The following is a 43449-nucleotide window of genomic DNA, read 5'->3' on the forward strand; positions in this document are numbered from 1 at the left end:
GGAAGTGGACCTGACTGCGCCCAGTGAGCCAACCATCGAGCAGGTGCTGGATGATGCAGGCGACGTGCTTGGCGTGATCCAGAATGGCCAGAGCACTGACGATTCCACGCCGACGCTGTCGGGCAAGGCGGAGAAGGGCAGCACGGTCAGCGTAATGGCCAATGGCGTCCTGCTGGGCAGCACCGTCGCCGATGCGGACGGGAAGTGGAGCTTCACCCCGGGCACGCCGCTGCTGGATGGCACGTATACATTCACCATCAGCGCCGCGGACGCGGCAGGCAACAGCACGGCGGCGAGCACGCAGTATGTGATCACCATTGACAGCTCGCGGCCGAGTGCACCGACCATCGACAGCGTTTATGACGATGTGGGTGAAGTGCATGGGCCCGTGCAAAGTGGTGGTCGCACCGACGATACCCAGCCAGCCTTCAGTGGCAAGGCCGAGGCCAACAGTATCGTGATCATTCGTGATTTTGGTTCAGAAATTGGGCGCGTGCGAGCTGATGCCGAGGGCAATTGGAGCTTTACGCCGGACGTAGCGTTGATCAACGGTGCGCATGCGATCACCGTGGTTGCGGTGAATCAGGCGGGCACTGTTAGTGCGCCCTCGGAGGTGTTCAATTTCACCGTGAGCCTGGTTCCTGCGGTTGCACCGAGCATCGAGTCGATCTACGACGATGCAGGTATGGCAACGGGTGCATTGAAGAGTGGTGCCGTCACCGACGACGATACGCCGCTGATCGTTGGCAAGGGCGAGCCGAACAGCATTCTCATGCTGACCGACAATGGTGTCGAATTGGCGCGTGTGCAGGTGGATGCGGCAGGCAACTGGTCGTACCAGCCGTTGGAGGCGTTGAGCAAAGGGCTGCACAACCTTGTTGCCACCGAGGTGGATGCGCAGGGCAATACCGGCGCGTCATCGGGCGTCTTTGGTTTCCGGCTTGTTGACGTAGGTTCTGTTGGTGGCTACGAGAACTTCAATGAGTTTGATCCAAGTCACCATACGACGCACGCCGAGGGTCTTGTATACGCGTCGGGCCTGGTTGTAAGTGGAACATTCGGCATCCATTACTACGGCCAGCAAACAAACAATACCGGTATCAGATGGGAGGATCTGCGTAACAACATCTACCTCAATCAAGGGGCGAGGGTCGAAATGGCTCTGCCAGTTGAAGCCGAAAAGGTGTCATTTAGTTACTGGACGAGTGGGCCTGCGTTTGGACATTCCGTAGCTTACTATGATGTAAATGGAGACTTGGTTGGAATGCATGCCCTCAAAGCTATTGAGAGTTATGCGAAGGAAGTCTTTCAGGCGCCGCAGGGAAAGTTGATCGCGTCGGTAGTGATAACTGCTGCTGTCGGCAGCAGCTCAAACGTTGATACCATGTACATTGATGCCTTGCAGTGGGGTGAGCGACGCCCGACTGGAATTTCAATATCGACAGCGGAAACGGATAGCTCCGGTTCTCGTATTGTCTACGGTGCCATCGAAGGCACAGCGTTCCTGCTTCCTGATATGGTGGTGCAGGTCTCAACGGATGGTGGGAAAACCTGGGTGAATGCTGTGTTCGCCGAGGGTTCCTGGGCTGCTATTCAAACCGGGCTGCCGCAGGAAAACTGGACTGCTGAAGTTCGGATTGCCGAGCGATCGAGTGGGCTGTCCATCGGCGTCTCCGATTCGAAGTTTGTCCAGGTTCTAGGCGCTGGCGCACCTGTAATCGTGCGTATTCCAGAGGCGGAAGATACCTATACCGAAGCAAAGGCGGCTGATGGCTCATTGATTGAGCTTTCGCTGGCCGACACCGGAGCAAGGCAGGGCGACAGCGTGCATATCCGTTGGGGCACAGTCAGCCATCAACAAGTGCTTACCAAGGCGGATATCGATGCAGGGAGTGCGATCATCAGGATGCCAGCGGATCAGCTGCTGCTGCAGGGTGCCAGCAAGGATTTCTCCGTTACGGCGCAGGTCATTGGAAAGAGCGGCACCATCGGGACGCTGTCGCAGCCGTACGAGGTGGTAATCAGTGGCAGCGCGGACACGCGTGATCCCAACATCATCACATCCGCCAAGCAGAGTTTCTTTGGTTCTGACGCCAGCGATGTGGTGACCGTCAATATGAATTTGCAGCCGTATCTCAACGGATCTCCGAAGGGGATCAATGGCGGCGGCGGCATTGATACGTTGAAAATCGCTGCTACTGGGCATGTCACCGATTTCAGTAATGTCAGTTCCATGGAGGTGCTTGATCTTGGGAAATTCAGCTCCACCAATTCGAAAACAGTGTTGCTGAATCTTTCGGATGTGCTCCGCAATGGCAGTGTCGATGCCTTCTATAGTGGTGACGTAAGTCGAGTGCAGATGATGGTTAAAGCGCAGAGTACAGGTGCTGGGGGGACGATACTTCTGAGCGATAAACTGATCGGAGGTTTTGATCTGAAGGAAAATTATACTGATTGGCAGACGCCTGGCGATCTTGGCGATTGGGTGCGGAGTAGCGCAATGGTGCTAATCGATGGCAATAGCTATGTTTCCTACAAGCACTCAGTGGTCGGAGCTGAGGTGTTGGTGCAGGCCGGTGTGGGTGCCACGCTTTACAATAGAAAGGAAGGGGCCGACTTCAGTGCCTGGAGTAACACGGATAGCGCTTTCGGTGCCCCCGGTAGCGACAATGCAGCTATCTATACGATCGAGTCACGAAATTCCGTACAGACGGAAGGCCAAGATGGAGTGCATGCGTTGTTGCCTCCGGTTGAGCATGAGCTGTTCTCTTCCGGTGAGGTTGCAGGAAGCTCTCCAGGCTTGGTCGGCAGGGGCCTCGACGGTTGGGTGGCATCGTCGCATGGTTTGAATCCGGACTTGTTTGACTCCAGCCTGGCATCGCACTTGGCGTATTGAGAGCGGATCGAGCGCCCACTACCATCGTTCGAACCCGACGGGACGCGTTAGCGTCCCGTCGGCATTTGTATTGTCTGGTTGGCGAGCGGGAGGTTGACCATCTCCAGAATCTTGGGGCGCCATGCGGTACAGAAAACGACGCGTGAGGGGGGCCGACATATCTGTGTGAACTGCGCTGGCGCGTGACTTGGCGGAGACGAATGTGGACTAAAAAGGCCGGCTGTCCGGTTTTCGATCTTCTGGCTTCGACGTCCCCCCGATTTTGAGTAGCGCAGCGATTTGGAGCTCAATCCCCAACGAGACGGAGATTGGACATGAAGAAGCGCTTTTCCGAAGAACAGATCATCGGCTTCCTGCGTGAGGCAGAGGCCGGCATGGCGGTGAAAGAGCTGTGCCGCCGACACGGGTTTAGTGAGGCGTCCTATTACCTGTGGCGCAGCAAGTTCGGCGGCATGAGTGTGCCGGAGGCCAAGCGACTCAAGGAGCTGGAGGCGGAGAATGCCCGGCTGAAGAAGCTGCTGTCCGAGCAGTTGCTGGAGAACGACGTTATCAAGGACGCCCTACGAAAAAAGTGGTGAGCGCACCGGCGCGCAGGACGCTGGTGCGGCATTTGATGGAGCGCGGGCTCACAGAGAGGCGGGCACTGGCCGTGGTACGGATGAGCGCCAGCGCACTGCGCTATGTCCCGCGCCTCGATCGCAATGTCGAACTTCGCGAGCGTATCCTGGCGCTGGCACAGCGACACAAACGCTACGGCGTGGGGATGATCTACCTGAAGTTGCGGCAGGAGCAGTGGCCGGTGAATTACAAGCGGGTGGAACGCTTGTATCAGGAGGCCAAGTTGCAGGTGCGTCGGCGCAAGCGTAAGAAAGTGCTGCTGGGCGAGCGTCAACCGTTGCTGCGGCCGGAGGCAGCCAATCAGGTCTGGTCAATGGACTTCGTGTTCGATCGCACAGCCGAGGGTCGTGTAATCAAGGCGCTGACGATCGTCGACGATGCCACGCACGAGGCGGTAGCGATTGAGGTGGAGCGGGCGATCTCCGGCTACGGCGTGGCACGGGTGCTGGCCCGGCTGGCACTGACCCGAGGTCTGCCGCAGGTGATCCGGACCGACAACGGCAAGGAGTTCTGCGGCAAGGCGATGGTGGCATGGGCCTACGAGCGAGGCGTGCAGTTGCGTTTGATCCAGCCAGGAAAGCCAAATCAGAACGCCTACATCGAGAGTTTCAATGGCCGCCTACGCGACGAATGCCTCAACGAGCACTGGTTTCCCACACGCCTGCACGCACGTACCGAGATCGAAACCTGGCGGCGGGAATACAACGAGGAACGACCGAAGAAGATCTTAGGCGGCCTGACACCGGCCGCCTATGCCCAACAGTTGGCGGCCAAAGCCGCTACGATTAAATCTGGACTCTAAAGGGCCCCGCTACTGAAAGCGGGGGGACGTCGGCTTGGTATGCACTCGTGTGTGTATAGGCCTTCGGCGCAAAAGAGGCGATTGTTTGAGACTCGTCCTATGTATCGCTTGCGACGCGATGCGGATACTGCGCCCACTTATGAAACCGACCGTGGATGGGCGGTTTAACTCTGTGGCGCCTGAAATAGAGGCTCCTCCAAATAAATTCATGATCATTCAGGTGCTTCAGCGATGAACGTCAGCGTTTCCGTAGTCAGTGATAAGACCATTGTTCTGAACAAGCCACTGGCCGATGCCAAGGGTGGCAAGTCCGCCCGTGTGAAAGCGGTCAAGGGCGCTCGGTATCTGCTTGCCGAAGACGTTGGTGGCGTCGGTCCCGAGAACATCACCGTCAAGCGCATAGGAAAGAATTTGCATGTAGCGCTTGAGGGCTCGAATCCGGATCAGCCGGAACTGATCATCGAGGAATTTTTTGGTTCCGGCGGTCAGCTGATTGGACAGGGTGAAGACGGCCAGTATCACGAGTACGTCGCGGCTGATGGCGATAGTGATAGCGAGGCGGTGTTCCTGATGGACGGCATGTCTTCCCCGCTGGCGCTTGGCTACCCGCAGTTGGCCGGTTTCGGTGAAGGTTTGATGGTTGCTGGCGGTGGTGCGATGTTGCCGTGGGCATTGGCTGGCTTGGGCAGCCTCGTTGGTGGCGCCATCGTCGAGCACAACAAGGGCGGCGGCAACAAGGTAAAGGACACCACTGCGCCGGATAACAAGGGCATTGGCTCGATTATTGACGACAAGGGGCCCCACAAGGGCGTCATCAAGCCTGGTGACGTGACGGATGATGGCCGCCCGACCTTGGTTGGCTCGGGTCAGGAGCCGGGTGACAAGGTAGTCATCATCGATAACGGCAAGGTCATCGGCGAAGTCATCGTTGATGGTGACGGCAACTGGAGCTTCACCCCCGAGAAGGATCTGGGTGATGGCGAGCATTCCCTGCAGGTCGAGGTCAAGGATCCGTCCGGCAACAGCTCGGGCCCTTCCGAAGAAATCGTGATCATCATTGATACCACCGCGCCGACCAAGCCGGGTATCGAGAGCGTCATCGACGATCAGGGTGCGGTTACCGGCCCCATCATCAACGGTGGTCATACGGACGACACCCAGCCGACGCTGTCGGGTAAGGGGAATGCGGGCGACACCGTCACCATCATCGACAACGGCAAGGTCATTGGTGAAGTTCAGGTTGGCAAGGATGGTAGCTGGACGTTCACTCCGGACAAGCCGCTCAGCGAAGGCGAGCACGTATTTGAAGTCGTAGTGACCGACCCGGCGGGTAACAGCTCCCAGCCGTCGGATGAGTATGTGGTGATCGTCGATACCACTGCACCAGGCAAGCCTGAACTGGGTGGTGTCATTGATGACCACGGCCCGATAACCGGTCCGATCGAGAACGGCGGCATCACTGACGACAGCCAGCCGACACTGACCGGCAAGGGTGATGCGGGCGATACCGTTACCATCATCGACAACGGCAAAGTGGTTGGCGAAGTGCAGGTTGGCGATGATGGCAACTGGACCTTCACCCCGGAAGATGCGCTGGAGGAAGGGGAGCACTCTTTCGAGGTTGTGATTACCGATCCGGCCGGCAATGGCAGTGGACCGTCCGATGAGTTCGTGATCATCGTCGACACCACACCGCCGGGAAATTCGGGAATCGGCAGCATCGTTGATGACCAAGGTGCTGTCACCGGTCCGGTGGAGAATGGCGGTTTGACCGACGACAACCAGCCAACCCTGTCGGGCAAGGGTGATGCGGGTGATACCGTCACCATCGTCGACAATGGCAACGTCATCGGTGAAATCGTCGTCGGCGACGATGGCAACTGGGCCTTCACGCCAGAAGAAGCGCTGAGCGAAGGCGAGCATGTTTTCGAAGTTGTCGTTACTGACCCGGCGGGTAACAGTTCCGGTCCTTCGGACGAGTTTGTGGTGATCATCGATACAACTCCGCCGGCCAATTCTGGCATTGGCAATATTGAGGACGACCAGGGTTCTATTACCGGGCTGATTGTCAATGGCGGGGTTACCGACGACACGCAACCGACGCTGACTGGCAAGGGCGATGCGGGTGATACTGTCACCATCATCGATAACGGCAACGTCATCGGTGAAGTACTGGTTGACGAGGACGGCAAGTGGACCTTCACCCCGGAAGAGGCCTTGGGCGAAGGCGAGCACGTGTTCGAGGTTGTGATCACTGATCCGGCCGGCAACAGCAGCGGTCCTTCCGATGAATTCGTCATCACCATCGACACTACCCCGCCGGCCACGCCAGGTATCGGGAGCATCATCGATGACCAGGGCTTGATTACCGGCCCGATCAGCAATGGTGGTGTCACCGATGACAGCCAGCCAACCTTGTCCGGCAAGGGTGATGCAGGTGACACCGTCACCATCATCGACAATGGCAAGGTCATTGGCGAGGTGGAAGTTGGCGATGACGGTACCTGGACCTTCACTCCGGAAGACGCGCTTGGTGAAGGCGAGCATATCTTCGAAGTGATAATCACCGATCCGGCTGGCAACAGCTCCGACGCATCCGATGAATACATGATTGTTGTCGATACCAACGTGCCGGCAAAGCCAGTGATTGAGTCGGTGTATGACGACGAAGGTGATCAGACCGGGTTTTTGAAGTCTGGTGATATCACTGATGACAACAAGCCGACCATCAAGGGCACCGCTGAAGCCGGTACCATCGTAGTCATCAAGAATGATGGTGTTGAGATCGGCCGCGCGCCTGTTGGCGCTGACGGCAAGTGGACGTTTGAACCATCGCTGCCGCTGGCCCAAGGCAGCTACAAGTTGACCGCTGAAGCGGTGAACGCCGCAGGGGCCGTAAGCGAGCCGTCGGAACGCTTCGACCTTGTTGTGCACAATTCGGGTGCTCCGGTGGCACCGTCGATCACATCAGTGGTTGATGACGTCGGTAGCATTACCGGTGCTCTGCAGAAGGGTGATTTCACCGACGACGCACGCCCGACCATCAACGGCACCGCCCAGCCGGGCATGACCGTGTCTGTCTACATCGACAAGATGTTGGCAGGTACCGCCGTGGCTGCTGAAAATGGCGAGTGGAGCTTCACCCCCACGGCCGACTTGGCCGATGGCCTGCACAACATCACTGCCAAGGCCACCGATATCGTTGGCAACATCAGCCCGGAGACCGGCAAGTTTCCGATCAACGTGGATACCACCCGACCGGACAAGCCGGGCGTCGGCGACGCAACGCTGACCGATGATGAGGGTCAGGTCACCGGCCCGATCACTGATGGCATGACGACCGATGATGCGACCCCGACCTTCGCAGGCAAGGGCGAGCCGAACGGCAAGGTCATCATCTATGACAACGGCAACAAGATCGCCGAAGTGCCAAGCGATGCCGCAGGCAACTGGAGCTTCACCCCGTCGCCGGGCCTGGACGATGGCAACCACAGCTTCAGCTATGAGGTGGTGGACCAGGCGGGCAACGTCAGTGACAAGTCCGTCCCGATCAACTTCGAGGTCGACACCACCGATGTGGTCGTCAGCATCGACGGTGCAACCGACAATGCCGGCGACGTGACCGGTGAGATCGGCAAGAGTGGCATCACCGATGACACCACCCCGACGCTGCACGGCAAGGGCACGGTTGGCGGTACGGTCAAGCTGTACGAAGGCAGCGTGCTGCTGGGCGAAGCCGTGGTCGATGCCGAAGGCAAGTGGAGCATCACCCCCGCCACGCCGCTGGCTGAAGGTGCACACAGCCTGACCGCAACCATCACCACCGAAGCCAATGGTGAGAGCAAGCACAGCGGTGCATTTGATTTCAGCATCGATGTGACCCCGCCGAACAAGCCGAGCATCGACAGCATCACCGATGACGTTGGCAGCATCACCGGCAAGCTGGTCGCGGGTCAGGACACCGACGACACCACCCCGACGCTGGCCGGCAAGGCCGAGGCCGGCAGCATCGTGAAGATCTACGACGGTGGCAGCCTGCTGGGTAGTGTGGTGGCCGATGCCAATGGCAATTGGGGCTTCACCCCGACCACGCCGCTGAACGCGGGCCCGCACAGCTTCACGGTAGTCGCCGTGGACAAGGCGGGGAATCCCAGCGAGCCCTCCGACGCGTTCCCGATCAACATCGACATCACCGCGCCAACCAAGCCGGTGATCGAGACGGTGTTCGATGATCAAGGGGCGAGCACCGGCTATTTGAGCTCGGGTGATGCTACCGACGACGCAATCCCGACTATCAGTGGCAAGGCCGAAGCCAACTCCACCGTCATCATCAAGGACAAGGGTGAGAAGATCGGCAGTGTGGTGGCGGACTCGGAGGGAAACTGGACGTTTGAGCCGAGCACCGCACTGGCAGAGGGCGAGCACAGGTTCACTGCTGAATCCGTTGATGCGGCGGGCAACACCAGCGAAGTGTCCAACAGTTTCGAACTGTCCGTCGATTCCGTACCGCCGACCACGCCGCGTATCACCAATGTGCGTGACGATGTGGGCGGCTACGTCGGTCTGCTCAAGAGTGGCGGTACTACCGACGATACAAAGCCAACCTTCAACGGCACCGGTAAGGCCGGCGAGACCATCGAGATCCGCGTCAATGGGGCAGAGCTTGGTCGTACAGTGGTTGATGAAACGGGACGTTGGACCTTTACCTCGGACACGGGGCTGCCGGACGCGTTGTATGCCTTCAATGCGGTTGCCATCAGCGCTGGTGGTGCGGAAAGTGCGGTCAGCAACACTTACAACATCCGCATTGATACGGTGGCTCCGGAGAAGCCCACGATTGAAACGGTCTACGATAACGCAGGGGCTTCCATCGGCTACCTGTCAAATGGCCAGGTAACAGATGACCGGACGCCGACCTTCAGCGGTAAAGCCGAACCCAATTCGGTCATCATGGTCTTTGTCAATGGTGAAGAAGCAGGCTTCGCTCAGGTCGCTGCGGATGGAACCTGGACGTATTCCGCGGAAATCCTTCCTTTCGGCGAGCAGCAGTTCACTTTCTACGCTGTCGACGCGGCCAGTAACGTGAGCAAAGCGTCGGATCCTTGGGTTGTAGTAATTGCGCCGGATACCCGTTCCGTCGACAAGGGTGGGGACGCTGCTGAAGTGCTCTCCGTGCAGGATCTGCTGGTTGTTGAGCAGGTTGAAGTCTTTGCCGACGGTGCACGCTCGGTTGATGCGCATAGTAGCGCTGGGGAAGTGCCGTTGGCAGCGCTTGCTATCGATGAGGGTGCGCAGGAAAGTTGGGTGCTCAATGCTGGGAGCGTGCAGGCAGCAAGCGAGTGGACGTCGTCTGCGAACATGGACGATGTATACCAGCTTTCCCAATCAATGAATGGCTGATTGTTGAACCGGGGAGCCTTGAGGGCTCCCCGGGCTTGAACCACCATGCTGCAAGAAACTGACGAACCGCGTGCTTGACGACCCGAGTTCTTGAGAGGTGTTTCTGTGTCCGCATCCGAGTTGGGATCTTGCCGGTGGCTGTGCAGCGGGAGCCGCTTGGCACCGTACGGTGGCGCCTGCTTAGTGGAATTCTGCTCACAGCATTTCCATGCAGAAAATTTTCGAAGTAGAGACGGGATGCTACGGCGTCCCGTTTTTTTTGCCGCTCTAATGTTGTCAGTTTTTCGAAGGTTCTTGGATGCAGGTGACTGCGAACCTCAGTTCTTTGGGGGCTTGTTTCATGGATAAAACATTACTTGAGTTTCGAGCTGATTGCGTCTGATCGAAGTTTTGTTGGCACATTCAAGTGTGGATTTATTGAAGACAAACTTCCCCTGAACGGCGTTGGTGGGGCGCGCATTTCCATATTCTTTTGAGGCCACTCCTATGTCTGGTCCAGAACTCCCTATAGATAATTCCGGTTGCGATTGCCACCTGCTTGCACGCATTGGTTCCAGGTTGCGCCACACCGGTTGAGCTCCACACTATCTGAAAGCGCTGTGCTTGAACGCAGATCAATGCGCGGCTGGTGTTTGCTTCGGCATCGGTTGGCGGTAATCAGCAATACAGCGGTTTTCCGGCGGCGAACATGTCTTTGCTGAAGGAGACGACATATCTACGTGTCAGGAGTTTTTGTCTCGCTCCAAGGGGGCAGGGCGGGATTCTGACGGAAAAGGTTTCTTAGCCCCCTGATCATTTGGGAATCATTCCCGCAGCAGGGGTTTCTCATTCGATTACCAAAAGAGTGGATGGAAAGATGACTTCGATAGTATCGATGTTGAGTGGCGGCTCGGCGGCCCTCTCGCGGCCTTTGGCTGTATTGGGCAAAGGGGGCGTAAAACGCCTCCGTGCCGGTTTCGACAGCCAGTTCGCGCTGGCTGATTCAACGGGAGCCAACGCCGATTTTCTGGTCAAGCGCGTTGGAGATAACCTTCATGTAGCGGAAAGCGTGCAGGGTGCCGAGTACGAGGTCCTGATCGTTGATGGATTCTTTGGAAGCAACAGCCAGCTGTTCAGCCTGGACACTGATGGCAAGTGCCAGCCCTTTGTGGTGCTCACTGATGTAGGAGGGGTGGAAGTTTCAGAAATGGTTGAGCGCGATTCGGTCTTGCGGCGGCTGGTTGTGCATGGGCCGGTGCTCGCAGCTGATGCTAGGGTGCTGCCGGATCTGGTCCCGGTAGTGGCCGCGGTTGCGCCACGCACTGTTCAGCCGGTTGTCCCGGCTAATGCGGCAGCTGATGCGGAGGAGCATGTAGCCCCTGCGTCCAGTCATGTCATGTCCGCTCCTGCGCCGGATCATGATGCCAGTGTGCTGGCAGCGGTAGCGTGCAGCTCGGGGCAGCCGGCGGCATGGGGTGGGGCAGAGTTGCCCGATATGCTGCCGGAGCAAAGCGAAACGCCGGCGATGGTGGACACGACGGCCGTTGTGCCGGTCGAGACAAGCAGCGCCAAGACGGACAGCATCAATGAAGATCGTGGTAACGCGATTGTCGCCGCTTTGGTGGAGGTTGATGCAGCAGGTGCCGTTGTCGTGGAAGGTGCCGATACGGCTCCTGTCATCGATGCGATGTGGGACGATCATGGGGCGGTTACCGGCGTCATCCAGAATGGTGGCGTCACCGATGACGGCCGTCCGAAGATCATGGGCAAGGCCGAGCCTGGTGTGATCGTCCATGTCTATGACGGTATCGAACTGATCGGCCATACCGTGGCTGATGCAAATGGTGAGTGGTCGTTCATCCCACGCTACCCGATGGCCGACGGCCAGCACATCGTCTCCATCGTGCATGAGTACCCGAATGGAGATGTAAGCGAAGACTCTGCCCCTTACATCATCATCGTCGACAAAGTGGTTCCAGATATTCCGGTCATCACCGGCATGAAGGATGATGAGGGCCGTATCACTGGGCAGATCGCTGCTGGTAGCGCCACCGATGATAACCGCCCCACCGTAGAAGGCGAGGCTGAGCCGTACTCGACGGTGATCATCTATGACAAGGGCAATCGGATCGGGTGGGTACCTGTTGATGGGGGCGGCAAGTGGAGCTACACGCCAGACATCCCGCTGGCAGACGGTCTGCATATCCTTGAATACGCTGCGGTCGACCGCGCGGGCAACCTGAGCGAAAAATCCCCACCCACCGAATTCTTGATCGATACCCGTCCAGAACTGGTTGAGATCTACGCCGCTGACGACGATGTGGGTGTGGTTACGGGTGCTTTCATGAGCGGTGGCGTGACGGATGATACACAGCCTCGCTTGTTTGGAACGGCTACTGCGGGTGGCACCGTCAAGATCTACGAGGGCGTTGTATTGCTTGGGCAGGCTACTGCCGGTGCCGACGGAAAGTGGGAGTTCACCCCGCCGTTGGCCCTCAGCGAGGGCATGCACAGCCTGAGCGCCACGGTAAGCACGGAAGCAAAGGGCGAGAGCGGGCATAGTCCCACGTTCGACCTGATCATCGACACAAGCGCTCCCGACAAGCCAACGATCGAGCAGGTATATGATGACGTTGGTGAGCCACGAGGCCCGCTCGCTCAAGGTCAGAGCACCGATGACACCACCCCGACGCTGTCCGGCAAGGCGGAGGCCGGCAGCACCGTGCGCATCTACGATCACGGTGACCTGCTCGGCACAACGCTCGCCGATGCGTCAGGCAGGTGGAACTACACCGTGACCCCAGCACTGGACGATGGCGAGCACCTGTTCAGTGTGACGGCTCAGGACCGGGCTGGCAGCGTCAGTGATGCATCGGACGGCTTCGCCATCGTCATCGACACGGCTCCGCCAGCGCCGCCGGTGATCGAGCTGGTATATGACGATCAAGGAGGCCAGACGGGTTATCTCAACTCCGGCGATATCACCGACGATTCCAAGCCGACCATCAGTGGTAGTGCTGAGGCTTTCGCCAAGGTCGTTATCCGGGATCACGGTCTGGAGATCGGGTATGCCATGGCGAATGCTGACGGCAAGTGGACGTTTGAACCGTTCCTGCCGATGGGTTTGGGGCTGCACAAGCTGACCGCCGAGGCAATTGACGCCGCGGGCAATATCAGCGCGCCTTCGGACCGCTTTGATCTGACCCTGGGTAGCCCGGACCTGCCTGCAGTGCCGACCATCACTTCGGTGGTTGATGACGTGGGCGCGGTAACCGGCAATCTGCAGAAGAATGATGTCACCGACGATACAAGGCCGACCATCAACGGCACTGCGCAGGCAGGCATGACGATATCGGTATATGTGGATGGAAGTTTGGCTGGCAGCACCTTGGTTGCCGCCAATGGCGAGTGGAGCTACACGCTGGGCGTAGAACTGGTCGATGGCCTGCACAAGATCACGGCCAAAGCCATCAACAGTGTGGGTAATGCAAGTGACCCGACCGGCGAGTACCCGATCATCGTGGACACTACGCCGCCCGTGGCGCCGGTCGAAACAGATGCGGTGTTGTGGGATGACGCTGGCACCATCACCGGCGTCATCACCAGCGGCACCATCACCGATGACAATACCCCAACGTTCAATGGTGTCGCCGAGCCCAATGCCACAGTAGTCATCTATGACGATGGCGAGGAAATTGGGCGCGCGCCAGTCAATGCCAGCGGCGTCTGGAGCTTTACCCCGTTGCCAGTACTCGTCGACGGAGTCCACAAGCTCAGCTATGAAGTAATGGACAAGGCTGGCAACATCAGTCCGAAGTCGGAGATGATCGAGTTCACCGTGGATACTTCAAAGCTGCAGGTTTCCATCGATGGCGCCAACGACGATGTCGGCAAGATCACCGGTGCGATCAGCAAGGGCGGTGTGACCGATGACACCACGCCGACGCTGCATGGCAAGGCTACGCCTGGCGGAATCGTCAAGATCTACGAAGGTGACGTGTTGTTGGGTCAGGCCACTGCAGGGAGCGATGGCCAGTGGAGCATGACCGTGACGGAAGCGATGGGTGGCGGTGCGCACAGCCTGGTTGCAACCGTGACCACGGTGGCTCACGGTGAGAGTGATCCCAGCGATGCATTCGATTTCAACATCGATGTCACCGCGCCGGATACGCCGACCATCGTCGAGGTAAAGGACGATGTTGGCTTCCCGCAGAACGCCTTGAGCAAGGGCGAGAGCACCGATGACACCACCCCGACCTTGTCCGGAAAGGCCGAGGCAGGTAGTACGGTGCACGTCTACGACAAGGACAGTCTGCTCGGCAGCGTGGTTGCTGGGGAGTCGGGTGATTGGAGCTTCACGCCCAGCCCTCCGCTACTCAATGGCGTGCATGAGTTCACCGTGAAGGCTGAGGACAAGGCCGGAAATGTCAGCCAACCTTCGGACATGTTCGACATCATCATTGATACCGTAGCACCGGAAAAGCCGCTGATTGATTCGGTGTATGACGACCAGGGGGCGCGCACCGGCGATGTTCTGGCTGGCGCGAGTACGGATGATGCCAGGCCAAGGATCAGCGGCAGGGCGGAGGCTGGCAGTACCGTGATCATCAAGGATGGTGATGTTGAGCTTGGTCGGGTACTCGCTGGCAGTGATGGCAAGTGGGTTTTTGATCCGCCCGCTGCCTTGTCCGAGGGTGCGCATGCGCTGAGCGTTGAAGCAATGGATGCTGCCGGAAACGTGAGTGTGCCGTCGGATGAGTTCGGCTTCACGGTTGATACCTCATTGCCGACCACGCCGAAGATACTGAACATCACAGATGATGTGGGCAGTTTCAAGGGTTTGATCAAGAGCGGTGGTAGCACCGATGACGCAAGGCCAACCATAAACGGAAACGGAAAGGCAGGCGAGGCCATCGAAATCTATCTGGACGGTGTACTGCTCGGAACGACAGTAGTTGGTTCGAATGGGCGTTGGGCATTCACCCCAGAGCTGGCGATTGCCGATGGTTACTACGGATTGACCGCTCTGGCGGTCAGTGCTGGCGGAGCTGAAAGTGTGGTCAGCAACCTGTTTCAGGTCAATGTGGATACGGTTGCGCCGGACCGTCCGGTTGTCGAAGATGTGCACGACAACGCCGGTTCCTGGACGGGAAGCCTGCAGAACGGTGCGGTTACTGATGACCGTACGCCAACGTTCAAGGGCAAGGCAGAGCCGGGTACGACGATCCTCGTTTTCGACAACGATGATGAGATCGGCTTTGCCTCAGTCGCAGCAGACGGCAGCTGGAGCTATACCACTGAGGTTCTTGGCTTTGGCGAGCACAGGATTACGTTCCATTCGGTTGATGTGGCGGCGAATCTGAGTCCGCCTTCGGAAGCCTGGGTCCTCGTGGTAACCATGCCTTCGCGTGCACTTGCAGCGGAGGCAGTTGCGGAAACCACGCTTTCAATTGGGGACCTGTTGTTGGATGGGCAGGTCGGGATGTTCGTGGAAGACGCTGGAAAGCGCGATGTCGCGGCTTGCGGGGTGCCAATTGACAATCAACACGCTGATGGTGATGTCAGCGTGCAGGAAAGTTGGCAGGCCCGCACCAATCAGATGGAAGTCAGGGCTGACTGGCCGGCACCAGGCATGATCGACGCAAACCAGATGCTTGAACTGCAATTTGGCTGATGAGGGAGCCCGATGATGGGGAGTTCGATTGAACTCCCCATCATGCCTTTGTCAGGCTTGCACCTGTCGGAAATTTGTCGACTCCCCGGATCTCAATGCCAGACCAAATTGGGGGTTTCCTGTTTGTGGTACTGGCGGAGTTCGGCGGGCGTAAGCGAACCGAGGCTGTGGTGAGGTATCTCGGTGTTGTAGTCGGTCAGCCGCTGCGCTGTCTGTTCGTGTACTTCTCCGAGATCGCGGCAGACGTGCATATCCAGCACGCCACGTCGAAAGCTGCCACTGAAGCGTTGGATGAAGCCGTTCTGCATTGGCCGTCCTGGCGCGATGAAATCCAGTGCGATGTTCTTGCAGATGGCCAAAGCCTTGCGGCTGAAATTGTCGATTACGTCGCATGTCAGGAACCGTCGCCCATCCCAAAGCGCATCGGACAGGAAGTCGATCGACCAGCTACCGTCGACCGTGGCATCCCAATCGCCACAGAGGCCCGGCGTTCGCTCCCGCCGTGCATTCCTGTATTCAGGGCAAAAGCAGGCGCTTGTGCGCCGGGCCTGTCTCTCTTGCAATCAGATACTTCAACGCTTGTTTCTCCATCGCCAGTTCGGCGTACATCCGCTTGGCCTTTGCGTACTCGGCTTCAAGGTCGCGCTAGCGCTGCACGTCCGAAGTTTCCATGCCGCCGTACTTGGAATTCCAGACGTGGTAAGTCACATCGAAAATGGCAAGCTCACGGCGGGCATTCTTGACCTGCCTTCCAGCTTCAACCAGTTCTCAACGTCGCAACTGTATCTCGCGAGATGGTGTTTTCGCGGGCGATGCTGCTTGGGAATGATTCGCAAGCGAGCTCGATTCTGACCATCAATCGGGTCGCGACCGGTTCGTAGCGTTCATCGAAACAAGTCGATTCTCATATTCAAATTCCATTGCATGCTTCAGATTGCTTGAGGCTGGCAGGACTGCTTTGGGTGCGTGGCGGTCGTCGTACTCTTTCACTGGCCTGATGCGGGGCTGCTCATGTTGGTAGCACAACAAGCGTATTTGCCAGGCAGGCTGGTTCGTTGTTTCTGATTGGTGAGCCGCGGCCGGTCCGTCCAATAGAGGTGCGCGGCCGAGAGTGGTTCCGACATTCATGTGCACCGCTGGCTGCGCACAAAGCCCGCTGACAAAGGCTTTGAGCTGGCTCGGTCGCAAGCATTTAGGACGTGTCCCATGTACTTGGGGGGCGCGTATTTTTACGCTTGCGTCCCATCGAAGCTGCGTCGGGTAAGGCAGCTTGTTCCAGGTTTCGCTGCTACGGCGCGTGCCTCGGTTGAAGGCAAAGTTTGGTGGCCAACGTTGAACCTCGCAAGGGGATCAGTGTCGGGTTGCCGGTCAATTGCCTTGTTTTGCCCGAAACACGGTCTTCCTGTTTCTGGAAGCGAATATTTTTGAGGTTGCGGATGAGCAGTTTCGGTTTGGACCCTGGGTTCCAGAAGAAGTACATGACGCGGAGGCCCTTGGTTACCTTCTCGGCAATCGCATTGGCCTGCATGTCAGCCCTCAGCAGCCAGGCGAGGGCAGATGATGAACTGTTGCAGTTCGAACAGGTCGCGCCGCGCAGCGTTGTCGGTGATATCGCCGCGGATCAGAAAAGGCCGGGCGCCGAACGCGGCGCAATCGACAGCGCCGCGGTGCCATCTGCCGTCGTGCAGTCTGTGCGTGAGAGCCTTGCCTTGCCATCGGCTGGCGCTGTTATGGAGGACGTGCTTGTATTCGAGCGTTTGCCGGTGGGCCGCGTTCAATTGCCTGATATCTCCAGTGAGCCGGCGCCTGCAAGCAGCAACGAACCCACCGTGGCGCAAAGCGTGCAGCTGGCGGTGCCACAGCCCGTTCCTGGTGGCACGATTGCGGCGGCGCGGATTGCCGGAAACGGCGAGGTGCCGGAGGCGGAGCTGCGCACGATGTTCCTGAGCATGGTCGATGCGGCCGCAGGGCGTAGTCCAGCTGTCGCCGGAGCGTTGGCGCAGTACGCCGCATCCAAGGCTGACATCTTGGAGGCAAAGGGCCAGCGTTACCCACAGCTGGACATCAGCGCACGCGGCTTGTCCCGCGAATTTGGCGCTACCGCAGCCTCCGGCACTGCTGACCCTTCGCTGACGTTGGGCATCACCACCACATTGTTTGACTGGGGCCGTGTTCGCAAAACCATCGAGAGCCGCACGCATCTGTCCGAAGCGGCGGATTCTGCGGTACAGGCGCAGCTGGAGTCCTCGGCTTACGATGTCACGTCCAACCTGGTTGAGCTGGCCAAGCAGCGCATTGTGGTCGAAACCAGCCAGCGCTACGTCGATCGCATGGCCGAGTTGGTGAAAATGCTTGAGGGCATCGTTGCTGTCGATTCGGGCCGGGTGAGTGAGTTGACCCAGGCGCGGGCACGTCTGCTGCAGGCCGAGGCATCGCGCAGTACTGCCGAATCCAAGGCGCGTGATATCGAGATCAACCTGCGCCGCATGGTCGGCGATCGGGCATTGCCGAGCTTGCCGGGTTCGCAGTACTGGGATATCCGCTTGCCGGAGCTGAGTTGGTTGCTGGCCGAGTCGCTGCACCACCCGATAGTGCTGCAGGCAAAAGCTTCGGCTCGCTCCGCAGACACGCAGGCTGATGCAGTCCGTTCAGCGTTGCGGCCTCAGGTCAACTGGGTGGTGAGCAAGAGCACCGGTGAGGACATCTACGGACGCGAGTCTGCTTGGCAGACCGGTTTGACCCTTTCATGGTCCGCATTCCGTGGCGGCTCGGGCCGTGCTTCAGAGCAGGCAGCACGGCAACGAGCGCAGGCTGGTTGGATGGGCGCCGAACAGCAGATCCAGGATCTTGAGTACCGTATTCGTGCGGCCAATCAGGATGCGCGCTCGCTGGCCGACCGCGCGGATCTCTACCGCGGCTTGTCGCTCGAGTCGGACAAGATTCGCGCGGCCTTCTATGAGCAGTGGTATCACCTTGGCCGACGGACGCTGTTGGATGTGCTTTCTTCTGAAAGTGAGCACTACAACAACCAGATCGGCGAGGTGTCCAGTCGGTTCGATGGCTATCAGGCGGTGGTCCGGCAGTACGCGAGCGCCGGTGCGCTGGTGCGCTGGTTGAGCGCGGGGAAGTGAGGGCGACATAAAGGCTGCCATGCAGGTGTTCGCACAGGCGCCGGATTGGAGTTGCTGTTCTGTCGCCTGGGTGTTGCCCGGCGCTTCCTACATTGCAGTGATGTGGAATTTGAGACTTTCCCTATGTATACGGTCTCCGGCGAAAAACATACTGGTAGCAATGAGGTGGAGTGCTTTGCAACGTGGCTGCGTTCAGACGTGGTCAGCAGGGCATATGGTTTCGCCTGAGAGTCCAACCAGGTACGCCCCTTCACAGCGGAAGCGAAGTGATCGCCACTCGCGGTGACAGGCGCGCAGACAATGATCTTAAGGAAATGGCATGTCTTTGAATGTAACGATGAAACACGCTGCGACGGCAATTGTTGCTGCAACGGCCTCTCTGCTTGTTCATGCGGGCGCATACGCTGCAATTCCGGCATCGGCGTTCTCGGACCCCTATCAATCGGTGCCCGCCGTAGCTGCCAATCAGAGCCAGGTGGTTTACTACCGCGATGGTACGGCTGGCCATATTGCCAATACCGCGCACGTATACATTGACAACGAATTCCACACCAGTTTGCTACCGGGTGGTTTCACCGTGTTCTGTGTATCGCCGGGCGCCCATGGTTTGAACGCGGTACTGGATGACGCGCCGCGCTACGAGGGAAAGAAGGCGCAGCCCCGCACTACCCTGGAAGGCGGCAAGACCTATTTCCTGAAGGTAAGCGAGGCGGGTGTGGGGCTGCCTACGGCGGTCACCCGCGTCGATGCGGAACGCGCGTTGGCCAACAGCCCGCGTCAGGCGCATCTGCTATCGCGCGCCTCCGCGGTGAAGTCGTGCAATCACATTGCAGCCGTGGAACCACAGGTCTACAGCCTGTCCGGTGACGTGCTGTTCGCATTCGGCAAGGCCGGCTACGAGGACGTGCGTGAAGACGGGCGGCGTGCCGTCGCCGCGATCGTACGTGAGCTCCAGCGGGAGGGTGTTGGTCTTGATCGCATTGATGTGGTTGGTCACGCCGATCCGATCGGCAGCGATGCGTTCAACGAAACCTTGGGTTTGATGCGCGCACAAACGGTGCGTCAGATGCTGATCGAGAGTGGCTTGTCGGTTGGGTCCATCACTGTGCAATCCAAGGGGCGCCGCGACTTGCTGGTCGACGACTGCCTGGGTGATCGCGCACATCTCATTTCCTGCAACTCGCCGAACCGGCGGGTCGTGGTCCAGGTTTACGCGCGCCGCGAGTAAGGCGCTTGGAGTGGAGTTGCGGCAGGTTGTCGCTGTTCCGCATTGGCTATTGGCCCCCGCCAACCTTGATTACGTTGGCGGGCGTTACGGAGTGATGTTCAGATGTGCTGCGCGGTAGTGGATCGAGTAAAGGGTATGTCCGTACTGATGTTGGTCGCTGCCGTGGGCGCGCTGGCCGCAGTCAGCACGGCGGTGGCCGCGAACCACCATGCCTACGGCGGCGCATACACGGCAGTGGCGGCGGTTGGGCAGGACCAGTCACAGGTTGTCTACTACCGGGGCAAAGACGCCTCTGGTGCTGCAGTAGCGAATGTTTACCTGGATCGGGAGTTCATCACCGCCCTGAAGCCCGGAGGCTACACCGCGTTCTGTCTGGCCCCCGGGAGGCACATGCTGGGCTCCTATCTGGATGACGCGCCAACGTACTCCGGGAAGAACGAAGAGCTGTATGCGGCAACCTTCAAGGGCGGCACCACGTACTACCTCAAGGTCCGGGAAGAGGGGGGCAACCAGCCCATGCCGGTCACCCGTGCTGTTGCTTCGAATGAGCTGGACAGGCAGCGCAGGCAGATACACCTGCTTTCGCGTGCATCGAAGGTTGAGCCCTGTCGTCACTATGGTTACCTCGATGCACCAACGGTTGCATTGCGCGAATACGTCCTGCCTGCGGATACGTCATTCAATGCTCGTCACGGTATGAGCGCCGTCGGCATGCGTCAGATCAGTGTCCTGCTTGCTGATCTGCAGCGTGAGAATGCGCAGATATCCCGCGTTGAGGTTGAAGGGCACACCGACCCGATCGGTACAGTCGCCGATAATCAGGCGCTCGGCCAACGTTGGGCGGACACTGTTCGCAGTGCCTTGATCAACAGCGGATTGCCGCAGTCGATGCTGAAGTCAAGCAGTGCCGGAAGCCGCATGCTGGTAAAGCATGGTTGCTATGGCGGTATTGACCAGCAACGGGCCTGCCATGCGCCGAATCGGCGCGTTGTACTCCGTGTGGAGACGCGACGAACACCCGCCCGCAACTGAAGGAATGGCTTTCGTCAAGTGGCTTGGTGTCATTTGAATGCGGGATTGGAAGCTTCACAGGAATTGCCGGATTGCCTGAAGAGATCAGAAGTGCCGAATGACGGGCAAATTGGCACGTGAGTGATGTTCTGGGGTTTTTGTAGTGCAGAGGAGTTGATGCAATGAAATGGTCAATCATGGCGCCACTCCGCGTTGCGGTGTTGGATGATCATTCCCTGATACAGATGGCTTTGGAGCTTCGCCTGTCGCGCGAAGCGGATCTCAAGGTTGTTGGTGTCTATTCCAATAGCCGTGATCTTCTTGCCTCATTGAGTGGCACTCCGGCAGATCTGCTGGTGCTCGATTATGCGTTGGGCTCGGGCGAGCTGGATGGCCTTCATCTCATAGGCCTGATACGCCGCCGTTTCCCGCGGCTTTGCATCCTTGTCGCATCTTCCGCGGAATCGCCTTCCGTCGTAAATCTTTCGCTCAGTGTTGGTGCAAACGGCTTCTTCGGAAAGTCAGAGAGTGCCGAGCTGCTGGTTGAGGCCATCCGCAAGGTGGCCTCGGGCGAAACCTATGTTTCGCCTGGATTGGCCTATCGACTTGGTCGACAGCCACTACCTGCCGGGCGCGCATCGGTTGATATCAAGGGTGGCCAGCGTTTGTTGAATGAACCATCGTTGTCGCCCAAGGAACGCGAGGTGTTGCGTTGTTGTCTGGATGGGATGTCGGTTTCACAGATATCGCGGAAGTTCATGCGCAGCATGAAAACCATCAGTGGCCAGAAACAGGCTGCCTTTCGAAAACTCGGGGTTCGCACCGATGCGGAGTTGTTCAAACTCCAGCACAGCCTCGTCACTAGTTGATTCAGTAGCTGAGTAACCACCATGCCGCAGTTCATATTGAGGCGTAGCTTCGTGCGTGCGGCATGCCTTCTTGTTGCCTTCTATGCAGTAGCCGTAGATGCCGCCTTTGCGGCCCCCGCGCCCGTCAGGGATTTGACCCTGTTTGCGCGCAATACCATTCCAAATCCGACATTGGAGCTTGGCAACGGTGACAGGGACTGGGTGCAGAACAAGCGTGTTCTGGTTCTGGGTGTTGCGCCTCCGAGTTTCTCGCCGCTTGAAGTGTTCTCTGGCAACGATTGCTACGAAGGCATCACCGCCGATGTGTTCGGAGCCATCGGCGAACTGCTGGGCGTCCAGCTGCGGGTAGTCCGCTATCCGGACCGCGCGGCGGCGCTGCGTGCACTTGAGCACGGTTCGGTCGATATGGTTGGTAGTGCAAACAACTATGAGCTTGCTGGCCATGCAGTGCGCTTGACCCAGCGCTATGTCGAGGACACCCCCGTGCTGTACGTGCGCAAAGCCGAGCGCAGAAACATGCCGCAGGGGCTGGCCGGCATGCGTATTGCGGTGGCGGAAGACTACCTTCCGCAGGTGCAGATCAGGGATCTGTACCCGGATGCGATCATTGCGACCTATCGCTCTCGTGAGCAGGCGTTGGCTGCACTGGCCTTCGGTAGTGCCGATATTTACCTTGGAGACACGGTTTCGAGTAATTACCTTGTCAATCTGAGCTATTTCAACTACGTCCGGACCCTCGCCGTGCCGGGCATCGATACCGGCGGATTCGCGTTCGCATTGCGTGAAAACGAGTTGACGTTGGAGCGGGTAAGCAATCTTGCGCTGGGAAAGCTTCAGCAGACGCATGGCGCGGAGTTGCTGAAGCGTTGGTCTGGCGGTGGTGGTATGGTGCCGACCGCACGGATAGAGCTGACCGCCAGCGAGCAGCGTTGGATAGCTGACAATCCGGTTGTGCGTTTTGCAACCAGCAATGACACCGCACCGCTCTCATATTTCGACTCTGACGGGCGCTTCAGTGGCCTGAGCGCCGACATCATGCGGGCAATCGCGCAGCGCACTGGCTTGGAGTTCATGCCGTTGCGTGTATCGCGCCTGGATCAGCAGATGAGGGCGTTGGAGGATGGAAGCGCCGATCTCACGATGTTGGTTCCAACTGCATCGCGCGCTCGTCGTTTCAATTTTTCGCGCCCTTTCGTGCAGACCTCGTTCGGCATCATCACGCGCGAAGACTCACATGCCGTGGTCTCGCTCAGCGACCTTCGTGGCAAGCGCATAGCGCTTCCCGCACATCACGCCCTCAAGGAAATGCTAATCCCTGCAACGGACTATCAGTTCGTCGAAACCGATACCTTGGCGGCGGCCATGAAATTGGTGAAGGACGGAAAGGCAGATGCAACGATCGCGTTTCTTCCGATGGCCTTGTACTACACGGCGGTACTGCACGATGAGCGGCTGCGTGTGTCCGATGTGGTTGAAGACACGCCGGCCTGGCTGGCCATCGCTTCACGCAAGGACAAGCCTGAGCTGGCCAGCATCATCGAGAAGGCAATGCTGCAGATTCCGCCGGATGAAGTGGATATCTTCCAGAATCGCTGGCGGCCGCGTCCGGACGCGTCACCAGCGACGTGGACGGACTTCCGTGGTCTGATCTACAAAATCACTGCTGGTGCGCTGCTGTTGATCCTGGTGTCTTTGATCTGGAACATGCATATCCGTTCCCAGTACCGTCGTCTGCAAGTCGCCGAGGATGCGCTGGGTGAGCAGCTGAACTTCATGCGTTCGTTGATCAATGGAACACCGCACCCCATCTATGTGCGCGATGAACAGGGGCGACTGGTTACATGCAATACCAACTATCTGGATATGCTTTCCGTCACCGAGAAGAAAGTGCTCGGGAAAACCTCAATGGAAGGGGCAAAGCTGGATCTGCGCGAAGCGCAGAGTTTCCATGACGACTATCTGTGGGTGATGGCCAACGGCAAGCCGTTGGAAGTGGACCGGACCCTGCACCTGCCCGGGCGCGTGCTAAGCATCTACCATTGGATTTACCCCTATTTCGATTCGCAGGGCCAGGCCAAAGGCGTGGTCTGTGGATGGATTGACGTGAGTGATCGCCTGCACCTGATGGAGGAACTGCGGCGGGCGCTCAATGCCGCGGATCAGTCCAGTCGGGCGAAGACTACCTTCCTGGCGACGATGAGCCATGAGATACGTACGCCGATGAGTGCCATCATTGGCATGTTGGAGCTTGCCCAGAAGCATGCTGACCAGGGACGGCTCGATAAGTCGGCAATCGCGGTTGCCTATGATTCCGCGCATGGTCTGTTGGAGCTCATTGGTGACATCCTGGACGTCGTGCGCATAGAGTCCGGGCATGTCAGCCTGAGTCCGAAACGGGCGAACCTGCGCGAGATGATTGAATCAGTTGCGCGGGTTTTCAATGGCCTGGCCCGGCAGAAAGCCCTGCAGCTCAGCTTGGAGCTGGATCCAGGAGTTGACTGTGATGTCTCGATCGACCCGATGCGCTTCAAGCAGGTACTGTCCAATCTGGTCGGCAATGCGATCAAGTTCACTGATCGTGGTCAGGTCACCATCCGGGTCAGCGTGGTAACTGTCGCCGAAGCGAGAATGCGACTTCAACTTGAGGTCGCCGATTCTGGCGTAGGCATCGCAGCGGCCGACATAGTGCGCTTGTTCGACCCCTTCGCGCAGGCCGATCATGGCCATAGCTCCCGGGGGGGAACCGGCCTTGGTCTGCCCATCTGCAAGTTCCTGTGTGAGCTGATGGGGGGCGACATTTCCCTCCGCAGCACGCTGGGCGAAGGCACTTCGGTGGTTCTCAACTTGCCACTGGAAATACTGCCGGCAGTTCCGGGCGCTATCGATGTGTTGCAGACGGTGGATACCCGGCATCCGAGCATGAAGGTATTGGTGGTGGACGACCATTCGGCCAACCGCACTTTGTTGACCCAACAGCTTGCTTTCCTTGGCCAGAGCGTGCGCAGCGCATCCGATGGCCGTGAAGGTTTGGAGTGCTGGCTGGGGCAGCGTGTGGATGTCGTTGTCACCGACTGCAATATGCCGGTGATGAATGGTCATGACATGGCACGCGCGATCCGGCGCCACGAGAAAGCGTGTGGTCTGCCGCCTTGCGTGATCATCGGATTCACCGCGAACGCGCAGCCCGAGGAGCGGGCGAAATGTATCGCTTCAGGCATGAATGATTGCCTGTTCAAACCGGTGAGTTTGAGTACGCTGTCCAGCATGTTGGTAAAGCTGGGGGAGAAGACGAGTGTTGATACGGTCACGGCGGATACTGAGCCGCAGATGGACATCGGCTCGGCGCTGCGGGAACTGACGGGGGGCGATAAGGCAATGACGCGCAATCTCGTTGCTGAGGCACATCGGAGCTTCGTTCGTGACCTGGCTGAGTTGCAGATGTTGTTGCCGAAGTTTGAACCTCGCACCATGTCCAATCTGGTCCACCGGGTCAATGGTGGTGTTCGCTTGCTGCAGGTGGTACATCTGATGGATATCTGTGATCGCGTTGAATTTCTATGCGATCAATCCGAGGTTGAGATCGATGAGGTCTTTGCCAATGCGCAGTTCATCGCCAGTGAGCTGCCCACCATCATCGCGGCGCTGGCCGCGATGTGTGAGGCGGAAGCGATCTACTGATTGGTAGCCTTGCTGACCGGGGTGCAGGCTCAGTTGCGGGCGATGGCGAGTACGCGCTCGGCGATCCGCTCCAGTGGCAATACTTCATCGGCGGCACCCAGGCGCACTGCACTGCCGGGCATTCCCCACACAACCGAGCTCGCCTCGTCCTGCGCCAGCGTGTTTGCGCCGGCCTGCTTCATCTCCAGCAGGCCTCGCGCGCCGTCTTCTCCCATGCCGGTGAGGATGACTCCAACCGCGTTGGCACCCGCATTGAGCGCAACCGAACGGAACAGCACGTCCACCGCCGGTTTGTGCAGGTTGACGGGTACTCCGTCATCCACCCGGCAGCGCCAGCGGGCGCCGTCGCGAATGACCCGCAGGTGCTGGCCACCGGCGGGAAGATAGGCGTGACCGGGCAGGATGGCTTCGCCGTCGCTGGCTTCACGCACCGACATGGCCGAATGCCGATCCAGGCGCTCGGCAAAGGCTGTGCTGAAACTGGCGGGCAGGTGCTGGGTCATGACGATGGCAGGCGCATCGGCGGGCATTGCTTCCAGCACTACCCGCAAGGCCTCGGTTCCGCCCGCCGATGCTCCGATGGCAATCAGGCGGTCGGTGGTGCGGAAGCCCAGGTTGCTCGCACTGGGTGGCCGCTGCGGCATGCGCTGTGGACCACCACCGATTGCGCGGACCCGTGAGCGGGCGGCCATTTTTACCTTGCTGCGGATCTCTTCGGCATAGGCATCCAAGCCGCGTGCGACGTTGAGTTTGGGCTTGGCGACGAAGTCCACAGCACCCAGCGCCAGGGCCTGCAAGGTGGTATCGGCGCCACGCTCGGTCAGCGACGACACCATAACCACCGGCATCGGGTGCAGTCGCATCAGGTTTTCCAGGAAGGCCAGGCCGTCCATGCGCGGCATTTCGACATCCAGGGTCAGCACGTCGGGGTTGAGCCGCTTGATCTTTTCACGTGCGAGCAGCGGATCGGCAGCAGTGCCGACCACCTCGATGGCCGGGTCAGCGGCGAGGATCTCGGTCAGCACCTGGCGAACAAGCGCAGAGTCGTCGACGATCAAAACCCGGCAGGGCGCCTGCAACATCATTCAAACAACTCCACGCCACCACTGACCGGGGTATGCGAAAGACGGGCGCGGACGGCAGTTTCGGTGGCGACCACTTCGGCATCGTGCGCGTGTGGCAAGCGCTGCACCACCACCCGGCCGGTGATGGGGAAGAACCAGATCTTGCGCGGATGGATACCGCATAGATCTTCAGCAACAATCGGGATGTGCTCCGCACGAAGGTATTGGCGCACGAACTCCGCATTGCGGGTGCCTACCGGGTTGCTGGTGAAGCCCTTGAGTACGTTGGCGCCGCCGAAGACCTTGGCTTCCAGGCGCTTGCGATGGGCACCACGCTTGAGCAGGTCGTTGATAAGCAGTTCCATCGCGTAGCTGCCGTAACGCGCGGGGGCACCGTCGCCGATGTTGCCTTCCGGCAGCAGGAAGTGATTCATGCCGCCGATGCCCAGGAGGGGGTCGCGGATGCAGGCCGCCACGCAGGAGCCGAGGATGGTGGTCAGCGCGGTATCGTCGTCCACGACCAGATACTGGGTTGGCAACAGCTTGGCGGCAATCGTCTGGAAACGCGTGTCGCGGTAGCGCATCACCTCATCGGGGTAGTGCTGGGGGTTCTTCATGCGCCATTCCTGCGGCTGCGGCGGTACAAAGTGCGCCCGCAGGGCTGGATCAGGTCAGCGGCATGCAGATAGTTTTCGGAATGACCGGTGTACAGCAGGCTTTCCTCATCCATGTGCTGGACCAGACGTGACAGGATGCCGCGCTGGGTCGGCTTGTCGAAGTAGATCATCACGTTGCGGCAGAACAGTGCGTCGAATGGTCCACCTACGTCGTAGCGGCTGGACAGCAGGTTGAGTGGGCGAAACTCGATCAAAGCGCGCAATGCCGGCACCACCCGGCACTTTCCCTCGTTGGGACCACTGCCACGTTGAAAGTAGCGCCGCTTCATTGCAGGGTCCAGGCCGGCGATACGGTCCACCGCGTAGACGCCCTGGCTGGCGGTGGCCAGCACCTGGGTATCGACATCGGTGGCGATGATGCGCACCGGCGGGGTCATCGAAGAGAACGCTTCGCAGGCGGTGATGGCCATGGAGTAGGGCTCTTCGCCGGTGGAGGCCGCACATGACCATAGCTTCAGTGGCGCGCGCACGGCGCGTATCTGCAGCTCCTCACGCAGCTTGTCGAAATGGTGCGGTTCGCGGAAGAACGAGGTGAGATTGGTGGTCAGGGCATTGGTGAAGGCCTGCCACTCCTCGCCGCCATGCTGTTCCAGCTGGTCCAGGTAGTCTTTGAACGAGTGCAGGCCCAGGGTGCGCAGCCGCCGCGACAGACGGCCGTAGACCATGTCGCGCTTTGCGGGTGCCAAGGCAATGCCCGCCCGTGCATGGATCAGTTCGCAGACGCGGCGGAAGTCGCGGTCGTTGAACTCGAAGTCACGCTGGTTGCTGTGCAGATCGATCATGGGGACGGTTCGCTCAGCTGGCCAGTGCCAGCACCTGCGGCTGTTGGGCCGCAGCTGGCTGGGCGCTCAGCTGGAACACGGCGACCGCCTGGTCGAGCAGATTGGCCTGCTCTTCCATTGCGCGGGCTGCAGCGGTGGCTTCTTCCACCAGCGCGGCGTTCTGCTGAGTGGTTTCGTCCATCTGCATGACAGTCTGGTTGACCTGTTCGATGCCGGCAGACTGTTCCTGCGAAGCGGCTGAGATCTCGGCCATGATATCGGTGACGCGCTGTACCGCAGTAACGATTTCGCCCATCGTGCTGCCCGCCTGCTGCACCAGTTGCGAGCCTTCGTCCACGCGCCCGACCGAGTCCTCGATAAGTGATTTGATTTCCTTGGCGGCACCGGCCGAACGCTGTGCAAGCGTACGTACCTCAGCGGCAACCACCGCAAAGCCGCGGCCTTGTTCTCCTGCGCGTGCAGCTTCAACTGCTGCGTTCAGGGCCAGGATGTTGGTCTGGAAGGCGATACCATCGATCACGCTGATGATGTCGGCAATACGACGCGAGGACTGCTGGATCTGGCCCATGGTGGTGACGACTTCCTCCACCACCTGGCCGCCACGCGACGCTACCGTGGCGGCACCAATGGCGAACTGGTTGGCCTGGCGGGCCGATTCGGCATTCTGGCGGACGGTGGAGGTCAGTTCCTCCATTGACGCGGCCGTCTCTTCAAGATTGGCAGCCTGCATTTCGGTGCGGCGCGAGAGGTCGGCATTGCCCGTGGCGATTTCGCCAGCAGCAAGATTGATGCTGTCTGCGGACTGCTGGATGCCTGAGACAATGCCGGCCAGCTGGGTGACGGTACTGTTGGCATCTTCGCGCATGCGCGCGAATACCCCCTGGGCGTCCCCGCTAAGGGTGACGGTGAGGTCACCGTCGGCAAGCGCCTGCAGCAGGCGCGATACTTCGCCCAGATTGGCGTCGCTGACCTGCATCATGGTGTTCAAGGAGCGCACCATCGCGTGGAAGTCGTGTTCGAAGCGTTCCTCATCGCCACGTTGGCTGAAATCACCGGCGGCTGCCGCGCTGCCGAGTCGTTTGATTTCACTGTTGATGGCGGCCAGGTTGTTCTTGATCGCAGCCATGGTCTCGGTGATGACCCGCTTGTCACCCGGCAACAACGGCATGTCCTGGCTGAGGTCGCCAACGGCGTAACGCTGTGCCAGGGCGATCACCTGCATCTTGACGTCGATATGGCTGCTCACCAACACGTTGGTCTCTTCCACCATCACGCCATAGGCACCCGGGAAGTGGCTGGCGTCGATGCGATAGCCGATCATGCCAGCCTCGTGCTGGCGCGCCATTTCGGCCTGCGCGGCAATCACAGCGCGCAGCTGCTCCTGCATATGCGCCATGCTGCTGAGCAGCTGGCCGGTTTCGTCCTTGCTTGGCGCTGCAAAGCGGTTGTCCATGCGGCCGTTTGCGATGGCGGTGGCCACGGCGGTGGCATTGCGTAGCGGCAGCACGATGCGATTGCCGATGATCCAGCTCAACGCCACCACCAGCAGCACCAGCACGCCACCGGTCACGGTCATGATGGCGGTGAACTTCAGGGCCTGTGCCTGCAGATCGTCCATGTACACGCCGCTGGAGATCACCCAGTTCCATGGCTTGTACATTCCAGCATAGGCAAGCTTGCCGACCACCCCGTCTTTACCCGGCTTGGCCCAACTATAGGCAACGTAACCGCCGCCCTTGCGCGCGGCTTCAACCTGCTCGTAGTACAGGCGTATCCCGTCCTGGTCACGGAAATCCTGCATGTCCTTGCCTACCAGGTCCGCGCGGAATGGGTGCATCAACATCACGTAGTTGCTGTTGTAGATGTTGAAGTAGTTGACATCGCCATCGGAGCGCATCTTCTCTAGGGCGGCCATCGCGTACTTCTGGGCGTCATCCAGTGGCATCGCGCCGGCCTCGGCTTCCTTGGCATAGTGATCCAGAACGCCGTAGCTCATTTCCACCTGGGCGCGCAGCGCTTGCTTGCGGGTTTCGTACAGGTCCAGGTACTGCATGCGGGCTGCGATAACCGATAGCGCGATGACGCCAATCACGATCAGCACCGTCAGCAGGTTCAGCTTGCGCCTGACCGAGATATTGGAAATGTAGGTATTCCAGAGCGAGGAGATATTCATCGAATCTGCCATCAACCTTGCGGTATCAGCACTGCGTGAGGGGTTACCGGGTTATCGGCCGCAGGGCGCATGAGTTGAGTGGTTTGACAGGGCCGTGTGACAAGGGGCGTGAAGCTGTTCACTTGCCTGCGGTGAGATGGGGAATGCGGTTTGTTGGTGTTGTGGGAGCTGTGTCGGTTGCGAAGCTGGTGATACTTGAGCTTTCGCCATGCATGCCATCTGATGGCGTCCCTGCCTCGCGGCCTACGCAGCTCCCACAAAGGCAAAAAAAAATCCGATGCCAGGGGGCTGGCATCGGATTCCAGGTTGCTCAACGACTGCGCTGGACGGCTTGCAGCCCAGGTCGTTGATGGTGTCGCTTAGAACTCCTGCCAGTCCGAATCGGCCAGTTCGGCTACCGCGGCCCGGGCGGCGGTGCGGCGGCGCGGTGCGGGTGCCGGCGCCGGGCTTGCAGGGCGGGGCGCTGGCTCACGCGAGGCTTTCGAGGTGGCGGTCTCGATGACACCCTCCTCCAGCTGGAACACAGAGACCACGTTGGCCAGATGCGCGGCCTGCTCTTCCATCGAACGGGCAGACGCGGTGGCTTCTTCCACCAATGCGGCGTTCTGCTGCGTGGTTTCGTCCATCTGCACGATGGTCTGGTTGACCTGTTCAATGCCGGCGCTCTGCTCCTGCGAGGCAGCGGAGATCTCGGCCATGATGTCGGTCACGCGCTGTACCGAGGCGACAATCTCGCCCATGGTGGTGCCGGCCTTGCGGACCAGAGCCGAACCATCGGCCACCTTGCCCACGGAGTCGTCGATCAAGCCCTTGATCTCCTTGGCTGCACCTGCCGAACGCTGTGCCAGCGTACGCACTTCCGAGGCAACCACGGCAAAGCCGCGGCCCTGCTCGCCAGCACGAGCGGCTTCCACCGCTGCGTTCAAGGCCAGGATATTGGTCTGGAAGGCGATGCCGTCGATCACCGAGATGATCTCGGCGATCTTGCGCGAGGACTGCTCGATCTGGGTCATGGTGGTCACCACCTGGCTGACCACATCGCCACCCTGCGATGCCACCGAGGCGGCACCGATGGCAAGTTGGTTAGCTTGGCGTGCCGATTCCGCGTTCTGGCGCACGGTGGAGGTAAGTTCCTCCATCGAAGCAGCGGTTTCTTCCAGGTTGGCAGCCTGCTGTTCGGTACGGCGCGACAGGTCGTTGTTGCCTGCGGCAATTTCGGTAGCGGCCGAGTTGATCGAAACCGAGGATTGCTTGATGCGTCCAACAATGCCGGTCAATTGCTCGGCGGTGGCGTTGGCATCGTCACGCATGGTGGCGAACACGCCCTGGTAGTCGCCATGCATGCGTACTGTCAGGTCGCCGCGCGACAGTGCCGACAGCAATGCGGAGATCTGTTCCAGGCTGCTGGCATTGGCGTCGAGCAGGCCATTGATCTGGCTGGCCAGCTGCAGGAAGAAGCCATCCTTGTCGGCCGTGCCGATGCGGCCGCTCAGGTCACCAGCGGCGGCTGCCTCGATGATGCGTGCCACTTCCTTCTCGACCTGTGCCTCGGTGCTGCGGTCGCGCCACTCCACGACGTGACCCACGGGAACGTTGTTGTCGTCGCGGATCACCGAGATGGTCTGTGCAAACTCGGCGTCGCCAAAGCGCATTTCACGCTTGAAAACGCCGTTCTTGTCCAGCGCTTCCAGTACCTTGCCGTCCACTTCACCGCGGTACTCAAGCGCAGTCACCGGCTGGCCGACCAGCGGCTTGCTGGCGTCGAACTGGCTGAGCGCGCCGGCGATCTGCTCATGATGCTCGGTGAGCTTGTCGAGCAGGGCGCGGTTGGCGTAAACGATCTCCAGTTCGTTGTTGGTCAGGAATACGCCGGTGGACGAGTAATCAAGTGCGGTACGGATGCGCAGGTTCTCGTTGGCGATGACCTGCTCGCGTTCGATGCGATCGCGCAGGTCGCGCTGCATGCGCTGCATGGCGCGCAACAGGTCGCCTACTTCGTCGGCGCGGGACACGTCGATGGTGCCGTCCAGCTTGCCGCTCGCCACTTCATTGGCCACATCCACGGCACCACGCATTGCGTTGACCAGCGAGCGGGCGAACAGCCAGATCAGTGCCAGGCCGGCAGCGCCGCCAACCAGTACGGCGATGATGATCAGCAGGGCCGAGGCGCGATAGGTTTCTGCGGCCTGTTTGGCCGCCGCTTGGGCGCGGGTATTGTCGTTCGCGGCCAGCGCCTGCAGGGCCGCATAGGCCTTGCGGTGCAGGTTGCGGGTCTCGCCAACGAAGGTGTCGATGGCGTCATCCGGCAGGTCCAGGGCCAGCATTTCGCTGACCGCGTCATATGAGGCTTCGGTCTTGCCCCAGTCGGCGACAAAAGTATCGAAGAGTTTCTTCTGTTCCGGGCTGTCAATCAGCTTCGGGTACGCAGCAATGGTGGTATCGATCTGCATGCGCAGTTCGGTTGCGCGTGCTTTTGCGTCCGCTTTGACGTCATCGCTGGCCCGAATCAGGCTCTGGTAGGACGCGTTGCGGTACTCGCTGACCATGCCACTCAACTCACCCGTAGTACGGAGGCTGGGCGTGCGTTTTTCAGCGAGGTCGGTGGTGGCGCTGTTCAGTGAGTGCAGGCCGCGATAGGCGACGATGCCCTGCAACAGCATGACGAACAGCACGACGCCGAAAGTAAGCATCAGCTTCGGCTTCAGTTTCAGCGAGTTGATCCACTGCATCTTGCGCGATCTCCGGGAACAGGCCCGGCCATGTCACAGGCGCGGGGTGGCACGCCGGCTATGCCGGCGTGACGAAAGGCGGATTACTTGATGTTTGCCAGCTTCAGGTTGGCCGGTGAGGCCACTTCGATCTCGGCGCGCGATGCGTCGCGCTGGATCTTGCCGATCACGCAGACGGTCTTGCCTTCCAGGGTCTCGAGCGGGAAGCCGAACTTGCTGCGGTTGCTGCCGGCGATACGCGCCGAGAAGGTGTGGCGCGGGAACATGCCGCCCATGTGCAGGAAGGTCGGCTGGCCTTCGGAGCCTTCAGCGTAGCGGGCCTTTTCGACCTTGCCACAGACCATGCCGTCCTTGCCGGCAAAACGTGCCGCGGTTTCCGGCGGGATCATCTCGGCATCTGCAACTGCGTCGAACGCGACGGTTGCCAGCACGGTGGCGGCGAACAGCGGAAGTACATGCTTGTACATCGGAAACTCCGGGAAGGGATAGAGGGCCGGTCGGGGAGGACGGGCATGCAATGGCTATCGGCCCGCTGGAGCCGCGCTTGAATTGCATGCGCGAAACTGTGATCGGCTTTGCGAAACGTCGGCTCAGGCCGCTTCTTCTGCGGTGCTGGGCTGGCCGAGGTCGGCGGTGTCGAGCAGGGTCTCGATGTCCAGCAGGATCAGCATGCGATCGTCCTGGGTGCCAATGCCGGAAATGAAGCGGGTATCGACGGCGGCGCCGAACTCCGGGGTCGGGCGGATCTGCTCGGCATTGAGGGGGATCACGTCGGATACGCTGTCCACGACAATGCCGACAACGCGGTCCTCGACGTTGAGTACGATCATCACGGTAAAGGCGTCATAACGCGCTTCATCCAGGCGCAGCTTCAGGCGCAGGTCGATGACCGGCACGATGGTGCCGCGCAGGTTGATCACGCCCTTGATGTAGTCCGGCGCATCCGGGACGCGGGTGACGGCGTCATAGCCGCGGATTTCCTGCACCTTGAGGATGTCCACGCCGTAGTGCTCATTGCCGAGGGTGAAGCTGAGGTATTCACCGCCGGTGGTATCGGCGGACGTGCTGCGGGAGTCATTCATGGCGGATCCTGGTCCTGGCGGGCTGCCGGTGCGATGCGGCTGATGCATCGGTATCGGCGTTGCGGCGGGGGACTTTAGGAGGCCGGAGGGGGAGGGCTCGGGTAGAAGTGGGTGTTGCGTCCGAAATGTGCGCACCATCATGTTTGAGGGTGACGTTTTTTTGTCATTTCGATAACGCAGGCGGCGTTGGTATGCCCGCTGGGGCAACGCTGGTGATATCGGCGGGCCACGCCTTGGCTGTGGGTTTGGCGCAGGGTATTGGCTTCGGCTGTTGCTGTTGAGCCGTCGTTCGCTCGCTTGTGCGGAAATGACGGCCCAGTGGCAATCGCCAAAGCCTAAAGCCTGCGCGACCTCCAGCTCAATCGCCGTTGCTACGCGCCTTGCGCAAACGGTCGATGCGGAAGATATAGCGCTGGATGCTGTTGTCCGCGCCGCGCGGCAGGTCGTCGAAACGCAGTCCGATGCGGGTCATCTCGGTGCCGTTAGGCTGCTTCTGCTGACGCAGGTTGCAGACTACCAGCGGGGTCGAGATCGGGGGGCTTTCGGGGATCTCCAGTACGCAGCTGTAGCGGCTCTGCAGCTTGAGCAGGTTCTGATCGGGTGGCAGCAACAGTGCGATGCCGCCGGCGCTGATATCCAGTACCCGCCAGCGCGTGGCTTCACCGCCGTCGGGGTCAGGTAGCAAGCAGTAAGGCGAATCGCCAACCGGCGTTTCCAGTCGGTAAAACTCGCGCCGCTGAAGGTGGTAAACCTCCTCCGGCAGCGGTACCTCAAACGCCACATGGCCATCGCGGTCGACGCGGCGTTGGCCTTCCAGCTGGAAGCGCACCGTGACCTTGTCAACCTGGCCGAAGCAGAGCAGGCTGCCGGCGGTTTCGACGGTACGGTTGATCGAGGGTACTGGACTGGCATCCAGTACCAGGCCGTCGATATCCACATCCAATACTGCCGAAGGAAAGGCCTGGTCACGCCCGTCCGGATGCACATTGATCATCGAACGCTGATCGATCATGGCCTGCAACAGATGCCGTACCTGGTGCGGGTTGCGCACCATGTAGCGGTCGTCGGCATACAGGTTGCCGGCGTGTGGGGAAGGCGTCGGTGCGGGCGATTCTTGGTCGGGCATGGACACGTTTACGGTTGGGTCGATGATCGGTGCAGCGCTGAGGACAGTGCCACAAACTGTGATAACGGCCGCCTTTTTAACATCTTTAGTTGCGCTGTTACGAACGGCCATGTTCAGCGGACGATTTGCTGACGCGGGCGTGCACCAACTTCGCTGATTTGGACCGGGAGGGGGGGGCAGGCAATCTCGCATTCAACGCGGTACCGGCGCGCCGTCCTCACGGCAGTGCTCGGCGCAGAAGCGAGCCACTGCTTGAAGGCAAAAAGCCGATACCAGCGATCTGGTATCGGCTTATAGGGTCTGTACGACAGGTGGGCAGCAGCGGGGCGTGGAACTACGCCGCTTCTGCCCATGGCGGCAGCAGGCAGGACGGAGAGTTCCGGCCTGCTGCCGCCAACATCGGCTAGAACTCCTGCCAGTCATCCGCGCTGGCCACCGGTGCGCGACCGGCCGGCTTCGGGATGGCACGCAGTGCCGGGCGCCCACGCGGTGGTGCCGCGCCGGGGCTGGCGGCGACCTTGGCCAGCGACGCACTTACCGAGCCGGCAAGGCGGAACTGTGCCACCGCATCGGTGAGTTGATGGGCCTGGTCTTCCATCGAACGGGCCGCAGCGGTGGCTTCCTCCACCAGCGCCGCGTTCTGTTGGGTGGTTTCGTCCATCTGCATGACGGTCTGGTTGACCTGGTCGATGCCGGTGGACTGTTCCTGCGAGGCAGATGAGATATCGGCCATGATGGTGGTCACCCGCTGCACAGAAGCAACGATCTCGTCCATGGTGCTGCCGGCGTTGCGCACCAGTTGCGAGCCTTCGGCGACCTTGTCCACCGAGGTGTCGATCAGGCCCTTTATCTCCTTCGCTGCCGCCGCCGAACGCTGTGCCAGGGTGCGCACTTCCGACGCCACCACCGCAAAGCCACGGCCCTGATCGCCAGCACGCGCGGCTTCCACCGCCGCGTTGAGGGCCAGGATATTGGTCTGGAAGGCGATGCCATCGATCACGCTGATGATGTCGGCGATCTTCTTTGATGATGCTTCAATCGCACTCATGGTGGTGACCACTTGGCCGACGACATCGCCGCCCTGCGCGGCCACCTCGGCTGCACCGCGCGCCAGCTGATCGGCCTGACGTGCATGCTCGGCATTCTGGCGGACCGTGGACGTGAGCTCCTCCATGGAGGCGGCAGTTTCTTCCAGATTGGCGGCCTGCTGTTCGGTGCGACGTGACAGGTCATCGTTGCCGGTGGCGATTTCGCTGGCAGACAGACTGATACTGCCGCTGGCTGACTGGATCCGCGAGACGATGTTGGTCAGCTGGTCCATGGTGGCGTTCCCGTCGTCGCGCATACGGGCAAAAACCCCTTGGAAGTCGCCTTCCATGCGCTGGGTCAGATCGCCTTGAGCGACCGCCTGCAGCAGCCGTGACAGGTGGCCGAGTTGTCCTCGGTGGTTTCCATCAACGAATTCACGCCACCGACCATATCGCGGAAGTCGTGCTCGAACTGTTCGGCATTGCCACGCTGGCTGAAGTCACCAGCGGCGGCAGCATGGGCCAGGCGCTTGATCTCGTTGTTGATCGCCGAAAGGCTGGTCTTGGTGCTGTCCATGGCCTGGGTGATGGCGGCTTTCTCGCCCGGCAGGCGGTCCATGTCCACCGACAGATCACCACGTGCGTAGTGACGCATTACCTCAACCACCCGCATCTTGACGCCGATGTGCTGGGCCACCAGCGTATTGACTTCGCGCACCATGCGCCCGTATTCGCCGGGGAAACGGGACTCGTCGATACGGAAACTGATCATGCCCTGGTCGTGCTCGCGGGCCATCTCTACCTGTGCACCGATAACGGCCTTGAGTTGTTGCTGCACGCGCTGCATCGACGCAAGCAGTGCCCCGACTTCATCCTTGCGGCTGCTGTCGATGCTGGTATCCAAGCGCCCATTGGCGACGTCATCGGCGGCGCGCATGGCCTCATTCACCGGACGCACGATGGCGCGCACAATCACCACGCCCAGGGTAGCGGACAACAGGCCCAGCAGCAGCATGCAGATGATGATGGCGGTGGTGCTGCGGGCCTGGACGACATTGGTTTCTGCAATTTCCGTGTCCAATAGCGCGGCGACGTGGCCGCTGAGTTTCTCCACGGCGTCGAACAGGTCGCGACGGCTGATGCGCGATTGGTCGTTGGAGATGCTCTGTGCCAGTTCGAAATGGCCTTCGCCGATGGCCTTTGCCATCAACGCATGCGCATTGAAATAGGCATCCAGGGTCTTGCTCAGTTCCGTGTAGAGACCTTGCTGGGTGGCATCGGCTGGCAGTGCTTCATATTGCTTGCGGTGGTCGGCAAGTTTTTTCCGCTGGTCGGCGATGCGTTGGTTGTATTCGGCGACAAACGCCGGTTCGCTCAGGTGAGCGAGTTGGGAAAGCTCGGCGATGCGGATTTCGGCCAGGTCCGCACGCATCTGCTCCAGGTACTGTACGGCAGGCATGTACCTGGAGCTGACCTGGTCGAGCTGGGCGGTAGCTTGGTTCAGGCGCACCACCGCAAAGCCGCCCATGGCCAGGGTGGCAAGTGTGGTCAGGGTGAAAGCAACTGCGAGTTTCCTGGCGATGCTGAGGTTGCGAAAGAACTCCATCTCTGACTCTCCGGATCGACTGCAGATTTGGGGCGCTGCGCAGGGGCATGTTCAACCCTGGATCGCACAGCGCAGTGTTCACGCCGCAAGCCTATGCGGGCGTTGTCATAGCCGATAACGGCGTTCTCTGGCAGCGCTGTAGGGGTTTAACTGTCTGAAATTCTGAAGAATTCAGCACAATTGCTCACGCGATAATCACATCTATTAGCAATTCAAGGACATCACGAAAATTTGGTGACGCTGTCGAAGTGCGGAACGTGTGGCTATTCACTATTTCACATGATTTCACCACCTCTCTTACGATCAGTGCTCGTGTCTGCTTTTGCGCGTGGTCCGCTGCTTTCGCCGTTGAGGGGGAGTTGATCAAAAAAAAGCCCCCGACATCAGGTATCGGGGGCTGTGGGGCGTTGCGTGCTTGTGGAAGGATCAAAACTCCTGCCAATCCCCGTCATCGAATTTCCGCAGCGCCTGTCCGCCGCCTGCGCTGCTGGCGAGCGGACGCAGGCGCTGTTGCGGATGCTGCACGACGGCAATGGCGGGTGCGTTGCTGGCAGGCTTGCTGGCGTTGCCGCCGGCGATACGGAACACCGCCACGGCTTCGGTCAACTGGCTGGCCTGATCCTCCATCGAGCGTGCGGCGGCGGTGGCTTCTTCCACCAGCGCGGCGTTCTGCTGGGTGGTTTCGTCCATCTGCATGACGGTCTGGTTGACCTGATCAATACCGGCACTCTGTTCCTGCGAGGCCGCCGAGATCTCGGCCATGATGTCGGTGACGCGCTGTACCGAGGTAACGATCTCGTCCATGGTGGTGCCGGCCTGCTGCACCAGTGCCGAGCCTTCGCCAACCTTGCCGACCGAGTCATCGATGAGGCCCTTGATCTCCTTGGCTGCGGCAGCCGAGCGTTGGGCGAGGGTGCGCACTTCCGAGGCAACCACCGCAAAGCCGCGGCCTTGTTCGCCGGCGCGCGCGGCTTCCACCGCCGCGTTGAGCGCCAGGATATTGGTCTGGAAGGCGATGCCGTCGATGACGCTGATGATGTCGGCGATCTTCTTCGAGGATGCTTCAATAGCGCTCATGGTGGTGACCACCTGACCGACCACATTGCCGCCCTGGCTGGCGACACCATGCGCGCCGATAGCCAGTTGGTTGGCTTGACGAGCGTGTTCGGCGTTCTGGCGCACGGTGGAGGTCAGTTCTTCCATCGAGGCTGCGGTTTCTTCCAGATTGGCGGCCTGCTGCTCGGTCCGGCGTGACAGGTCGCTGTTGCCGGTGGCGATTTCGGTGGCGGCCAGGTTGATGCTGGAGGCGGCATGCTGGATGCGACCAATTATGTTGGTCAGTTGGCCAACGGTGGCATTGGCGTCGTCGCGCATCGCGGCGAATACGCCATGGAAGTCGCCTTCCATCTGCACGGTCAGGTCACCGCGGGCAACGGCCTGCAGCAGCTTGGACAGCTCGGACAGGTTGCTGTCGGTGGTTTCCATCAGCTGGTTCAGGCTGCTTACCATGTCGCGGAAATCATGCTGATAGGCGTTGGCATCGCCGCGTACCGAGAAGTCGCCCTGTGCAGCAGCGCCGGCCAGGCGCTTGATCTCGCTGTTGATCGCGGCCAGGCTGGCCTTGACCGCATCGACGGTTTCGGTGATGACGGCCTTCTCGCCAGGCAGGCGTTCGATGTCAACCGACAGGTCGCCGTTGGCATAGCGCTTGATGATCTCAAGTGCCGATTGCAGCAACTGGATGTGCGAATTCACCAGCGTATTGCTTTCCTTGACCATGACGCCGTAGTCGCCGGGGAAAGCAGTCTCGTCCATGCGGTAGCTGGTCGCGCCGGCATCGTGCTGGCTGGCCATCTCGCGCTGTGCACCAATCACCGACTGCAGCTGCGACTGCATGCGCTGCATGGACTGCAGCAGCTTGCCCACTTCATCGCGTCGGGAGGTATCGATTCGGCGGTCCAGCTTGCCGGCGGCAACATCGTCGGCGACGCGGACGGCGTCGCCCAGCGGCAGCATGATGGCGCGGATGATGGCCCAGCCAAGTGCAGCAGCCAGCAGCAGCGCCAGCACCAGCCCGATCAGGATTGCAGCGACCGAGCGGTCGTGTGCCCGCCGGGATTCAGCGGTTTGCTTGCCCAGCTGATCCTGGTTGTACTGCGACAGCTGCTTGAGTTGGTCGAACAGGGCGCGCCGCAGCTTGCGCGAATCGTCGCTGGAAATGCTGCTGGCGGTGGCGAAATCGTCGGCAGCAATCGCGGCAGCGATGCGTTCGTGGGCCTGGAAGTAGCCGGCACGCAGCTCTTTCATCTTGTTGTACATGGCCAGCTCATCGGTGCTGTAGCCGGCTTCGATGTCGTCGTAGGCCTTCTCTGCAGCTTCAATCAGCTTGCGGGTGTCGGCCATGCGCTTGTCGTAGTCGGCAAGCTGCGCGGCATCGCCCTAGTAGCCAAGCTGGGCCTGCTCGAACGTGCGGAATTCGCCCAGCTGGGCACGCATTTCGCCGAGCTGTTGGACGGCAGGCATCCAATTATTGTTGACCTGCTCGATCTGGCTGTCAGCCACGTTCATGCGCCACACCGCGAACAGCGCGAGCAGCAAGGTGAGCAGGCTTGTGCTGCAGAATGCAAGCACAAGCTTTCGGGTGATTGACAGGTTCTGGAACCACTTCATTACAGACATCTCCGTAGAAAGGCGTAAGGGCGATCCGCAGGGCCGGCGCCCCTGGGGAATGTCATAAGTGGTGCAGGCCGCGACGGGGGCCCAGGTTGGTTGACAAACCTGATTGCATTGCGATGCGGTATCGGCACGTCTGCGATGTTCTTGAAGGCGTTCTGCGGCCGTGATTCAGCGGCCCGTGGCGTGAGACCGTTCAGGGCAGAAACGCCGTTTCCTGTATGGCCGCATGCACAGCAAAACGCCGCACGCCCCAATGTCGGGCGTGCGGCGGCAGATGGTTTTCAGGCTACGATCAGGCCGCTTGCGGGGTACGCAATGAGCGCACCAGGCCGCCGATATCGACGATCAACGCAACCCGCCCATCGCCGAGGATGGTAGCGCCGGAGACGCCACTGATACGGCGGTAGTTGTTCTCGATGTTCTTGACCACCACCTGCTGCTGGCCGATCAACTCGTCCACTTCCAGCGCGATCTTCTGGCCATCGCCTTCGACCACCACCACCAGTGGCTCAGCCTGCGGAGTGTCGGGGTAGCCGTAGTACTGGCCCAAGGACAGGATCGGCAGGTATTCGCCGCGTACGCGCAACACGCGGCCTTCGCCGGCCATGCTGCGGATGTCGTCCGGCTGCGGCTGCAGTGCTTCGAGCACGTACGCCAGCGGCAGGATCAGGGTTTCGCCGGCAACCGAGACGGTCATGCCATCGAGGATGGCCAGGGTCAGCGGTAAGCGGATCAGCACGCGGGTGCCAGCACCGGTGCGACTTTCCAGCTGCACTTCGCCACCCAGTGCCTGGATGTTGCGACGGACCACGTCCATGCCAACGCCACGGCCGGACAGGTCGGTGACGGCGTCGGCGGTGGAGAAGCCGGGCTGGAAGATCAGGTCCCAGACCTGTGCGTCGGTGGGGTTGTCCGGCACGCTCAAGCCACGTTCCAGTGCCTTGGCCAGGATCTTGTCGCGGTTCAGGCCGCGGCCATCGTCGCTGACTTCAATGACGATGTGGCCGCCCTGGTGGGATGCAGCCAGGGTGATGGTACCGGTCTCGTCCTTGCCGGATTCGCGGCGCACGTCCGGCATCTCCAGACCATGGTCGATGGAGTTGCGAACCAGGTGCACCAAGGGATCGGCGATCTTTTCGATCAGGCCCTTGTCCAGCTCGGTGCCTTCGCCAATGGTGCGCAGGCGGACCTGCTTGCCCAGGCGGCCGGAAAGATCGCGGACCAGGCGTGGGAAGCGCCGGAAGACGGCATCCACCGGCAGCATCCGCACGCCAATGACGGCTTCCTGCAGGTCACGGGTATTGCGTTCAAGTAGATCCAGGCCGGCAAGCAGCTGCTCGGCATGGGCCGGATCCAGACCGCCAGAGACCTGCTTGAGCATTGCCTGGGTGATGACCAGTTCGCCAACCAGGTTGATCAGCGCATCGACCTTGTCGACACTGACACGGATCGAGCTTTCGGCTTCGTGTTGCTGCGCGCCGGCCGGTGCCTTGGCGGCAGTATCGACGGTGTTGGCGGCGACAGCGACCGGTGCTTCGACGGCCAGGCTCGGCGGTGCGGCTGGACGGATGTCCAGTTCGCAGTCATCGACCACCCAGGCAAACGTGTCTTCGATGCGGCTGCGAGGTACCTTGCCCACAAGGCCCAGATCCCAGGCCAGATAGGCTTCCAGCGGATCGAGTTGATCGAAGCTGGGCAGGCGCGCCATACGCGGTTCCACGTGCAGGGAACCCAGGGTTTCCAGCTCGCGGATGATGCGCAGCGGATCGTTGCCGCTCATGAACAGCGACGGTGCCGGCGCGAAGCCGATCTGCCAGGCGTCCGGCGTTTCTTCCTGTTTCACGGTTGCGACGACGACAGCGGCATCACCGGCCAGCACGGCCTGCAGGCGATCAGTTATCGCCTTTACTGCTGCCGGGTCGGCGGGTTGGCCATGCTCGACTTCGCGCAGCAGGGCGCGCAGTACGTCCACCGAGCCCAACATCGCATCGACCGCGGTGTTCTCAAGGGCGCGTTTGCCTGCACGCAATTCGTCGAGCAGGGTTTCCAATACGTGGGTGACTGCGGCAATGGTGTCAAAGCCAAAGGTGCCTGCACCGCCCTTGATGGAATGCGCGGCGCGGAACACCGAGTTGATGACTTCAGGGTCGTGCTGGCCGTCTTCCAATGCCAGCAGGCCGGCCTCCATTGCATCCAGCCCTTCGCGGCTTTCCTCGAAGAAGGTGGCGTGGAAACGTTGCAGGTCCATGCTCATTGGCGCGCTATCCGATCGGTGGGGCAGGTGGGCTGATCAGCCCAGGACTTTCTGTACGGTGGCAACCAGCTGTTCGGGATTGAACGGCTTGACCAGCCAGCCGGTAGCACCGGCAGCCTTGCCTTCGGACTTCTTGTCGGCGGCCGACTCGGTGGTCAGCATCAGCATCGGTGTGAATTTGTAGTCCGGCAGTTGACGCAGCTCGCGGATCAGCGAGATGCCGTCCATGTTCGGCATGTTGACGTCGGTGACCACGGCGTTGAAACGCTGGCCCTTGGCCCGGCCGAGGGCGACCGCGCCGTCCTCGGCTTCTTCAACCGAAAAGCCGGCCGAGGTGAGGGCGAAAGAGACCATCTGGCGCATCGACGCCGAGTCGTCCACCACCAAGATTCGTGCGCTCATGCAGCGTTCTCCACAGATTTCGTTTTGTCAGGGGTTGCTTCCAGACCAAGGGTCCGGAGGACACCGAGCAGGCGCGCGGCGTCACGGAAGGTATCGGTAGCGTTGTCGAAGACGGTGTTGTTGCCAGCGTGCTGGCGGGCCAGCACAAAGGCGCACAGCACCTGCATCGCGGCGGTGTGCACACGGCCAACCTGGCTGGCATCCACGCGCAGCTCGCCTGCTTGTGGCAGGTGGGTTGCCAGGTGCTGTTTCAACTCGCTGGTGGACTCGATGCCGAGATCCTGCGCCAGGGCCACAGTGCTCATCGTTGCTCCGAACAAACGTTACTGGGAGAGATAGCGGCGATGGGTCGGCGATCTTTAGCGGTGCGATGCGCTGCAGCAGATAGTGTTAACGAGCGCACGGTTTTGTCACTTTGCCCCCTCCCTTTCGCGCAGCAAAGGGGAGGATTGGGGAGGGGTAGCCTGTAATTGGGTAGTGGGGGGGGGGGGGGGGGGGGGGGGGGGGGGGGGGCGGGGGGGCCGGGGGGGGGGGGGGGCGCGGGGGTTCGGCGACCAGAGCTGG

The 43449-nt window shown here is 60.3% G+C and carries 23 protein-coding genes and 2 pseudogenes; 9 read left to right on the plus strand and 16 right to left on the minus strand.

Going from position 1 to position 43449, the window contains the following annotated elements:
• The 4 genes from ACVOL0_RS09770 to ACVOL0_RS09785 all read left to right on the plus strand — a co-directional run.
• A partial coding sequence (locus ACVOL0_RS09770; protein WP_481548916.1) for an Ig-like domain-containing protein occupies window positions 1–2896 on the plus strand: 2896 nt, incomplete at its 5' end.
• A gap of 314 nt (window positions 2897–3210) precedes the next feature.
• Window positions 3211–4316 (plus strand): IS3 family transposase gene (locus ACVOL0_RS09775; RefSeq protein WP_481548917.1). Its coding sequence is split into 2 segments (ribosomal slippage): window positions 3211–3469 and window positions 3469–4316, totalling 1107 coding nucleotides; the frame shifts between segments, so codons are not numbered across the junction.
• 231 nt (window positions 4317–4547) lie between these two features.
• Window positions 4548–9716, plus strand: coding sequence for an Ig-like domain-containing protein (locus ACVOL0_RS09780; RefSeq protein WP_481548918.1), 5169 nt, complete (start codon window positions 4548–4550; stop codon window positions 9714–9716).
• Between the two features lie 1474 nt (window positions 9717–11190).
• Window positions 11191–15369: an Ig-like domain-containing protein gene (locus ACVOL0_RS09785; RefSeq protein ID WP_481548919.1), complete on the plus strand. Its 4179-nt coding sequence runs from the start codon at window positions 11191–11193 to the stop codon at window positions 15367–15369.
• A gap of 92 nt (window positions 15370–15461) precedes the next feature.
• Here the strand turns inward: ACVOL0_RS09785 and ACVOL0_RS09790 are convergent.
• Both ACVOL0_RS09790 and ACVOL0_RS09795 read right to left on the minus strand, forming a co-directional pair.
• Window positions 15462–16134, minus strand: a pseudogene (locus ACVOL0_RS09790) (integrase core domain-containing protein).
• Window positions 16135–16657: 523 nt separating this feature from the next.
• Window positions 16658–16897 carry a hypothetical protein gene (locus ACVOL0_RS09795; RefSeq protein WP_481548920.1) on the minus strand — a complete coding sequence of 80 codons (240 nt, stop codon included), beginning with the start codon at window positions 16895–16897 and terminating at the stop codon, window positions 16658–16660.
• Here ACVOL0_RS09795 and ACVOL0_RS09800 point away from each other — a divergent pair.
• The 5 genes from ACVOL0_RS09800 (at window position 16896) to ACVOL0_RS09820 (ending at window position 25286) form a co-directional block, all read left to right on the plus strand.
• Window positions 16896–18500, plus strand: coding sequence for a TolC family protein (locus ACVOL0_RS09800; protein ID WP_481548921.1), 1605 nt, complete (start codon window positions 16896–16898; stop codon window positions 18498–18500). The two genes, ACVOL0_RS09795 and ACVOL0_RS09800, sit on opposite strands and share 2 nt — an antisense overlap.
• Before the next feature lie 319 nt (window positions 18501–18819).
• The gene (locus ACVOL0_RS09805) at window positions 18820–19728 is read left to right on the plus strand and encodes an OmpA family protein (protein ID WP_481548922.1); all 909 of its coding nucleotides are present in this window, start codon (window positions 18820–18822) and stop codon (window positions 19726–19728) included.
• Window positions 19729–19863: 135 nt separating this feature from the next.
• Window positions 19864–20760: an OmpA family protein gene (locus ACVOL0_RS09810; protein WP_481548923.1), complete on the plus strand. Its 897-nt coding sequence runs from the start codon at window positions 19864–19866 to the stop codon at window positions 20758–20760.
• Window positions 20761–20921: 161 nt separating this feature from the next.
• Window positions 20922–21608 carry a response regulator gene (locus ACVOL0_RS09815; protein WP_481548924.1) on the plus strand — a complete coding sequence of 229 codons (687 nt, stop codon included), beginning with the start codon at window positions 20922–20924 and terminating at the stop codon, window positions 21606–21608.
• Window positions 21609–21629: 21 nt separating this feature from the next.
• A complete protein-coding gene (locus tag ACVOL0_RS09820) occupies window positions 21630–25286 on the plus strand; it encodes a transporter substrate-binding domain-containing protein (protein ID WP_481548925.1) in 3657 nt (1218 codons plus the stop codon).
• 29 nt (window positions 25287–25315) lie between these two features.
• Here ACVOL0_RS09820 and ACVOL0_RS09825 read toward each other — a convergent pair whose 3' ends face one another.
• The 14 genes and pseudogenes from ACVOL0_RS09825 to ACVOL0_RS09890 form a co-directional block, all read right to left on the minus strand.
• Window positions 25316–26371, minus strand: coding sequence for a protein-glutamate methylesterase/protein-glutamine glutaminase (locus tag ACVOL0_RS09825; RefSeq protein WP_481548926.1), 1056 nt, complete (start codon window positions 26369–26371; stop codon window positions 25316–25318).
• Window positions 26368–26967, minus strand: coding sequence for a chemoreceptor glutamine deamidase CheD (cheD, locus tag ACVOL0_RS09830; RefSeq protein WP_481548927.1), 600 nt, complete (start codon window positions 26965–26967; stop codon window positions 26368–26370). The genes ACVOL0_RS09825 and cheD overlap by 4 nt, the downstream gene beginning before the upstream one ends.
• Window positions 26964–27809 carry a CheR family methyltransferase gene (locus ACVOL0_RS09835; protein ID WP_481548928.1) on the minus strand — a complete coding sequence of 282 codons (846 nt, stop codon included), beginning with the start codon at window positions 27807–27809 and terminating at the stop codon, window positions 26964–26966. Before ACVOL0_RS09835 ends, cheD begins: the two co-directional genes overlap by 4 nt.
• 13 nt (window positions 27810–27822) lie before the next feature.
• Complete coding sequence (locus ACVOL0_RS09840) at window positions 27823–29982, minus strand: methyl-accepting chemotaxis protein (RefSeq protein ID WP_481548929.1); 2160 nt, start codon at window positions 29980–29982, stop codon at window positions 27823–27825.
• Window positions 29983–30341: 359 nt separating this feature from the next.
• Complete coding sequence (locus ACVOL0_RS09845; protein ID WP_481548930.1) at window positions 30342–32711, minus strand: methyl-accepting chemotaxis protein; 2370 nt, start codon at window positions 32709–32711, stop codon at window positions 30342–30344.
• An 83-nt stretch (window positions 32712–32794) separates the two neighbouring features.
• A complete protein-coding gene (locus ACVOL0_RS09850) occupies window positions 32795–33178 on the minus strand; it encodes a hypothetical protein (protein ID WP_405051672.1) in 384 nt (127 codons plus the stop codon).
• A 123-nt stretch (window positions 33179–33301) separates the two neighbouring features.
• Entirely contained in the window at window positions 33302–33793 is a 492-nt protein-coding gene (locus ACVOL0_RS09855) for a chemotaxis protein CheW (protein WP_481548931.1), read from the minus strand.
• Window positions 33794–34151: 358 nt separating this feature from the next.
• Window positions 34152–34919 carry a flagellar brake protein gene (locus tag ACVOL0_RS09860; RefSeq protein WP_481548932.1) on the minus strand — a complete coding sequence of 256 codons (768 nt, stop codon included), beginning with the start codon at window positions 34917–34919 and terminating at the stop codon, window positions 34152–34154.
• 403 nt (window positions 34920–35322) lie between these two features.
• A pseudogene (locus ACVOL0_RS09865) lies at window positions 35323–37553 on the minus strand (methyl-accepting chemotaxis protein).
• Between the two features lie 426 nt (window positions 37554–37979).
• On the minus strand, window positions 37980–39956 hold the full coding sequence (locus ACVOL0_RS09870; protein ID WP_481548933.1) for a methyl-accepting chemotaxis protein: 1977 nt from the start codon (window positions 39954–39956) through the stop codon (window positions 37980–37982).
• Window positions 39957–39992: 36 nt separating this feature from the next.
• Window positions 39993–40223 (minus strand): MCP four helix bundle domain-containing protein, encoded by a 231-nt coding sequence (locus tag ACVOL0_RS09875; protein WP_481548934.1) that lies wholly within the window; start codon window positions 40221–40223, stop codon window positions 39993–39995.
• Between the two features lie 298 nt (window positions 40224–40521).
• A complete protein-coding gene (locus tag ACVOL0_RS09880) occupies window positions 40522–42483 on the minus strand; it encodes a chemotaxis protein CheA (protein ID WP_481548935.1) in 1962 nt (653 codons plus the stop codon).
• Between the two features lie 36 nt (window positions 42484–42519).
• Window positions 42520–42885: a response regulator gene (locus ACVOL0_RS09885; RefSeq protein ID WP_038688521.1), complete on the minus strand. Its 366-nt coding sequence runs from the start codon at window positions 42883–42885 to the stop codon at window positions 42520–42522.
• Window positions 42882–43190 (minus strand): STAS domain-containing protein, encoded by a 309-nt coding sequence (locus ACVOL0_RS09890; protein ID WP_481548936.1) that lies wholly within the window; start codon window positions 43188–43190, stop codon window positions 42882–42884. Before ACVOL0_RS09890 ends, ACVOL0_RS09885 begins: the two co-directional genes overlap by 4 nt.
• Window positions 43191–43449: the final 259 nt, after the last annotated feature.

It is taken from the genome of Stenotrophomonas sp. STEN021 (assembly GCF_056760175.1).

What these genes read in the sequence shown, in the direction of transcription:
- ACVOL0_RS09780 (WP_481548918.1), top strand. Translation starts at nt 4,548, where the DNA reads ATGAACGTCAGCGTTTCCGTAGTCAGTGATAAGACCATTGTTCTGAAC.
- ACVOL0_RS09795 (WP_481548920.1), bottom strand. Translation starts at nt 16,897, where the DNA reads ATGCAGGCCAATGCGATTGCCGAGAAGGTAACCAAGGGCCTCCGCGTC.
- ACVOL0_RS09890 (WP_481548936.1), bottom strand. Translation starts at nt 43,190, where the DNA reads ATGAGCACTGTGGCCCTGGCGCAGGATCTCGGCATCGAGTCCACCAGC.
- ACVOL0_RS09805 (WP_481548922.1), top strand. Translation starts at nt 18,820, where the DNA reads ATGTCTTTGAATGTAACGATGAAACACGCTGCGACGGCAATTGTTGCT.
- ACVOL0_RS09870 (WP_481548933.1), bottom strand. Translation starts at nt 39,956, where the DNA reads ATGGCCGACACCCGCAAGCTGATTGAAGCTGCAGAGAAGGCCTACGAC.
- ACVOL0_RS09810 (WP_481548923.1), top strand. Translation starts at nt 19,864, where the DNA reads ATGTCCGTACTGATGTTGGTCGCTGCCGTGGGCGCGCTGGCCGCAGTC.
- ACVOL0_RS09850 (WP_405051672.1), bottom strand. Translation starts at nt 33,178, where the DNA reads ATGTACAAGCATGTACTTCCGCTGTTCGCCGCCACCGTGCTGGCAACC.
- ACVOL0_RS09785 (WP_481548919.1), top strand. Translation starts at nt 11,191, where the DNA reads ATGCTGCCGGAGCAAAGCGAAACGCCGGCGATGGTGGACACGACGGCC.
- ACVOL0_RS09835 (WP_481548928.1), bottom strand. Translation starts at nt 27,809, where the DNA reads ATGATCGATCTGCACAGCAACCAGCGTGACTTCGAGTTCAACGACCGC.
- ACVOL0_RS09815 (WP_481548924.1), top strand. Translation starts at nt 20,922, where the DNA reads ATGAAATGGTCAATCATGGCGCCACTCCGCGTTGCGGTGTTGGATGAT.
- ACVOL0_RS09885 (WP_038688521.1), bottom strand. Translation starts at nt 42,885, where the DNA reads ATGAGCGCACGAATCTTGGTGGTGGACGACTCGGCGTCGATGCGCCAG.
- ACVOL0_RS09840 (WP_481548929.1), bottom strand. Translation starts at nt 29,982, where the DNA reads ATGAATATCTCCTCGCTCTGGAATACCTACATTTCCAATATCTCGGTC.
- ACVOL0_RS09825 (WP_481548926.1), bottom strand. Translation starts at nt 26,371, where the DNA reads ATGATGTTGCAGGCGCCCTGCCGGGTTTTGATCGTCGACGACTCTGCG.
- ACVOL0_RS09880 (WP_481548935.1), bottom strand. Translation starts at nt 42,483, where the DNA reads ATGAGCATGGACCTGCAACGTTTCCACGCCACCTTCTTCGAGGAAAGC.
- ACVOL0_RS09820 (WP_481548925.1), top strand. Translation starts at nt 21,630, where the DNA reads ATGCCGCAGTTCATATTGAGGCGTAGCTTCGTGCGTGCGGCATGCCTT.
- ACVOL0_RS09875 (WP_481548934.1), bottom strand. Translation starts at nt 40,223, where the DNA reads ATGAAGTGGTTCCAGAACCTGTCAATCACCCGAAAGCTTGTGCTTGCA.
- ACVOL0_RS09845 (WP_481548930.1), bottom strand. Translation starts at nt 32,711, where the DNA reads ATGCAGTGGATCAACTCGCTGAAACTGAAGCCGAAGCTGATGCTTACT.
- ACVOL0_RS09855 (WP_481548931.1), bottom strand. Translation starts at nt 33,793, where the DNA reads ATGAATGACTCCCGCAGCACGTCCGCCGATACCACCGGCGGTGAATAC.
- ACVOL0_RS09860 (WP_481548932.1), bottom strand. Translation starts at nt 34,919, where the DNA reads ATGCCCGACCAAGAATCGCCCGCACCGACGCCTTCCCCACACGCCGGC.
- ACVOL0_RS09800 (WP_481548921.1), top strand. Translation starts at nt 16,896, where the DNA reads ATGTCAGCCCTCAGCAGCCAGGCGAGGGCAGATGATGAACTGTTGCAG.
- cheD (WP_481548927.1), bottom strand. Translation starts at nt 26,967, where the DNA reads ATGAAGAACCCCCAGCACTACCCCGATGAGGTGATGCGCTACCGCGAC.